50 protein-coding genes (1 of these 50 running past the window's edge) are annotated in these 57519 nt (G+C 72.6%); 27 read left to right on the plus strand and 23 right to left on the minus strand.

Annotation, left to right across the window (positions count from 1 at the left end):
- Nucleotides 1-1649: the 5' portion of a penicillin-binding transpeptidase domain-containing protein gene (locus tag AB0J74_RS21750; protein WP_363450584.1), read on the minus strand. 280 nt of this gene lie to the left of the window's left edge; only the first 1649 of its 1929 coding nucleotides appear in the window; its start codon is at nt 1647-1649; its stop codon lies beyond the left edge, outside the window.
- Between the two features lie 173 nt (nt 1650-1822).
- Between AB0J74_RS21750 and AB0J74_RS21755 the strand changes: the two genes are divergently transcribed.
- The 4 genes from AB0J74_RS21755 to AB0J74_RS21770 all read left to right on the plus strand — a co-directional run bounded on the left by AB0J74_RS21755 (nt 1823) and on the right by AB0J74_RS21770 (nt 10190).
- Entirely contained in the window at nt 1823-6757 is a 4935-nt protein-coding gene (locus tag AB0J74_RS21755; protein WP_363450586.1) for an NAD-glutamate dehydrogenase, read from the plus strand.
- An 87-nt stretch (nt 6758-6844) separates the two neighbouring features.
- On the plus strand, nt 6845-7318 hold the full coding sequence (locus AB0J74_RS21760; protein WP_363450588.1) for a DUF4396 domain-containing protein: 474 nt from the start codon (nt 6845-6847) through the stop codon (nt 7316-7318).
- Nucleotides 7319-7362: 44 nt separating this feature from the next.
- Nucleotides 7363-9504: a heavy metal translocating P-type ATPase gene (locus tag AB0J74_RS21765; RefSeq protein ID WP_363450590.1), complete on the plus strand. Its 2142-nt coding sequence runs from the start codon at nt 7363-7365 to the stop codon at nt 9502-9504.
- Nucleotides 9505-9518: 14 nt separating this feature from the next.
- Nucleotides 9519-10190: a GNAT family N-acetyltransferase gene (locus AB0J74_RS21770; RefSeq protein WP_363450592.1), complete on the plus strand. Its 672-nt coding sequence runs from the start codon at nt 9519-9521 to the stop codon at nt 10188-10190.
- 297 nt (nt 10191-10487) lie between these two features.
- Here the strand turns inward: AB0J74_RS21770 and AB0J74_RS21775 are convergent, their stop codons facing one another.
- Nucleotides 10488-11663, minus strand: a complete 1176-nt coding sequence (locus AB0J74_RS21775) for an ROK family transcriptional regulator (RefSeq protein WP_363450594.1) — start codon at nt 11661-11663, stop codon at nt 10488-10490.
- 133 nt (nt 11664-11796) lie between these two features.
- Between AB0J74_RS21775 and AB0J74_RS21780 the strand changes: the two genes are divergently transcribed.
- A complete protein-coding gene (locus AB0J74_RS21780) occupies nt 11797-13245 on the plus strand; it encodes a glycoside hydrolase family 3 N-terminal domain-containing protein (RefSeq protein WP_363450596.1) in 1449 nt (482 codons plus the stop codon).
- Between the two features lie 90 nt (nt 13246-13335).
- Nucleotides 13336-14214, plus strand: coding sequence for a TetR family transcriptional regulator (locus AB0J74_RS21785; protein ID WP_363450598.1), 879 nt, complete (start codon nt 13336-13338; stop codon nt 14212-14214).
- A 6-nt stretch (nt 14215-14220) separates the two neighbouring features.
- On the opposite strand, the gene AB0J74_RS21790 is transcribed toward AB0J74_RS21785, so the two are convergent.
- The 5 genes from AB0J74_RS21790 to AB0J74_RS21810 form a co-directional block, all read right to left on the minus strand.
- A complete protein-coding gene (locus AB0J74_RS21790) occupies nt 14221-15063 on the minus strand; it encodes a hypothetical protein (protein ID WP_363450600.1) in 843 nt (280 codons plus the stop codon).
- Between the two features lie 23 nt (nt 15064-15086).
- On the minus strand, nt 15087-16412 hold the full coding sequence (locus tag AB0J74_RS21795; protein WP_363450602.1) for a serine hydrolase domain-containing protein: 1326 nt from the start codon (nt 16410-16412) through the stop codon (nt 15087-15089).
- 53 nt (nt 16413-16465) lie between these two features.
- Nucleotides 16466-17404 (minus strand): FAD:protein FMN transferase, encoded by a 939-nt coding sequence (locus AB0J74_RS21800; RefSeq protein WP_363450604.1) that lies wholly within the window; start codon nt 17402-17404, stop codon nt 16466-16468.
- A 253-nt stretch (nt 17405-17657) separates the two neighbouring features.
- Complete coding sequence (locus tag AB0J74_RS21805) at nt 17658-18446, minus strand: ABC transporter ATP-binding protein (RefSeq protein WP_363450697.1); 789 nt, start codon at nt 18444-18446, stop codon at nt 17658-17660.
- A gap of 81 nt (nt 18447-18527) precedes the next feature.
- Nucleotides 18528-19499 (minus strand): LLM class flavin-dependent oxidoreductase, encoded by a 972-nt coding sequence (locus AB0J74_RS21810; RefSeq protein ID WP_363450606.1) that lies wholly within the window; start codon nt 19497-19499, stop codon nt 18528-18530.
- A gap of 39 nt (nt 19500-19538) precedes the next feature.
- Between AB0J74_RS21810 and AB0J74_RS21815 the strand changes: the two genes are divergently transcribed.
- Nucleotides 19539-20435, plus strand: a complete 897-nt coding sequence (locus AB0J74_RS21815) for a ribokinase (protein WP_363450608.1) — start codon at nt 19539-19541, stop codon at nt 20433-20435.
- Here AB0J74_RS21815 and AB0J74_RS21820 read toward each other — a convergent pair.
- From AB0J74_RS21820 to AB0J74_RS21835, 4 genes are all read right to left on the minus strand, one after another.
- The gene (locus tag AB0J74_RS21820; RefSeq protein ID WP_363450610.1) at nt 20420-21100 is read right to left on the minus strand and encodes a hypothetical protein; all 681 of its coding nucleotides are present in this window, start codon (nt 21098-21100) and stop codon (nt 20420-20422) included. The two genes, AB0J74_RS21815 and AB0J74_RS21820, sit on opposite strands and share 16 nt — an antisense overlap.
- A 37-nt stretch (nt 21101-21137) precedes the next feature.
- A complete protein-coding gene (locus AB0J74_RS21825; RefSeq protein WP_363450612.1) occupies nt 21138-22760 on the minus strand; it encodes an acetolactate synthase in 1623 nt (540 codons plus the stop codon).
- Nucleotides 22761-22827: 67 nt separating this feature from the next.
- Nucleotides 22828-24714, minus strand: a complete 1887-nt coding sequence (locus AB0J74_RS21830; RefSeq protein ID WP_363450614.1) for an Hsp70 family protein — start codon at nt 24712-24714, stop codon at nt 22828-22830.
- A 54-nt stretch (nt 24715-24768) separates the two neighbouring features.
- A complete protein-coding gene (locus tag AB0J74_RS21835; protein ID WP_363450616.1) occupies nt 24769-25542 on the minus strand; it encodes an enoyl-CoA hydratase-related protein in 774 nt (257 codons plus the stop codon).
- Nucleotides 25543-25633: 91 nt separating this feature from the next.
- Between AB0J74_RS21835 and AB0J74_RS21840 the strand changes: the two genes are divergently transcribed.
- Nucleotides 25634-26095 carry a DUF6232 family protein gene (locus AB0J74_RS21840; protein ID WP_363450618.1) on the plus strand — a complete coding sequence of 154 codons (462 nt, stop codon included), beginning with the start codon at nt 25634-25636 and terminating at the stop codon, nt 26093-26095.
- A 22-nt stretch (nt 26096-26117) separates the two neighbouring features.
- Nucleotides 26118-26597, plus strand: a complete 480-nt coding sequence (locus AB0J74_RS21845) for a DUF6232 family protein (RefSeq protein ID WP_363450620.1) — start codon at nt 26118-26120, stop codon at nt 26595-26597.
- On the opposite strand, the gene AB0J74_RS21850 is transcribed toward AB0J74_RS21845, so the two are convergent.
- From AB0J74_RS21850 to AB0J74_RS21865, 4 genes are all read right to left on the minus strand, one after another.
- Nucleotides 26594-29833 carry a BTAD domain-containing putative transcriptional regulator gene (locus AB0J74_RS21850; RefSeq protein ID WP_363450623.1) on the minus strand — a complete coding sequence of 1080 codons (3240 nt, stop codon included), beginning with the start codon at nt 29831-29833 and terminating at the stop codon, nt 26594-26596. The genes AB0J74_RS21845 and AB0J74_RS21850 overlap by 4 nt on opposite strands.
- A gap of 201 nt (nt 29834-30034) precedes the next feature.
- Entirely contained in the window at nt 30035-30427 is a 393-nt protein-coding gene (locus tag AB0J74_RS21855; protein WP_363450626.1) for a PLD nuclease N-terminal domain-containing protein, read from the minus strand.
- A 61-nt stretch (nt 30428-30488) separates the two neighbouring features.
- Nucleotides 30489-30830 (minus strand): DUF202 domain-containing protein, encoded by a 342-nt coding sequence (locus AB0J74_RS21860; RefSeq protein WP_363450628.1) that lies wholly within the window; start codon nt 30828-30830, stop codon nt 30489-30491.
- The gene (locus AB0J74_RS21865) at nt 30823-31194 is read right to left on the minus strand and encodes a DUF202 domain-containing protein (RefSeq protein ID WP_363450630.1); all 372 of its coding nucleotides are present in this window, start codon (nt 31192-31194) and stop codon (nt 30823-30825) included. The genes AB0J74_RS21860 and AB0J74_RS21865 overlap by 8 nt, the downstream gene beginning before the upstream one ends.
- A 39-nt stretch (nt 31195-31233) precedes the next feature.
- On the opposite strand from AB0J74_RS21865, the gene AB0J74_RS21870 reads away from it, so the two are divergent.
- The 6 genes from AB0J74_RS21870 (at nt 31234) to mnmA (ending at nt 36703) form a co-directional block, all read left to right on the plus strand.
- Nucleotides 31234-32031 (plus strand): GNAT family N-acetyltransferase, encoded by a 798-nt coding sequence (locus AB0J74_RS21870; RefSeq protein WP_363450632.1) that lies wholly within the window; start codon nt 31234-31236, stop codon nt 32029-32031.
- The gene (locus AB0J74_RS21875; RefSeq protein ID WP_363450699.1) at nt 32031-32429 is read left to right on the plus strand and encodes a hypothetical protein; all 399 of its coding nucleotides are present in this window, start codon (nt 32031-32033) and stop codon (nt 32427-32429) included. The genes AB0J74_RS21870 and AB0J74_RS21875 overlap by 1 nt, the downstream gene beginning before the upstream one ends.
- A gap of 175 nt (nt 32430-32604) precedes the next feature.
- On the plus strand, nt 32605-33381 hold the full coding sequence (locus AB0J74_RS21880; protein WP_363450634.1) for an electron transfer flavoprotein subunit beta/FixA family protein: 777 nt from the start codon (nt 32605-32607) through the stop codon (nt 33379-33381).
- 12 nt (nt 33382-33393) lie between these two features.
- Complete coding sequence (locus AB0J74_RS21885; RefSeq protein ID WP_363450636.1) at nt 33394-34353, plus strand: electron transfer flavoprotein subunit alpha/FixB family protein; 960 nt, start codon at nt 33394-33396, stop codon at nt 34351-34353.
- 78 nt (nt 34354-34431) lie between these two features.
- Nucleotides 34432-35598 carry a cysteine desulfurase family protein gene (locus AB0J74_RS21890; protein WP_363450638.1) on the plus strand — a complete coding sequence of 389 codons (1167 nt, stop codon included), beginning with the start codon at nt 34432-34434 and terminating at the stop codon, nt 35596-35598.
- Nucleotides 35599-35632: 34 nt separating this feature from the next.
- The gene (gene mnmA, locus AB0J74_RS21895) at nt 35633-36703 is read left to right on the plus strand and encodes a tRNA 2-thiouridine(34) synthase MnmA (protein ID WP_363450640.1); all 1071 of its coding nucleotides are present in this window, start codon (nt 35633-35635) and stop codon (nt 36701-36703) included.
- Here mnmA and AB0J74_RS21900 read toward each other — a convergent pair.
- Complete coding sequence (locus AB0J74_RS21900; protein WP_363450642.1) at nt 36700-38067, minus strand: ferredoxin reductase family protein; 1368 nt, start codon at nt 38065-38067, stop codon at nt 36700-36702. The two genes, mnmA and AB0J74_RS21900, sit on opposite strands and share 4 nt — an antisense overlap.
- 115 nt (nt 38068-38182) lie before the next feature.
- Here AB0J74_RS21900 and AB0J74_RS21905 point away from each other — a divergent pair, with 115 nt between their 5' ends.
- The 3 genes from AB0J74_RS21905 to AB0J74_RS21915 all read left to right on the plus strand — a co-directional run bounded on the left by AB0J74_RS21905 (nt 38183) and on the right by AB0J74_RS21915 (nt 40445).
- The gene (locus AB0J74_RS21905) at nt 38183-38893 is read left to right on the plus strand and encodes an FkbM family methyltransferase (protein ID WP_363450644.1); all 711 of its coding nucleotides are present in this window, start codon (nt 38183-38185) and stop codon (nt 38891-38893) included.
- Between the two features lie 103 nt (nt 38894-38996).
- Nucleotides 38997-39815, plus strand: coding sequence for a hypothetical protein (locus AB0J74_RS21910; RefSeq protein ID WP_363450701.1), 819 nt, complete (start codon nt 38997-38999; stop codon nt 39813-39815).
- A 219-nt stretch (nt 39816-40034) separates the two neighbouring features.
- A complete protein-coding gene (locus AB0J74_RS21915) occupies nt 40035-40445 on the plus strand; it encodes a hypothetical protein (protein ID WP_363450646.1) in 411 nt (136 codons plus the stop codon).
- A gap of 46 nt (nt 40446-40491) precedes the next feature.
- Here the strand turns inward: AB0J74_RS21915 and AB0J74_RS21920 are convergent, their stop codons facing one another.
- The 5 genes from AB0J74_RS21920 to AB0J74_RS21940 all read right to left on the minus strand — a co-directional run bounded on the left by AB0J74_RS21920 (nt 40492) and on the right by AB0J74_RS21940 (nt 47023).
- Entirely contained in the window at nt 40492-42561 is a 2070-nt protein-coding gene (locus tag AB0J74_RS21920) for an EAL domain-containing protein (protein WP_363450648.1), read from the minus strand.
- Between the two features lie 163 nt (nt 42562-42724).
- The gene (gene ligA, locus AB0J74_RS21925; protein WP_363450650.1) at nt 42725-44851 is read right to left on the minus strand and encodes an NAD-dependent DNA ligase LigA; all 2127 of its coding nucleotides are present in this window, start codon (nt 44849-44851) and stop codon (nt 42725-42727) included.
- 62 nt (nt 44852-44913) lie between these two features.
- Complete coding sequence (locus tag AB0J74_RS21930) at nt 44914-45267, minus strand: VOC family protein (protein ID WP_363450703.1); 354 nt, start codon at nt 45265-45267, stop codon at nt 44914-44916.
- A 30-nt stretch (nt 45268-45297) separates the two neighbouring features.
- Nucleotides 45298-46239, minus strand: coding sequence for a methionine synthase (locus tag AB0J74_RS21935; protein WP_363450705.1), 942 nt, complete (start codon nt 46237-46239; stop codon nt 45298-45300).
- Nucleotides 46240-46288: 49 nt separating this feature from the next.
- Nucleotides 46289-47023, minus strand: a complete 735-nt coding sequence (locus AB0J74_RS21940) for a CDP-alcohol phosphatidyltransferase family protein (protein ID WP_363450652.1) — start codon at nt 47021-47023, stop codon at nt 46289-46291.
- Between the two features lie 81 nt (nt 47024-47104).
- Between AB0J74_RS21940 and AB0J74_RS21945 the strand changes: the two genes are divergently transcribed.
- The 8 genes from AB0J74_RS21945 to AB0J74_RS21980 are packed head-to-tail and all read left to right on the plus strand — an operon-like array spanning nt 47105 to nt 54161.
- Nucleotides 47105-48082, plus strand: coding sequence for a dehydrogenase (locus AB0J74_RS21945; protein WP_363450654.1), 978 nt, complete (start codon nt 47105-47107; stop codon nt 48080-48082).
- A gap of 8 nt (nt 48083-48090) precedes the next feature.
- Nucleotides 48091-48489: a 6-carboxytetrahydropterin synthase gene (locus tag AB0J74_RS21950; RefSeq protein ID WP_363450656.1), complete on the plus strand. Its 399-nt coding sequence runs from the start codon at nt 48091-48093 to the stop codon at nt 48487-48489.
- Nucleotides 48486-49493: a glycosyltransferase family 4 protein gene (locus AB0J74_RS21955; RefSeq protein ID WP_363450658.1), complete on the plus strand. Its 1008-nt coding sequence runs from the start codon at nt 48486-48488 to the stop codon at nt 49491-49493. Before AB0J74_RS21950 ends, AB0J74_RS21955 begins: the two co-directional genes overlap by 4 nt.
- The gene (locus tag AB0J74_RS21960) at nt 49490-50296 is read left to right on the plus strand and encodes a class I SAM-dependent methyltransferase (protein WP_363450660.1); all 807 of its coding nucleotides are present in this window, start codon (nt 49490-49492) and stop codon (nt 50294-50296) included. The genes AB0J74_RS21955 and AB0J74_RS21960 overlap by 4 nt, the downstream gene beginning before the upstream one ends.
- Nucleotides 50293-51237, plus strand: coding sequence for a lysylphosphatidylglycerol synthase transmembrane domain-containing protein (locus AB0J74_RS21965; RefSeq protein ID WP_363450662.1), 945 nt, complete (start codon nt 50293-50295; stop codon nt 51235-51237). The genes AB0J74_RS21960 and AB0J74_RS21965 overlap by 4 nt, the downstream gene beginning before the upstream one ends.
- Entirely contained in the window at nt 51230-51922 is a 693-nt protein-coding gene (locus AB0J74_RS21970; RefSeq protein ID WP_363450664.1) for a dihydrofolate reductase family protein, read from the plus strand. Before AB0J74_RS21965 ends, AB0J74_RS21970 begins: the two co-directional genes overlap by 8 nt.
- 8 nt (nt 51923-51930) lie before the next feature.
- Entirely contained in the window at nt 51931-52566 is a 636-nt protein-coding gene (gene ribA, locus AB0J74_RS21975) for a GTP cyclohydrolase II (RefSeq protein WP_363450706.1), read from the plus strand.
- Nucleotides 52563-54161: a sulfatase gene (locus tag AB0J74_RS21980; protein ID WP_363450666.1), complete on the plus strand. Its 1599-nt coding sequence runs from the start codon at nt 52563-52565 to the stop codon at nt 54159-54161. The genes ribA and AB0J74_RS21980 overlap by 4 nt, the downstream gene beginning before the upstream one ends.
- Here AB0J74_RS21980 and AB0J74_RS21985 read toward each other — a convergent pair.
- The gene (locus AB0J74_RS21985) at nt 54099-54818 is read right to left on the minus strand and encodes a TetR/AcrR family transcriptional regulator (RefSeq protein WP_363450668.1); all 720 of its coding nucleotides are present in this window, start codon (nt 54816-54818) and stop codon (nt 54099-54101) included. The two genes, AB0J74_RS21980 and AB0J74_RS21985, sit on opposite strands and share 63 nt — an antisense overlap.
- A 61-nt stretch (nt 54819-54879) precedes the next feature.
- On the opposite strand from AB0J74_RS21985, the gene AB0J74_RS21990 reads away from it, so the two are divergent.
- The gene (locus AB0J74_RS21990) at nt 54880-55728 is read left to right on the plus strand and encodes an alpha/beta fold hydrolase (RefSeq protein ID WP_363450670.1); all 849 of its coding nucleotides are present in this window, start codon (nt 54880-54882) and stop codon (nt 55726-55728) included.
- A gap of 814 nt (nt 55729-56542) precedes the next feature.
- On the opposite strand, the gene AB0J74_RS21995 is transcribed toward AB0J74_RS21990, so the two are convergent.
- Nucleotides 56543-57439: a MarR family winged helix-turn-helix transcriptional regulator gene (locus AB0J74_RS21995; protein ID WP_363450672.1), complete on the minus strand. Its 897-nt coding sequence runs from the start codon at nt 57437-57439 to the stop codon at nt 56543-56545.
- Nucleotides 57440-57519: the final 80 nt, after the last annotated feature.

The following is a 57519-nucleotide window of genomic DNA, read 5'->3' on the forward strand; positions in this document are numbered from 1 at the left end:
TTGGCCGGGCGGTCGGCGATCACCGAGGGCGGCACGACCGAACCCTTCGCGACCGCCGCCGTCGCCGACGCCATCGCCAACGGGGAGACCAGCGTGGTCCCCTGGCCGAAGGCGGCGGCGGCGCGTTCCGCGTCGGAGCCGCCGGTCGAGACCTTGCCGCTGAACGCGTCGACCCCCATGTCCCAGGTCCCCTCGAGACCCAACGAGCGCCCTGCCTCGGCCAGGCCGTCGGCGCCCAGTTCGGGAGCGAGCGACGCGAACGCCGTGTTGCACGACTTCGCGAAGTCGACCTGGAACGGCACCTTGCCGAGCGCGAAGCTCTCCGAGTTCTTGAACGACCGGCCGTCGACGGTGAACGTCTTCGGGCAGTCGACGGGAGTCGACGGGGTGACCTTGCCGGCGTCGAGCAGGCCGAGCGCGCTGACCACCTTGAACGTCGAGCCCGGCGGCACCTGCGCGGTGAAGGCCAGGTTCTCGCCCGTCCCGCCGTCGGGGCCGTTGGCCGCCGCCAGCACCGCGCCGTCGCTGACCCGGACCGCGACCAGGGCCGAGCGCTGCTTGACCCCGGCCAACGCCGTGTCGGCGGCGTTCTGGGTGCGGACGTCAAGGGTCGTCTTCACCGGCGCACCGGGCTTGGGCTGGGCCCGGAACAACTCCTCGCCGTCGTTGACCTCGCCGTCCGGCGCCTTCTGGGAGATCACGACGGCCACGCCGGGCGTACCCCGCAACTGCTGGTCGAATGCCTGTTGAATGCCGCCGTGGCCGACCAGGTCGCCCTCCGCGACCAGGTCGGGGTTCTTGTCGATGTCTTCCTTGAGCGCCGGGTCGGCCGAGCCGAGCAGCGCGCGGGCGAAAGCCCGGGTCGGCGCCAGGTCGCGCTTCTCCTCCCGGAACCGGGTGCCCTCCAGCGGCTGGATCTTGGACCTGATCTGCTGGTAGGCGTCGGCCCGCAACGTCACCACCTCGAGGAACTGCTCCGGGTGCTCGGCCGACTTGATCTTCTGAGGCAGGTCTTTGAGGTCGATCGGCGGCAGCGCCGGTCGCACGGACTTGAACGCGGCGTCCAACGCCGCGGTGATGCCGGCCGGGTCGTCGACGCCCGCCGGCTCGACGCCGACCACGACCACGTCGCGCGGCTCGACGATCGGCTTGCCTGCGCCGTCCAGGACGCCGGCCCGGGCCGGCCGCTGGCGGCGCAGCGCGAGCTGGTCGCCGCTCTTCAGCTTCGCGTTGACCAGTGCCGGCTCCCAGATCACGGACCAGACGTCGTCTTTGCCCTGTACGAGCCGGACTGTCGACGGATAGGCCCAGTGCGTACCGCCGGGCAGGGTCCAGTCGATATTGATCTTCGCGGTGGCGCTCTTCTCGACCTCTTCCACAGACCCGTCGCGGTGCACCGCGGGCGGCGACAGCTCGCCGGAGAGCTCCTTGAGAGCGGTCGCCACGTCGGTGGCGGCGACCTTCGCGCCGGTGCCCTCGACGAAGGGGATCGACGCCAGATCGCCGCGCTGCCAACCGGTCAGGAACGCGTCGACGGCCTCGTCGGGGCCGGTGTCGCCGGAGCAACCGGCGAGTCCGGCGGCGAGGAGCGCGAGGCCCACCAGCGCCGCGGCGGGACGTTTTTTCATCATCGGGTACGACCGACGCATGCCAACAGATCCTTCCCCCGGGAACACCAGGGACCCTAGTACGCGGTGCAAAGAGGGTAAGAGCATCCGTACTCAGGGAACACCTGATCCGGCGCTGGACCTCGTCCGCCGCCGCCGTACGCTGAAACTTGATTTGGCCCACAGCGTGGTGGGTTTCGAGGGGAGTGGCACCGATGGACCGGCGTCAGGCGCGCACGTTGCAGGATGCTTCGGAGGAATACGACACGGCGTTGGACACGGACGCTCCGTTCGTATCCGTCGGGGCCGGCTCCGCGACCGGCGACGACAGCGACGACAGCGAGATCGACGAACCGGTACCCAATGCCGAGCGGCTGGCCGCCGAAGCGGTCGCCCTCGCCGGCCCCGGCAGCCCCGAAGCCGCCCTGGTCGCCCGCTTCTGGCGGTTCGCGCCCGACGAGGAGCTGATCGGCTACACCGCGCGGGAGATGGTCGACGCCGCGCTGAGCCACCGCGAGCTGGCCGAGCAGCGGATGCCGGGCCAGCTCAAGCTGCGGATAACCGAGCCGGTAGCCGACCTGCCACACACCGTGATCGAGATCGCCACCGACGACATGCCGTTCCTGGTGGGCTCGGTCACCGCCCTGCTGATCGGCCGGCACCTCGACATCCACCTGCTGGTCCACCCGCTGGTCGTGGTCCGCCGCGAGCCGATGGGCAAGCTGGTCGAGGTGGCCGCCGAGGTCGAGCCCGACGACGCCATCGCCGGCGACATCGTGGAGAGCTGGATGCGCGTCGAGATCGACGCGATCCGCGACGCGACCGAGCGCGAGCAGCTCGAGCGCGAGCTGGTGCGGGTGCTCACCGACGTACGCGAAGCCGTCGAAGACTGGCCCCGGATGCGCCAGCAGGCCCTGGCCATCGCCGACGAGCTGGAGGCGACCCGGGGCACCGACGCCCGCCCGCCGGTGCCGGAGAAAGACATCACCGACTCGGTCGAGCTGCTCCGCTGGCTGGCCCACGAGCACTTCACCTTCCTCGGCTACCGCGAATACAAGCTGGTCCGGGGCGAGAGCGGCGAGCAGCTGCTGGCCGCCCAGATGGGCACCGGGCTGGGCATCCTGCGCCAGGACCAGACCGCACCGCTGGCGCTGACCGCGCTGCCGCCCGAGGCGCGGGCCAAGGTGCTGGAGAAGCGGCTGCTGATCATCACCAAGGCCAACTCGCGGGCCACGGTGCAGCGCAGTGCCTACCTCGACTACATCGGCTTCAAGATCTTCGATGACAACGGCGAGGTGATCGGCGAGCGGCGCTTTCTCGGCCTGTTCTCCAGCGCCGCCTACCGCACCAGCGTGCGCAACCTGCCGGTGGTCCGCCGCAAGGTCTCCGAGGTGTTCGACCGTTCCGGGCTCTCGCCCCGCAGCCACTCCGGCAAGGACCTGTTGCAGATCCTCGAGACGTACCCCCGCGACGAGCTCTTCCAGATCAAGACCGACGACCTCTACCGCGCGGTGATCGGCGTGCTGCGGATGGCCGGCCGCCGGCAGCTGCGCGTCTTCGTCCGTCGCGACGGCTACGGCCGGTTCATCTCGTGCCTGATCTACCTGCCCCGCGACCGGTTCACCACGCACAACCGGCTGCGGATGCAGGGGATCCTGCTGCGCCGGTTCAACGGGGTCGGGCTCGACTACACGACCCGGGTCACCGAGTCGTTGCTGGCCCGGGTGCACGTCGTGGTGCGCACCGACCCGACCAACCCGCCCGGCGAGGTCGACGTCGACGCGCTGGCCGAGGAGTTGGCCGAGGCGACCCGGCTCTGGGACGACGACTTCTCGTTGATGCTCACCCGCAAGCTCGGCGACGAGCAGGGCAAACTCCTCTTCACGCGGTACGCGGACGCGTTCCCCGACGGCTACAAGGAGGAGAACAACCCGTACGAGGCGTTCAAGGACCTGGCCAAGCTGGAGTTGCTCGAAGAGCCCGGCCAGCTCGAGATGCACCTGTTCCGGAAGAACCGCGACGACGACAACGTGCGGTTCAAGGTCTTCCGCTACGGCGAGCCGATGGTGCTCTCGGCCGTGCTGCCGGTGCTGCACTCGCTCGGCGTGCGGGTCGCCGACGAGCGCCCCTACGAGGTCGAGCGCGCCGACGGCACCGTCTACCTCTACGACTTCGGCCTGGAACTGCCGGCCGGGCAGGGGCTGCCGACCGCCGTACGCCCGCATGTCGAAAATGCCTTCGCCGCGGCCTGGCGTCGTGAGGCCGAGGTCGACGGCTTCAACCAACTCGTGCTTTTGGCCGGCCTGACCTGGCGGCAGGCGGTGATCCTGCGGGCCTACGCCAAATATCTGCGGCAGGCCGGCACGGTCTTCTCGCAGGACTACATGGAGTCGACGTTCGTCGCCTACCCGGAGATCGCGGCCCGGCTGGTCGAGCTCTTCGAGGTGCGCTTCTCGCCGCGGCTGGCCCTGGCCGACGACGAGCGCGACGAGCGCGCGGGGCAACTGGTCGACGAGATCGGCAAGCGCCTCGACGACGTCACCAGCCTCGACCAGGACCGGATCCTGCGCTCCTACCTGACGCTGATCCAGGCCACCTTGCGGACCAGCTTCTTCCAGCGCGGCAGCGACGGCCGGCCGAAGTCCTATGTGGCCTTCAAGCTCGACCCGCAGGCCGTGCCCGACCTGCCGGCGCCGCGGCCCAAGTTCGAGATCTTCGTCTACTCGCCCCGGTTCGAGGGCGTGCACCTGCGGTTCGGCCCGGTCGCCCGGGGCGGGCTGCGCTGGTCCGACCGCCGTGAAGACTTCCGCACCGAGGTGCTCGGCCTGGTCAAGGCGCAGATGGTGAAGAACGCCGTCATCGTGCCGGTCGGCGCCAAGGGCGGGTTCGTGCTCAAGCAGCTTCCGGGCGACCGCGACGAGGCGGTGGCCTGCTACAAGCTGTTCATCACCGCGCTGCTCGACGTCACCGACAACATCGTGGGCGGCGAGATCAAACACCCGACCGATGTCGTACGCCACGACGGCGACGACCCCTATCTCGTGGTGGCCGCCGACAAGGGCACCGCGACGTTCTCCGACTACGCAAACGCGATATCGGTGGCGCACGGGTTCTGGCTCGGTGACGCGTTCGCGTCCGGCGGGTCGGCGGGCTACGACCACAAGAAGATGGGCATCACCGCGCGCGGTGCCTGGGAGTCGGTCAAGCGGCACTTCCGCGACCTGGGCACCGACATCCAGACCACCGACTTCACCGTCGTCGGTGTCGGTGACATGTCCGGCGACGTGTTCGGCAACGGGATGCTGCTCTCGCCCCACATCCGGCTGCTGGCCGCCTTCGACCACCGGCACATCTTCCTCGACCCCGCCCCCGACGCCTCTTCGTCCTTTGTGGAACGCAAGCGGCTGTTCGACCTGCCGCGCTCGTCCTGGGCCGACTACGACAAGTCGCTGATCTCGGAAGGCGGAGGGGTGTTCGCCCGTACCCTCAAGTCGATCCCGATCTCCGCCCAGGTGCGCGAGGCGTTGGGGCTCGGCGACGAGGTGACGGCGCTGTCCCCGCCCGAGTTGCAGAAGGCGATCCTGCAGGCCCCCGCGGATCTACTGTGGAACGGCGGCATCGGCACCTACATCAAGGCGTCGACCGAGTCGCACGCCGAGGTCGGCGACAAGTCCAACGACGCGATCCGGGTCAACGGCAAGCAGGTCCGGGCGCGGGTGGTGGGCGAGGGCGGCAACCTGGGTCTGACCCAGCTCGGCCGGATCGAGTACGCGCTTCGTGGCGGCAGCGTCTACACCGACTTCATCGACAACTCGGCCGGCGTCGACTGCTCCGACCACGAGGTCAACATCAAGATTCTGCTCGGCGGCGCGGTCGCCGACGGCGAGTTGACCGTGCCCGACCGCGACAAGCTGCTGGCCGAGATGACCGACGAGGTCTCGACGCTGGTGCTGGCCGACAACTACAGCCAGGCCAGAGCGCTGGGCACCGCTCTGGTCCAGGCGGCGTCGTTGCTGCCGGTGCACCGCCGGATGATCATCGAGATGGAGCGGTCCGGCCTGCTCGACCGCGCGCTCGAGGGGTTGCCGACCGACGAGGAGCTGGCCGCCCGCCCGGCCGGCCTGACCGCGCCGGAGTTCGCGGTGCTGCTGGCCTACGTGAAGATCGACCTGGAGAACCAGGTGCTGGCCGACCCGGTGGTCGACGAGGCGTGGACGTTCGACGTGCTGTCGTCCTACTTCCCGACCCCGTTGCGCAAGGCGTACGCCGACCGGATGGCCGGCCATCGCCTGCGCCGCGAGATCGTCACCACGATGCTGGTCAACGAGGTGGTCAACCGGGGCGGCACCTCGTTCGTCTTCCGCACCATGGAGGAGACCGGCGCGTCCGCGGCTGACGTCATCCGGGCCTACGTGGTCACCCGCGAGGTCTATGGCCTGCGCGACCTGTGGGCCGCGGTCGAGGCGCTCGACAACCAGGTCCCGACGGTCGCGCAGACGAAGATCTATCTGGAGTTGCGGCGCCTGCTCGACCGCGCGGTCCGCTGGCTGGTGACCAACCGCCGCTCGCCGCTCGACGTGACCGGCGAGATCGCCCGCTTCGCCGCGGTGGCCGACCTGCTCGGCCAACTCGACACCCGCTTCGTGGGCAGCGAACGCGAGGCGCTGCTGGCGCACATGGAGGAGGTCGAGTCCCGCGGCATGCCGGCCAGCCTGGCCGCCGCCGCGTCCCGGGTGATGTACGGCTTCGGCCTGATCGACGTGGTCGAAACGGCCCGCGTGACGGCCCGCAGCCCCAGCGACGTCGCCCAGATCTACTTCGTGCTCAGCGACCACCTGCGGGTCGACGAGTTGCTCTCGAAGATCTCGCTGCTGCCGCGGGAAGACCGCTGGCAGACGCTGGCCCGGATGGCGCTGCGCTACGACCTCTACGCCGCGCTGGCGGCCCTGACCCAGGGCGTGCTGCAGTCCACTCCGGACGGCGCACCGGTCGAGGAGCGGGTGGCGGCCTGGGAGGCCGCCAACGCCACGGCGGTGGCCCGTTCGAAGCGGGCGATCACCGAGTTCGCCGACTCCAACGCGGACCTCGCCGCTCTGTCGGTCCTGCTGCGCCAGATCCGTCAACTCGTCCGCACCTCCTCCGCCAGCTGACCCTGACCCACCCCGACGCCCGTCGCGCCCTGCGGCGGGCGTCTCTTTTTGCTTGACTTGATACCCCCCGGGGGTATGCTCGACGGCATGGACAATCTGACGCGCCTGGCAGTTTCGGCGACCTTGCACTGCTTGACCGGATGTGCGATCGGCGAGGTGCTGGGGATGGTGATCGGCACCGCATTCGGGCTGTCCAATGCCGTGACGATCGTGTTGGCCATCGTGCTGGCGTTCCTGTTCGGCTACTCGCTGACGATCCGGCCCGTCCTGCGCTCGGGCGTGCCGGTCAAGGCCGCCATCGGGGTCGCGCTCGCCGCCGACACCGTGTCGATCGCCGTGATGGAACTGGTCGACAACGGGATGCTGCTGGTCATCCCCGGTGCGATGGCGGCCGGCCTGGGCGACGGCCTCTTCTGGGTCAGCCTCGCCGCCGCCCTGGTGGTCGCCGCCGTGGTCACCGTGCCGGTCAACCGCTGGATGATCGCCCGCGGGCGGGGGCACGCCGTCGTGCACCACTACCACCACGGGCACGAAGGGCACGAAGCGGGCGGAACCGCATGAACCAGCAGACGATCGGGATACCTCCCGGGGGTAAGGTGAACAGCGTGGAACACCGGATCGAGCTGGCTATCGGCGGGATGACCTGCGCGTCCTGCGCGAGTCGGGTCGAGAAGAAGCTCAACCGGCTCACCGGGGTGACCGCCTCGGTCAACTACGCCACCGAGACCGCGACCGTCCACGCGCCGGCCGGCATCACCGTCGAGCACCTGATCGAGACCGTGCAGAAGACCGGCTACACCGCGGCGCAGGTCGAGAAGGCCGACACCGGGCCGACCCGCGACGAGACCCACGACCTGCGGAACAGGTTGCTGGTCTCGATCCTGCTCGCCGTCCCGGTGATCGTCCTCGCCATGGTCCCGGCCTGGCAGTTCACCTACTGGCAGTGGCTCTCGCTGACGCTGGCCGCGCCCGTCGTGGTCTACGGCGGCGCCGCCTTCCACCGCGCCGCCTGGGTCAACCTGCGGCACGGCGCCGCCACCATGGACACGCTGATCTCCATCGGCACGCTCGCCGCCCTGGGCTGGTCGGTCTGGGCGCTGTTCTTCGGCATGGCCGGCGAGCCCGGCGTCCGGCACGGCTTTTCGCTGACCCTCGAACGCGGCGCCGGCACCGACGCGATCTACCTCGAGGTGGCCGCCGGCGTCACGGTGTTCGTGCTGGCCGGCCGCTATTTCGAGGCCCGGGCCAAACGCCGCGCCGGTGCCGCCCTGGCCGCGCTGGCCGACCTCGGCGCCAAGCAGGTGACCGTGCTCGACGGCGGCCGCGAGGTGGTCCGGCCGATCACCGAGCTGAAACCCCAGGACCGCTTTCTGGTGCGCCCCGGCGAGAAGATCGCCACCGACGGCGTGGTCGAAGAGGGCGTCTCCGCGGTCGACCAGAGCCTGCTCACCGGCGAGTCGGTGCCGGTCGAGGTCGGCCCGGGCGACCCGGTCACCGGCGGCACCGTCAACGCCGACGGCCGGTTGGTGGTCGTCGCGACCAAGGTCGGCGCGCAGACCCAACTCGCACACATCGCCCGCCTGGTCAGTCAGGCGCAGAGCGGCAAGGCCGAGGTGCAGCGGCTGGCCGACCGCATCTCCGGCGTGTTCGTCCCGATCGTCCTGCTGCTCGCGGCCGGCACGTTCGGCTACTGGTGGGGCACCGGCGGCGGGCTGGCGGCCGCGTTCACGGCCGGCATCGCGGTGCTGATCATCGCCTGCCCGTGCGCGCTCGGGCTGGCCACGCCGACGGCGCTGCTCGTCGGCACCGGGCGCGGCGCGCAGCGCGGCATCCTGATCAAGGGTCCCGAGGTCCTCGAGTCGACCCGCACCGTCGACACGATCTTGCTCGACAAGACCGGCACGGTCACCACCGGCAAGCTCGCCGTGGTCGACCGCCGGGTCGACGACGAGGTGCTGCGGCTGGCCGCCGCCGTCGAGGCCGGGTCCGAGCACCCGATAGGGCGGGCCATCGCCGCGGCCGCCGAGCAACCGCTGCCGGCGGTGACCGGGTTCCGCTCGACGCCCGGCCTGGGTGTCAGCGGCATCGTCGAGGGGCACGAGGTGCGGGTCGGCCGCGCCGGGTTCGCCGGCGACGAGCAGGCGCCGAATCCGACGGGGCAGACGGTGGTCACGGTCGCGATCGATCAGCGGGTACGCGGCCACCTGGTGCTCGCCGACGAGATCCGCCCGAGCAGCCCGGCCGCCGTCGCCGCGCTCCGTGGCCTCGGCCTGCGGCCGGTGCTGCTGACCGGCGACAACACGGCGGCCGCGACAGCGGTGGCGCGAGCCGTCGGCATCGACGACGTGGTCGCCGAGGTGCTGCCCGCCGACAAGGTCGACACGGTCAAGCGGCTGCAGGACGAGGGTCGCGTGGTCGCGATGGTCGGCGACGGTGTCAACGACGCGGCCGCGCTGGCCCAGGCCGACCTGGGGCTCGCCATGGGTGCCGGCACCGACGTGGCGATCGAGGCGGCAGACCTGACGCTGGTCCGCGACGACCTGATGGCCGCCGCCGATGCGATCCGCCTCTCCCGGCGTACCCTGCGGGTCATCAAGGGGAATCTGTTCTGGGCCCTGGCCTACAATGTGGGCGCGCTTCCGTTGGCCGCGGCGGGGCTGCTCAATCCGATGATCGCGGGTGCCGCGATGGCACTCTCGTCGGTGTTCGTCGTCTCCAACAGCCTGCGGCTGCGCCGCTTCCACTGATCGCGGAGGTTCCGGTGCTCGACACGCGCCTCTACCACCACCTGGTGACCTGGTTGGGCCAGTGGCCGACCAGTCAGGCGCTGCAGATCGTCGGCTCCGAGAGACGGCTGCGCCCGGCGTGGGACGGCTCGATCCGCCCGGCGATCGGCGTCGGCACGCCCGCCGGGGTGTTGCTCTCGGTGCCGCCGCCGCGGGTGGATGCCGTTCGCGCCATCGCCGACCTGCCGATGCCCGACCTGCTCGACAAGCTGCCGGGCGCGGTCGGCTACGACGGCTGGCGGGCCCTGCACGCGGTCTTCCGCTTTTCCACGGAGCCGGCGCCGCTGCCCGACGCGGGTGAGTGGCTCCCGGTCGCCGACCCGGTCGTGCCGAGCTGGCTGCGCCCGTTCGGCGACGAGGTGCTGATCGCCCGCGACGAAGCCGGCGACTACCTGGCCGGCGTCGGCATCAAGCGACACGACCCCTACGGCAACGAGCTCGCCGTGGGCACCGAGCCGGCCGCCCGCGGTCGCGGCCTGGCCCGCCGGTTGGTCGCGCAGGCGGCCCGCCGGGTCCTCGACGAGGGCGCGGTGCCGACCTACCTGCACGACCCGGCCAACCTGGCGTCGTCGAAGGTCGCCGCGGCGGCCGGCTTCCCCGACCTGGGCTGGTCCGCCTACGGCGTCTTCGGCCCGGAGGGTCCTTAGCATCGCGGGCCGGCCCTGCGGCCTCCGTCTGTCCCGCGGGCATCCGTCGGTCCCGCGAGCGGGTGGCGCCTAGCCGTTTCCCGGTGACCTGGCGCGGCCGGACTGGCACGCGGGCATCCGTCCGTACCGCAGCATTCGTCTGTCTCGCAGGCATCCGTCGGTGCTCGGCATCCGTCGGATGCCGCGGTCGCCTGATGACCGCTGGGTCGCGTTTGTGCCGCACAGACCTCGGTCGAGCCATCCTCAGACCCGGCGGTGAGCGCGGGGCCCGAAGGCGGTCGGCTCGTCCGGCCGGCCTCAGCCGGTGGTTGAGCCGAAGAGGTCGTCGCGGACCGCGTCCAGAGCGGTCAGTAGCGCCCCGCGGAGCACCGGCTCGTCGTCGACCTGGGTGACCGCCACCTTGGGCGACACCAGCGTGATCGCGGCGACCTCGTGTTGCACCCGCTCGGCCAGCGCGTTGCCGCCGGCCTGGCCGACCTCGCCGGCCAGCACCACCAGCGGCGGGTCGAGCACCACGCAGGTGCTGGCCACACCGAGTGCCAGCCGGCGGGCGATCTCGTCGAGCGCCGGGCCGCCCTCGGTGCCGGCCGCGATCGCGGCGCGGATCGCGTCGGCCGCCGTCGCGCCCCGGAAACCGTGCTCGCGGGCCACCGCGCGCAGCGCGGCCGCACCGGCGAGCTGGCCGAACGGTGGCTGGGAGCGGCGCGACTGGTCGCGGTTGACCGGCATCCCGGGCACCGGCAGATAGCCGATCTCGCCCGCGGCGCCGCTGCTGCCGTGGTGCAGCCGGCCGCCGAGCACGATCGCGAGGCCGACGCCGATGCCGGCCCAGACCAACACGAAGTCGTCGACGCCGGCGGCCGCGCCGGTGTGTGCCTCCGCGGAGGCGGCCAGGTTGACGTCGTTCTCGAAGACCACCGGGGTGTCGAGGTCTTCGCGCAGCGCGGCGAGCAGGCCGCGGTGCCAACGCGGCAGGTTGAACGCGAAGGTGATGTCGCCCGAGCCCGGGTCGACCAGGCCCGGCGTGCCCAGCACCACCCGGCGCACGCTGGCCAACTGCGCGTGCGCGGTGCTGGCCGCCTCGACCACCGCGTTGTGCACCACGCCGACCGGGTCGTCGGTGTCCTTGGTGGACATCTCGACCTGGCCGACCACGGCGCCGGTGATGTCGGCGCAGGCGGCGAGCACCCGGTCGGCGGCCACGTCGACGCCGACCACGTAGGCGCTGCCCGGGCGCACGGCGTAGAGCTGTGCGTTCGGGCCGCGGCCGCCGGCCTGCTCGCCCACCCGGGCGACCAGGCCGCGTTCCTCGAGACGCTCGACGAGCTGCGAGGCGGTGACCTTCGAGAGCCCGGTCAGCTCGCCGATCTGGGCCCGGGTCAGCGGGCCGCGGGCGAGCAGCAGCTCCAGCGCGGCGCGGTCGTTGAGCGCGCGCAACAGGCGCGGGGTTCCGGGCTGACGGGTCGACCCCATGCGACATCCTCTAGCAATAAGGAATCTTTACTATTACATTAGTCGCCTTACGAGTAGGCGTAGCGTACTGGGAAGCGAATGGTGCGACGATCACACGACCCGGCAGGAGCGAGTTACAAGAGGGTGAGAACCGATGGCGATTGATCCCGCTCTGCGCCGACTCGCGCTGCGCACGCTGCTCGCGGCATACCCCGGCAGCAGTCCACCGCCCTGGGCGCTCGACCTGGCCGCCGAGGGGCTGGCCGGCTATACGCTCTTCGGCTTCAACATCGACGACGGCCCTCAGGTGGCGGCCAGCACGGCCGCGCTGCGGGCCGCGAACCCGCGGGTCATCGTGGCCATCGACGAGGAGGGTGGCGACGTCACCCGGCTCGCGCACCGCAGCGGCAGCCCCTACCCGGGCAACGCGGCGCTCGGCTCGCTCGACGACGTCGACGTGACCCGGGCGGTCTACCGCGCGATCGGCGGGGAGCTCGCCGCCGCCGGCGTCAACGTCGATCTCGCGCCCACGGTCGACGTCAACACCGCCGACGACAACCCGATCATCGGCACCCGCTCGTTCGGCGCCGACCCGGCGCGGGTCGCCGCACACACCCGGGCCGCCGTCGAGGGCCTCCAGGAGGCCCGGGTGGCCGCCTGCGCCAAACACTTCCCGGGGCACGGCGCCACGATCGCCGACTCCCATCTCGAACTGCCCACTGTGGACGCGCCCATGACCGTGCTCCGCGAGCGCGACCTGCCGCCGTTCGCCGCCGCGGTGGCGGCCGGCGCGCAGGCCGTGATGACCGCGCACATCCGGGTGCCCGAGTTGACCGGCGACCTGCCGGCCACGTTCAGCCGGGCGGCGCTGCACGACCTGCTCCGCGGCGAACTGGGCTTCGCCGGCGCGCTGATCACCGACGCGCTGGAGATGAAGGGCGCGGCAGTGGTCGCCGGCGGCACCGCGCAGGCCGCGCCCTTGGCCCTGGCGGCCGGCGCCGACCTGCTCTGCATCGGCGCCGACGTCGACGCCGACCTGATCGAGGAGACCGCCACCGAGATCGTGGCCGCGATCCAGGGTGGCCGGCTCGACGTCGACCGGGTCGAGGAGGCCGCGGAGCGCACGGCGGCGCTCGCCGCCTGGGTCGCGCGGCCGCAGCCGGTCGAGCCGGCACCGGAGAGCCTGGGTTACGACGCGGCCCGCCGCGCCGTGAAGGTGGAGGGTGACCCGATCGTCGGCGGCGTGCCGTTCGTGATCGAGTTGGCCGCCACGTCGAGCATCGCCGAGGGCCGGGTGCCCTGGGGGCTGGGCGAGCACGTCGACGGCGCCGAGACGATCCGGGCGGTGGCCGCCACGACCGGTGCCGACGAGTTGCTGGCCCGGGCCGGCAACCGGCCGATCGTGGTCGTCGCCCGGCACGCACACCGGCTGGCCAACGCGACCGACCTGATCGAGGCGCTGGCCGCCCGGCACCAGGTCACGGTCGTCGAGATGGGCTGGCCGTCGCGCTGGCGGCCCGCGGGCGTGCGGGCGTTCGTGACCACCTACGGCGCCAGTCGGGCCAACGGGCGGGCGGCGGCCGCGATTCTCGGACTCCGCTGATTGAACATGTTCAAAGTTCGCGTACGATAGGTCTGGCCGGCAAGTTGAACGTGTTCGACATTCCGGTGCGGAGTCGGTACGGTGGCAGCGATGACCGACCGTTCCGTTCCGCCGCCCGCCGATGCCGGCGGTGCCACCGAGCAAACGGGGGTCGGTGGCGCCGCCGGCGCCGAGCCGACGAACGCCAGCGGTGCAGCCGAGCCGATGAACGCCGGCGGTCGAGCCGCGGGCGCCGAGCCGATGAACGCCGGCGGTGGGGCCGCGGGCGCCGAGCCGATGAACGCCGGCGGTGGGGCCGCCGGCGCCGAGCCGGCGACCGCCCGCGGTGAACAGACCCGGCAGCTGATCCTCGACACGGCGCTGCGGCTCTTCCGCGAGCGTGGCTACGCGCAGACGACCATGCGCGCCATCGCGAAGGAGGCCGGCGTCGCGGTCGGCAACGCCTACTACTACTTCGGCTCCAAAGAGCACCTGATCCAGGAGTTCTACGCGGAGACCAGCGTCGAGCACCGCACCCGCGCGACGGCCGTGCTGGCCCGGGAGAGCGGCTTCGCCGAACGGCTCCGCGGTGTGCTGCACGCCGGCATCGACACGATGACGCCGTCGCACGAATTCGCCGCCGCCTTCTTCAAGACCGCGGCCGAGCCGACCTCGCCGCTGAGCCCGTTCTCGCAGGAGTCGTCGCCGACCCGCGAGGCGTCGATCTCGCTGTTCCGCGAGGCGCTGGCCGGCTCGACGGCCAAGGTCGACCCGGAACTCCGCGACGAACTGCCGGAACTGCTCTGGCTCGCGTACATGGGCGTGATCCTCTACTGGGTCTACGACAAGTCGGCCAACCAGGCGAAAACCCGCGCGCTGATCGACGGCGTCGTGCCGTTGATCGACCGCATGGTCGGCCTGTCCCGGCTGCGGGTCCTCCGCCCGGTGACCCGCGACGTGCTCGCGCTGATCCGCACGCTGCGGCACTGACCGGCGTCAGGGGATGGCCAGCAGGGCCACGCCGACGGCGACCGCCACGCTCGCGGCGATCCGGACGCGGCCCATCGGCTCCTTGAAGGCCAGCATGCCGATCACGGCGGCGACCACGACGCTGCTCTCCCGCAGTGCGGCCACCGCGGCCAGGGCGCCCCGGGTCTGTGCCCAGAGAACCAGGCCGTAGGCCAGTGTGGACATGACGGTGACGGCGCTCGCGGCCAGCCAGGCCCGGCCGCCGCCGGTCAGCAGCGGGTTGCCGGTCGTCCGCCGGCGCCCCAGCACGACGGCGAGCGCCGTGGTCGCCGCGCACTCCAGGCAGACCAGCCACAGCGCGTAGCCGCTGGCGCTAGCGCTGGCGCGTACGCCGACGCCGTCGGTCAGGGTGTAGGTGGCGATGGTCAGGCCGGTGAAGACCGCCGCCAGCACCGCCGGCCGGTTGGCCCGCACGCGGCGCCACGGTGTCAGGCCCAGCACTCCGATCGCGGCGGCGATCACCAGCACGCCGACGGCCGGCAGCGGCGCCAGCGGCTCGTTCAACGCGGTCGCCGCGACCACCGCGACGACCACCGGACCAAGACCACGGGCGAGGGGGTACGTCTGGTTGAAGTCGCCCAGCCGGTAGGCGGCCAGCAGGCCGAGGTTGTAGAGGACGTGGATCACGACGGACGCGATCAGCCAGCCCCACGAGCCGGCCGCCGGCAGGTCGACGAACCAGAGCGCGGCACCGCACACCACGACGCCGACCACACTGGAGCGGGCCATCACGGCGATCTGGTCGCCCGAGCCCTTGACGACGGCGTTCCAGCTCGCGTGCAGCACGGCCGCCGCCAGGACCGCGAACACGGCGGCGGACCCGGCCCACGGGCTCATACGACGTTGGCCGCCGCCACCCGCGCCGGGTCGGGGTCGGCCCAGCTCCAGTTGGGGTGTGCCCGGTTGGTCAGCAGCACGAAGACCAGCCCGCGGTCGGGGTTGACGACCAGCGAGGTGCCGGTGAAGCCGGTGTGCCCGAACGAGCGCGGCCCGGCCAGCTTGCCCATGAACCACGGCTGGTCGATCTCCACACCGAGGCCGTGGTCGGCGGTGCGCTGCGGGCGCTCGGCGTCGATCGCCGGCTTGCCCTTGTTGGCGTTGGTCAGCATCCGCCGGACGGTCGCCTCGGACAGGATCCGCTTGCCGCCGTGCGTACCCCCGTTGAGCAGGAGTTCGCCGACGACCGCGAGGTCGGCTGCGGTGCTGAAGACGCCCGCGGAGCCGGCGACGCCGCCCATGATGTTGGCGACGTCGTCGTGCACCGTGCCGCGCAGCAGGCCGCGGTTGGTGCGCGCGTCGGTGGCGACCAGGCGCGCCGCCTGGTCGGCCTTGCTCAGCCAGGTCAGCGGCTTGAAGCCGGTGTCCCGCAGGCCGAGCGGGTCGGCGATGGCGGTCTTCAGCGCCCGGTCGAGCGTCTGGCTCGTGAGCGACTCGACCAGGAACCCGGCGACCATCAGGCCGACGCTGGAGTAGCGGAAGGTCTTGCCCGGCACGGCGCCCTTGACCAGCGGCGTCGCCAGCACGGCCGCGCGCCGGGCGGCGTCCGACGACAGGCCGGTCACCGAGGCGCCGACCGGCAGCCCACTGGTGTGGGTCAGCAGCATCTCGACGGTGACGGCGGTCTTGCCGGTGCCGGTGAAGCCGGGCAGGTATTCGGACACCGGGGCCGCGAGGTCGAGCTTGCCCTTGTCGACCTGTTGCAACGCCAGGATCGTGGTGAACACCTTGGTGATCGACGCCAGGTCGAAGACCGAGTCGTCGCGCATCGCCACCCGCCTGGCCACTGGCAACTCGACCGGCCCGGCCGTGTAGCGCAGCGCGTCGCCCACCGTGGCCCGGGTCTTCACCTTGCCGCCGGCGGTGACCAGGGCGACCGCGCCGGCGAAGGTCGGGTGCTTCGGGTTCTGCGGTGTCGGCTTCAGGAACCGGCTGAGCGTGACGGCCAATCTCGTCGGCGCGTTGGCCGGCGCCGGTCGCGTGGCGTTCGGCTTGACCGTGGCGTGCGGCGTGGCGGTGGGCTTCGTCCCGGCGGCCGGGAGTGGCCCGGCGTCACCGGCGGCCGTCCACTGCGCCCGCGTGGGCTCGGCACAGCCCGCGGCCACCGCGCCCACGGCGGCGGCCAGGCTCGCGGTCAGCACGGAACGGCGGGAAACAGGCACGGCGCAGATCGTCACACGCGACGCCGCGTCCCGCCACCCCGGGTGATTCGATGTCAGGTTTCGGCCGCGGCCGGCCAGGTGCCGAAGACGCGGACGGAGCGCTCGTGGCCGACCAGGCGGGCCGGTGCGGAGAGGGCCTGCAGCCACGACGGCGCGAGTTCCTCGCGGACTAGGCAGGTGTTGGCGACCGTGGTGGCGCGCAGGGCCGAGAACGCGGCCACCGTCGCCGACCGCCAGGCGTGCCGCACGGGCCGGCCGGTCTCCGGGTCGACGATGTGCTGGAGCAACTCCTCGGCGGTGTCCCAGCGCCGGTGGTGGGCGCTTGCCGTGGACACGGCCGCCCCGCCCGGCAGCCCGACGTTGGCGGCCGGGTCGACCGGGCCGTCGCGGACCAGCAGCGGCCAGCCGCCGCGTGGCGACGGGCCGGCCGTGGCCACGTCGCCGCCGATCGACACCAGGGTTCCGACGTCGAGCGTGGCGGCGATCAGCGCGGCGCACCGGTCGACCGCCCGGGCCCGCATGGTCACCGACAGGTCGAGCGTGACGCCCTCCGGGATGGTCAGGTGCTGCCCGTCGAGGCGCACCTGCTCCCAGGTCGGCGGGCGGTAGACCGCCAACTGCCCGACCTGGACGTGCCGGGTGGCGCCGGTCGTCACCAGCGCGCCGAAGTCCGGGTCGTAGCCCAGGCTGGTGAGCATCGCGCCGACCGTCGGGTCGACGTCGCCCTCGGTGTCGCGCGCCGCGGAGAGCGCCACCGCCACCAGTTCGGCCAGCAGCGGGCTGACCTCACTGCCGTCGCCGGCCGAGGCGAGTTCCGAGTCGGAGCGCATCCGGCTCGCGGCCACGTCGATCGCGTCCAACTCGCCGCGGACCAGGTCCTCCGCGCGGGCCAGCATCCCGGCGTCGGTCACCGACACCCGGACCGGCTCGTCCCACAGCGTCCACTGTGCGGTGTCGATGGTGGACGGTGCGGGGCCGGCGACGGTGAGCATCGGCCACTGGGTGAACGCCGGCGGCGGGGCCGGTGGCTCTTCCGGAGGCGCGGCCCCGGGCGGGGGGCCCTGCCCGGAACCGCGCGCGGACCCCGGCGCGGGCACCTGGCGCCGGCCGGAGTTTCCGAAGACACTGGCAACAAGAGCCACAACGAACACGCCTGCGAATACCATCGCTGCCCCCATGCGTGACGGATATCTCAGGCCTAGCGCGCATTCCTGAGCGTTTCCTGAGAGCACCCGTCCAGAGGGCCTACGCAGCGCGGGCGGTGAACCGGCCCTCCGCGCTCTGCACCACGAGCGGCTGGCCGAACGCGGCCGACAGGTGCTCCGCGGTGATCGTCTGCTCCACCGGCCCCTGTGCCACCACCGCACCCTCACGCAGCAGCAGCGCGTGGGTGAAGCCCGGCGGAATCTCCTCGACGTGGTGGGTGACCAGCACCAGCGCCGGCGCCGCCGGGTCGTCGGCCAGCGCGGTCAGCCGCTTGAGCAGGTCTTCGCGGCCGCCCAGGTCGAGCCCGGCGGCGGGCTCGTCCAGCAGCAGCAACTCCGGGTCGGTCATCAGCGCGCGGGCGATCTGCACCCGCTTGCGCTCGCCTTCGGAGAGTGTCCCGTACGTCCGGTCGACCAGCGCCGCGACGCCGAGCTGCCCGATCAGGGTGCGGGCGCGAGCCTCGTCCAGCGGGTCGTACTGCTCGCGCCAGCGGCCGACCACCGACCATGCGGCGGTGACCACGACGTCGAGCACCCGCTCCTCGCCCGGGATCCGCTCGGCCATCTTGGCGGTGGTGATGCCGATCCGGGTGCGCAGCTCCCAGACGTCGGTGCGGCCCAGCTTCTCGCCCAGCACGATCGCGCTGCCGACCGTCGGGTGCAGCTGGCCGGCCGCGATCGACAGCAGGGTGGTCTTGCCGGCGCCGTTGGGGCCGAGGATCACCCAGCGCTCGTCGGGGTAGACCGTCCAGGCGATGTCGCGCAGCAACGGGTTGCGACTGCGGGTGACGCCGATCCCGTCGAAGGAGAGCACCGCGTCGTCGATCATGTTGGTCGGCACGCGGTCATCAAATCACGCAGGCCGGCGCCGGCGGGGTGCGCCCCGCGGCCCGGCGATCCGGCACACACGTCAGCCGCCGAGCAGGGCTTCGGCGGCCAGGGTCAGATGGGCCACCGACAGGTCGGCGTCGCGCGGCGGCACGAAGACCACCGCGTCGGCGCCGGCCGCGGTGAGCCGCATGACGGCCGATCCACACTGCTCGGCGTCGCCGGTCACCGCGTAGCGGTCGACGATCTCGTCGGGCAGTGCGGCGGCGAGCGCGTCGAGGTCGCCCTTCGCGTCCGCGACGAGCTTGGCCAGCGTCTCGGCGTCGACCGGGTCGGACGGCTGCACCGGGGCGCTGAACTGCGCGGCGAGCTCGGTGCGGGCGCTGCGGGCGGCGTCGTCGAAGTCGAGGTGGGCATAGACGGTGACCCGGTGCGGGTCGGTGCGCCCGGCCTCGGCCCGGCCCTCGTCGATCCGCTCGCGGGCCCAGGCGATGTAGGCCGGCGCCGCTCCCTCGGCCAGGATCGTGCCGTCGGCGACCCGGCCGGCCAGGCGCAGCGACTTCTCGTTGCGCACCCCGGCCGAGATCAGCGGCGGCTCGGCCGGCGGGAACGCGAGCCGCACGTCGTCGAGGTCGACGTGCCGGCCGTGCATGGTGACGGTCTCGCCGTGCAGCAGCGCGCGGATCGCGGCGATGCTCTCCTCGAGCACGGCCAGCGGCGACGGGTGGTGTGCGCCGACCTGGCGGACCCACGACGGCACGCCGTGGCCGAAGCCAGGCAGGATCCGGCCGGGAAACAGGCGGCTCAGGTTGGCCAGCTCCATCGCGGCCAGCGCGGGGTTGCGGAAGGCGGCCGGCAGGATGCCGATGCCGATCTTCAGCGTCTCGGTGCTCGCGGCGGCGACCGCGGCTGCGGAGATCGCGCCGGTGAAGAAGCAGTCCTCCACGACCCACAGCTCGTCGTAGCCGAGCCGCTCGGCGAGCTGGGCGTAGGCGGGCAGGTTCTCCGGCGGGCTGTCGCAGCGGAACATGACACCGAGCGGCGGATTGTCCATGAGGAGCAGCCTGCCAGAGAACGCATACACTCGCCGACTATGAACCGGGCCCGGGTGGTCGTCGTCGGCAGCACCAATATGGATCTGGTCGCGAAGGCGCCCGTGCTGCCGAAACCGGGGGAGACCGTGCTCGGCGGGGAGTTCGCCACCATTCCCGGTGGAAAGGGCGCCAACCAGGCGATCGCCGCCAGCCGCGCGGGCGGGCAGACCCGGTTGCTCGGCGCGATCGGGTCCGACGCGTTCGGCGTGACGCTCAAGGCCCGCATCGACGCGGCGGGTGTCGACACCGGTCTGTTGCGGGTGCGCTACGGCGCGTCCGGGGTCGCGCTGATCACCGTCGACGCCGGCGGTGAGAACACGATCGTGGTCGCCCCGGGCGCCAACACCCAGTTCACCGACCTCACGGGTCCGGAGCGCGCGGCCCTGGCCGACGCCGATGTGCTGATCGCGCAGCTCGAGATCCCGGTGGAGACGGTCACCGCGGCCGCGGTCGCGGCGCACGAGGCCGGCACCCGCACGGTGCTCAACGCGGCACCGGCCCGAGCGCTGCCGGTCGACTTGCTGGCGGCTGTCGACCTGCTCGTGGTCAACGAGACCGAGGCGGTCGCGATCAGCGGCGAGCGCCGGCCCGAACCGCTGCTCGAGTCGGTGCCGCGGGTGGTGCTCACCCTCGGCCCGGAAGGCGCCTGGTATGTCGACCGCGACGGCACCTCGGTGCGGGTGCCCGGGGTGAAGGTGGCGACCGTCGACTCGACCGCGGCCGGCGACGCGTTCACCGGCGCGCTCGCCGTGGCCTGGGCCGAAGGCCGGGAGATCGTCGAGGCGGTGGGCTGGGCCTGCGCGGCCGGTGCCGCCTGCGCCCGCACGCTGGGCGCCTCGACCGCGCTGCCGACCCGCGAACAGATCGACGAGCTCTTCGGTCAGTCCAGGTCCTGACCGCGCTTCGTGAGCATCCGCAGCCCCGGGATGCCTTTGACGGCCAGCCGCAGGTCGCGGGTGATGTCGAGCAGTTCGTGGATGTCGGGGCCGACCCGGTCGAGGGTGGCCAGGATCGGCAGGATGTCTTCGTCCATGTGCTTCGTGAACCGGGGCAGCTCGTCGATCAGTCTGATCGCGGCGTCGACCTCTTCGTCGGAGAGTTGCTCGACGAAATGGCGGGCCATCGGCGCGCCGCGGCGCAGCGTCGGCGCGTAGACGCCGATCAGCTCGTCGGCCGTGCCGGCGGTGGCCTCGGCCTTGTCGACCACGCCGTTGGCCTTGAGGGCGACCGTCTCCGCGTCGCCGACCACCGCGCGGGCGCCGGCGACGACCGTGGCAACCAGCTCGACCTGCGCGGTCGCGGCGGCGCTGACCACCCGCGTGCTTTCCAGCACCGCCTCGGCCTCGGTGACGGCCGCGCCGACGCTGTCGATCAGCGCGGCGGCCCGGTCGGTCAGCCCTTCGAGCCGGTCGAGGAACGCCTCGGCCCGGTCGGCGATCCCGCTCACCCGCTTGACCAACGCCTCGATGTCGTCGAGCACGCGCAGGGCACGGGCCGGCACGGCGACGGCGGACCGGGTCAGGCCGATCACGTCGGCCGGCGTCGGGATGGGGAGAGCCATGCCGACCATTGTCCCTGGCCGGTGCGAGCGTCGCTGGTCAGGCCAGGTTGGACGACCGCGGGTAGGCGTCGGCCGGGTCGGTCAGCACGTTGACGAGGTAGGGCACGCCGGCCGCGAACGCCCGGTCGAGCGCCCCGCCGAGGTCGGCCGCCTTGGTCACCGTCTCACCGGCGCCGCCCAGCGCCTTGACGACGTCGTCGTAGCGCAGGCCGGGCTGGAGGTCGGCGGCCACGTCGTAGCCGTACATCGCCTGCATGGGGTGTTTCTCGAGGCCCCAGATGCCGTTGTTGCCGACCACGATGACCACCGGCAACTGCTGGCGGACCAGCGACTCGACATCCATCAGGGAGAAGCCGGCGGCGCCGTCGCCCATCAGCACGCAGATCTGCCGGTCGGGGTAGGTGACGCGGGCGCCCATGGCGTAACCCATGCCGGTGCCGAGACAGCCGTAGGGGCCCGGGTCGAGCCAGGTGCCGGGGAGCGAGGGCTCCAGATAACGGCCGGCGTACGAGACGAAGTCGCCGCCGTCGCCGATGGTCACCGCGTCCGGGGCGAGCACCCGGCGCAACTCGCCGTAGACCCGGGCCGGCTTGATCGGGTCGGTGTCGGCGGCCATCTCCTCCGCGTCGCGGGCCTTGCCGGCGTCTTCGGCCGTGCGCAGGTCGGCGATCCAGCTCTCGTGGTCGGCCCGGACGCCGGTGTGGTCGGCCAGCGCCGACAGGATCAGCCGCAGGTCACCGGCGGGGGAGACGACCGGGTTGACGTGGGTCGCCCGCTGCGTCGGCGCGTCGACGATGTGCACGACCTGGGCCGACCCGAAGTCGCCGAAGCTCAGCCGGAAGTCGAGCGGGGTGCCGACCACCACGATCACGTCGGCACCGCGCAGCGCGGCCCGGCGGGCCTTGGCGAAGGCGAGCGGGTGGGTCGGCGGCAGCGCGCCGCGGCCCATCCCGTTGGCGATCACCGGCACCCGCAGCGTCTCCGCCGCCTCGCGCAGGGCGGCGATCGCGTCACCGGCGTAGACGTCGGAGCCGGCGATGATCACCGGGCGCTCCGCCTCGGCGATCAGCCGGGCGGCCTTCGCGACCTCGTCGGGGTCGGGCTCGATGACCGCGACATCGGGCGCGCCGGGCGCGTCGGCCTCACCGTGGGAGAAGACGATTTCCAGCGGCAGGTCGAGGAAGACCGGGCCGCGGTGCGGGGTCAGCGCCGCGCTCAACGCGGCGCGCACCGCGCCGGGAATCTCGTCGGTGGCGAACACGGTGGAAGCGTGCTTGGTCACCGGGGCGACGAGCGGGACGTGGTCGAGTTCCTGCAGGCTGCCGGCGCCCCAGCGCATCGCCGGCGCCCGGCCGCCGATCACCATCACCGGCGAGGCGTTGAAGTGGGCGCTGGTCAGCCCGGAGATGCCGTTGGTGACGCCCGGCCCGGCGGTGAGCACCGCGAGCCCGGGCCGGCGGCGCAGCTTGGCGACCGCCTCGGCCGCGAACACGGCGGACTGCTCGTGGCGGACGTCGTAGATCGGGAAGCCGGTCTTGTGCGCCGCGTCGTAGAGCGGGAAGACGTGGCCGCCGGAGAGGGTGAACATCTCGTCGACGCCGGCCGCGCGTAGTGCCGCGAGGGCCAGCTCGCCGCCGTGGCCCTCGATCCGCTCGCTCATCAGAACTCCCGTCCTCGGTCCGCTGCGAGCACCTTACCGGTCGGTAGTGAGTAAACGTGAGAACGGCTCACCTAAGCCCGTCGAGCCAGCTCCGGATGCCGTCGACGATGTCGGTGTAGGAGTCACCGGTGGCGTAGTGGAACGCCACGACGGCGGCGACGACGGGCGTCGCGACCAGCAGAACGAGCATGAGCAGAGCGCGCAGGAAGCGGGCGAAGCCGCCACCGCGGCGGCGGGCCGCGGCGGGTCGGGCTGGGCGGTCGCGGTCCCCGTCGTCCCAGACTGGCGGGCGCTCGTCGCGGCGGGCCGGCACCGGGTCGGGGTAGACCTGCGGCTCGTCATAGCCGGACAGCGCGTAGAGGTCGGAGACCAGGGCCGGCTCGGCCAACGTGTCGCGGCCGAAGCGGGACGGGCGGTTGGCCTTCGCCGCCTTCACCGGCACGGCGGCCCGGCCGGGCGGGTAGGCCGCGGGCGGTGGGAGCGGCTCGGTCGGTGACGGACGGTGGCCGTTGCGCGACGGTGCGACGCCGGATCCTCCGTTGGCCGCGCCGGTCGGCGCTCCTGATGGTCCGTTGGTCGGCACCGTCGCCGACCCTGGTGGGCCGGTGACCGGCGCTCCCGATGGTCCGTTGGTCGGCACCGCCGCCCTTGGTGGGCCGCTGGCCGGCGCTCCCGATGGGAAGCTGGTGGGCGTCGCCGGCGGGCCGCTGGGCGCCGCGGCGTTCGCGCCGGGCGACCCCGCGGGCGAGACCGGCGCGATCTTGGTCGGCTGCGGTATCGGGCCGTCGGCCGGCTCGATGATCTTCGGGAACTGGCCGGTCACCGGGACCGCGCCGGCGGCGCTGGCCAGCATCGCGGTCGAGGCCAGCACGCTGCCCTCGGCCACCACGAGTTCGGGCTGTTCGATCACCACCGGGGGCTCGCCCAGCTCCCGGTGCAGCAGGGTGGCCAGCAGCGGGATGCGGCTGGACCCGCCGACCAGGAACACCCCGGCCCGGTTGCCGGCCGGCAGCGCGGCGGCCTCGATCACCGACTTGGTCACCTGCACGGTGCGGGCCAGGATCGGCGTCGCCACCCGCTCCAACTCGGCGCGGGTCAGGTGCGCCTCGACGTCGCACAGCGGGATCACCAGGTCGGCCGACGGGCTGCGGGACAACCGCTCCTTCGCGACGCGTACGTCGTCCCACAGTTGCCGCTTGGCCCGCCGGTCCTCGACCGTCGCCGGTGACCGCAGCCGCGCCCAGGCCTCGGGATGGGCCGGCGCGTAGGTGGCCGCCAGATGCTCGACCAGGGCCGCGTCGACGTCGAGCCCGCCCAGGTCGGCACGGCCGTCGACGGCCAGCACCTCGAAGCCCTCGGCCCGGCGCACCACGACGCTCGCGTCGAACGTGCCGGCGCCGAAGTCGTGCACCACCACGGCCGAGCCGATCGGCACCTCGCGGCCGAGCACCTCGGCGAAATAGGTGGCCGCGGCGACCGGCTCGGCGACCAGCCGGCCGTTGCCCAGCCCGGCCCTGGCAGCGGCGTCGGAGAGCAGCGCCCTGCGGGTCGCACCCCAGGTCGCGGGGCAGGTCAGGGTCAGCGTGGGCGGGGTCTCGGCGGTCACCTCGCCGGTGGTCAGGTCGCCGATCGTGCGGCGCCACTCCTCGGCCAGCCGGGACAGCACCGCGGCGACCAGGTCGACCAGCGGCAGGTCGCGCTCGCCGAGCAGGACGGTGCCGTCGTCGACGTGGCGCTTCGGGTTGGGCTCGAAGCGGGCCGGGTCGAGCCGGGAGCTGTGCACCGCGTCGCGGCCGGCCACCAGCGGCGCGTCGCCCGGCGGCGCGTAGACCGCCGAGGGCAGCAGCGGCGAGCCGTCGACCAGCAGCGGGCGCACCCGGCCGTCGGGCCAGCGCACCACGGCCACCGTGTGCGAGGTCCCGAAATCGACCCCCAGCGCGGCCCCCGGTGACATGCAGCCGAGCCTACCGGTGCCGCGCCCGTCGCCCGGCGATGTCGATCAGGGTGGTCAGCGGCCGGTGAAGTCCGGTTTGCGCTTTTCGACGAAGGCCGCCATGCCCTCGCGCCGGTCGTCGGTCGCGAACAGCGCGGCGAAGAGCTGGCTCTCCCAGGCCAGGGCCGAGGTGAGATCCATCTCCAGGCCGCCGTCGATCGCCACCTTGGCCGCCCGGATGGCCTGGGCCGGCCCGGAGAGGTAGGGCCGGATCAGCTCGACCGCGGCCGGGTAGACCTCGGCGGCCGGCACGACCTGGTCGGCCAGCCCGATCCGCAGCGCCTCGGCGGCGTCGACCATCCGGCCCGACAGGACGATGTCTTTGGCCCGGGCCGGGCCGACCAGCCGGGCCAGCCGCTGGGTGCCGCCGGCGCCCGGGATGATGCCCAGCTTGATCTCGGGCTGGCCGAGCTTGGCGTCGTCGGCGACGACCCGCCAGTCGCAGGCCAGGGCCAGCTCGCAGCCGCCGCCGAGGGCGTAACCAGTGATCGCGGCGACGACCGGCTTGGGGATGCGGGCCACCGCGCCGAGCGCCGCCGACAGGTCGGCCGCCCGGCTCGACATGTCCACGTAGGACATGTTGGCCATCTCCTTGATGTCGGCGCCGGCGGCGAAGACCTTCTCGCCCCCGTACACGATGACGGCGCGGACGCTGTCGTCCGCGGTCGCCTCCGTGGCCGCGGCCCGGATCTCCTCCTGCACCTGGGTGTTGAGCGCGTTCATCGGGGGCCGGTCGAGCCGGATCGTGCCGATGCCGTCGTTCTTCTCCAGCCGGACGAGATCGCCCACGTCACACCTCCATGTGCTTCTGGCGTTCGAGACACATTACGGGGTCCGCGGTTGGGTACCTTTGAGGCACGGCCCTTTCTGGTGGGTAGGGATGATCATTTATTACCACGACCGCGCGGTGCGGGTCACGTCGCAGGCGATCCAGGTCGCCGGGCGCAGCTACCCGCTGACCACGCTGTCGCGGGTCTGGCACCGGCGCGGCGAGCGGTCGTGGGGCACCGTCGCCGGCCGCGGCGCGATCGGGGTCGCCCTGATCGCCCCGCTGGTCGCCGCCGCGATCGGCATCGTGATCGCGTTGCGCCTGCACACCTCGACCAGCACCACGGTGTTGATCGTCGGCGGCTCGGTGCTGGTCGGCCTGGCCGCCGCTCCGCTCGCCGACTTCCTGCTCGGCCGCCTCGACCTGTCCTATTCGAAGGGTGCCCGGCCGCTGGAGATCTGGGCCGAGGTCGGCGGCCGGCCGACCCTGCTGGTGCGCACCGCCGACGCGCTGAAGTTCGGGCAGATCTACCGGGCGCTGCAACGGGCGATCGAGGCCGCGCCGAGGTATTGACGGAGGCGGTTTTGCTGGAGTGGTGACCGTCTACTTCCGCGATCAGAGCGTCCAGGTGACGTCCGATGCGGTGCGGGTCGACGGCACCACCTATCCGGTGGCGGCTTTGCAGATGGTCTGGCACCGCCGTGGCCCCGGCACGACCCGCACGATGTCTCGCCGGTTCGGCCGGGGCGTCCTCATCCTGGTCATCTCGATCCTGCCGCTCGCGGCGATCGTGTGCGCCATCTCTCTCGTCTACTCCGCTACGGACCGGTCGGCCTGGGGGCTGGCGATCGTCGTGCTCGCCGCGGGGTTGGTCGGCGCGCTGGTGCTGGCCCCGTTCGCCGAGATCCCGCTCGGCTGGCTCGACCGCTCCTACGACCGCGGCACCGTGGTCAGCGAACTCTGGGTGCGTTACGCGGGGGAAGACCGGTTGCTCCTGCGTACGACCAACACGCTGCGCTTCGGTCAGATCTACCGTGCCGTGCAGCGTGCCGTCGAACAGCACCACCCCCGTTAGGCGTGCGCCCGGCTCAACCGCGCCTGTGCGGCGGCCGCCAGGGGTGAGGCGAGGTCGGTGTAGAGGTTGCGCGCCTTGATCCACATCTCGGTGCCCGACTCGACGTCGCCCCACTCGACCAGCAGGTCGCCGAGCAGCAGCAGGGCGGCCGCGATGCCCGGCCGGTGGCCCGCCTTCCGGTGGATCGCCAGAGCGCCGCGCACGTGTTGGACGGCGACCGGTGGCACGCCCAGGTCGTGTGCGCAGCTCGCCAGCACCCGCAGCGCCTGCCCTTCGAGGATCCGGAAGCCGGACTGGCGGGCCAGCTCGAGCGCGGTCTCGGCCAGTTCCTGACCGTCGGTCGGGCGGCCCTGCTCGCGGCGCACGTCGGCCAGCGTGGCCAGCGCGCCGATCTCGGTGTGCGGGTAGGCGGCCCGGCGCGCCAGCCGGATCGCCTCGTCGAGCGCGTCGGCGGCCAGGTCGAGGTCGTCGTGGCCGTGGTAGGCCACCCCGAGCGCCTTGTGCGCGTCGGCCAGCAGCCGGGACCGCTCGGTCTCGACGCCGATCTCGACCGCCCGCCGGGCCGTGCGGATCGCTTCCTCGCCCTCGCCGCAGGCGGCCTGCACCTGGGCGATCGCGCACAGGACGTCGCCCTCGGTTCGCCGGTTGCCGTTGCGGGTGGCCATCCGCAACGCCCGGGTGAGCGCGCGCCGCGCCTGCTTGTAGCGGCCCTGCTCGGAGCGGATCAGGCCGAGGCCGAGGAACGCGATCGCCGACGACTGGGGCCAGCCCGCGGCCCGGTGCAGCCCCAGCGCGCGATGCAGCACCTGGGCCGACTCGTCGAGCCGGCCCAACGCCCAGTAGAGGCCGGAGAGGTTGCCCAGCACCGTCGCCTCGGCGGTGCGGTTCTCGTTGCGCTGCGCGACCTCGATGCTGCCCTGGAACAGCTCGATCGCATCCAGCAGCCGGCCGTTGCGCCAGTAGAGCAGCGCCAGGTTGCCCATCACGCCGCCCTCGCCGGTCTGCCAGCCGCTGGACCGGGCCAGCTCGAGCGCGCGGCGGTAGTGCGGCTCGGCGGCCGGCAGGTCGGAGCGCTGTGCGTGCAGGTCGCCCAGGCTGATCTCGGCGGACGCGGTGCCCATCGGGTCGTCGTCGGCGGTCGCCGCGGCCAGCGCCGCTTCGGCGATCGCCCGCCACTCGGTCGGGCTGCCGGTCGACCAGAGCAGCGGGCGCAGCGCGTCGGCCAGCCGCACGGCCACCGGGCGCGGGCCGTGTTGCGCCGCGACCGCCACCGTCGGGACCAGGTTGGGCAGCTCGGCGGTGATCCAGTCGACCGCGTCGGCGGCGCTGGGGAACGCGGTGGGCGGCGTCGCCCGCGCGGTCGCCGGGAGCCGGGAGAACTCCGGGTAGACCAGCCTGCTGGCCGCGTCGACGTGGTCGAGGTACCAGCCGAAGAGCCGGGCGCGCGCGGCGTCGTGGTCGGGCTCGTCGGCCGCCAGCCGGCCGCGGGCGTATTCGGCGACCAGGTCGTGCAGGCCGTAGCGGCCGGTGCCGCGCTCGGTGACCAGGCTGGCGGCGACCAGCGGGTCGAGCGCCGGGCCGACGTCGGGGGTGTCGGCCAGAGCGGCCGCCAGCTCGGCACCGAACTCGGCGCCGGGCACCAGGGCGAGCAACCGGAACAGCCGCCGGGCGGGCTCGGCGAGGGCCGCGTAGCTCAGGTCGAACGCGGCCGAGACGGTGGCCGCGGCGTCGTGCTCGATGCCGAGGCCGGCCAACCGGTCGCCGGCGCGCAGCCGCTGGTTGTAGGTCGCGATCGGCGCCCGCTTGCCGGTGTCGACCTGTGCGGCGGCGATCCGCAGCGCGAGCGGGAGGTGCCCGGCGAGCGCGGCGAGGTCGGCCGCGGCAGCGGGCTCGCGGGCCACCACGTCGGCGCCGAGCAGGCGGCCGAGCAGCGCGCTGGAGGTGGCCGGGGGCAGCACGTCGAGGGGCAGCGCGACCGCGCCGTCGACCGCGACCAGGCCGGCGAGACGGTTGCGGCTGGTCACCAGCGTCACGCTGCCGTCGCCGGCCGGCAGCAGCGGCCGCACCTGGTCGGCGTGCTCGGCGTTGTCGAGCAGCACCAGCAGTCGCTTGTCGGCGGTGACGGTGCGGTAGACCTGCACCGCCTCGTCGAGGTCGGCCGGCGTGCTGGCCGCCGGCACGCCGAACGCGGCCAGGAACCGGCCGATGACCTCGACCGGGCGCAGCGACCGGGCCTGGGCCCAGCCGCGCAGGTCGATCGCGAGCTGGCCGTCGGGGAACCGGCGGCGGACGCGGTGTCCCCACTGGACGGCCAGGGTGGTCTTGCCGACCCCGGCCATGCCGGAGACGACCACCGCGACCGGTGCGCCTCCCTCGTCGCCGACCAGCGTGTCGAGCCGGCGCAGGGCCTGGTCGCGGCCGAGGAAGGTGCGCGCCGGCGCTGGGAGCTGGGCCGGCGCGGTGCGCTCGTGGGCCGCGGCGCGGAGGATCCGCCGGTGCAACTCGCGCAGGTTGTCGCCGGGGTCGACGCCCAGCTCGTCGGCGAGCAGCCGGCGGGTCCGCTCGTAGGCGGCCAGCGCCTCGCCGCGCCGGTCGGCCCGGGCCAGCGCGGTCATCAGCTGGCCCTGGAGCCGCTCGCGCAGCGGGTGTTGCTCGGCGACGGTGCGCACCTCGGCGACGATCTCGCGGTGCAGCCCGAGCTCGATCTCCAGCTCGAAACAGTCTTCATAGGCCGCCAGCCGCAGCTCGTGCAGCCGGGCCGCCTCGGCGCGGACCCGGTCGCCGTAGTCGTCGCCCTCGTAGGCCGCAGTGCCACGCCACAAGCCGAGCGCCTTGCGCAGCACCTTGCGGGCGTCTTCGCCCGCCGAGTCGAGGTGCAGCCGCCGGGCCTGCGCCAGTAGCGTCTGGAACGCGTCCGCGTCGAGCCGGCCGGGCGGCACGACGAGCTGGTAGCCGGCCGGTTCGCGGTGCAGGGCCTCGTCACCGAGCGCCTTGCGGAGGTGGTGGACGAGCACCCGGATCGCACCGCGCCGGGTCTCCTCGGCGGCACCCTTCTCCCACAACGCCTCGGCCAGCGCGGCGACCGACACGGTGCGGTTGGCGTCGACGAGTAGGTTGGCGAGCACCACGCGAACCTGGCGGGCGGCCAGCACGACCACCTCTGGATCGGCACGCTGCGTGTGCGCATCAGGCTCTGCCCGCAGCACGCGCAGCGGGCCCAGCACTTCGAACCGCATGGGCATCTCCCAGTTGTTACCATGGCAAAGACGGCTACTCACGTTAGCGCACGCGCGCTACCTCTTGCCGGTTCAGCCAACGCAGAACCAACGCCGGCCCTGCACAGTGGGCACTGGCCGCACCGCCCTGGGCGCAACCGGCCGCCGAGGGGGGTGACGCGGCCAACGGGGGGCCGCGTCTTCCCTCTGCCCGCCGCCGGGTCAGCCGCGCGGCGGGTCTTCTTTTTCCCGCCGCAAGTTTTCCTCGCGCCTGCGTAGGTCGGCTTCCCACCGCTCGAACATCTCGCGGTCGCCGGTGGGCGCATTGATGGAGCGCAGGAACTCGGGATCGTCGTCGGGCGCCTTCTGGCGCGGCCGCTCGGACTCGGGGAAGCCGTTGCCGGCCCGCCACTGGCCCGCCGGCCGGTGCCCGTCGTGGCGACCCGCGACGAACCACGCGATGCCGCCGACCAGGGGGAAGAACAGGATGATGAGCACCCACGCGACCCGCGGCAGGGCGCGGATCTCGCCCTCGTCGGCCGAGAGACAACTGATCAGCGCCGCGACCGCCAGCACGAGCTGGGCCACGAAGAGAAGACCGTAGAGGCGCACCATGCGGACATGATGGACCGTCGGCACCCACCGTGGCGACCCCGTACCGTTGCCAAAACGGTTGTCAAAGCGTGAAGACCATCAACAAGCCGAGAATCGCATAGCCGGGTACGAGCAGAGCGGCCGTCACCAGCACCCGCGGCGTCACCGGCGACACCGGCCGCGACCTGCCGGTGAGCTGGCGGATGCGGCGCAGTGTCCACAGCCCGCCCAGCGCCCAACCGGCGATGGCGACCACGGCGAACACCGCACCCGGCGCACCGTGCCGGACCCCGAAGCGGGCGGCGAGCACGGCGGTCACGGACAGGGTCAGCACCGTGCGGCTCCACGCCAGCCGGGTGCGGATCCACGCCACCCCGGTGTCGCGGATCCGGAAGTCGGCCGACTCCGGGGCACCCTCAGGCACGGGCGGCCTGCACCAGCACGGCGGCCACCAGCAACAGCGCGCCGATCGCGACCAGGATGGACAGGAAGGCCGGGAACCGGGAGGGCGGCAGGTCGCGCTTCTGCCGCATCGCCCGCTCCGTCCGGGCCCAGTGGTCGACGGCGCGCAGCGCCACGAAGCCGCCCAGCACCAGCAGCGCCACCGCGATCACCTCGCGCAGGTGTGCGACGCCGAGCACCGGCAGGAACTGGGCGGCGGCCAGTCCACCAGCCACCAGCGCGAGGGCGGTGCGGATCCAGGCCAGGAACGTGCGCTCGTTGGCCAGCGAGAACCGGTAGTCCGGCGTCTCGCCCACGTCCTGGGGGTCGAACCACCGCTTGATCACGTTTCGATTATCTGTCGACGGGTGCCATAACCTGTACCAGTGACGGATCTCGACGCCGCGACGCTGCGCGCCGCCTATGACGCCCAGTTGCGCACCGTCGACCCCGACGTGCCCGGCGTGACGTTCGAGGTGGACGGTCCGGTGCACCGCGGCTACGGCTCGCCCGGCGGCGGGTTCGTGGTCTACCGCGACCTCGGCGGCCTGGCCGGCGCCGACCTCGACGCGCTGATCGCGCGGCAGCGCGACTTCTTCGCGGCCCGCGGTGAAGCGGTCGAGTGGAAGCTGCACGCCCACGACGAGCCGGCCGACCTGGGCACCCGCCTCGAGGCGCACGGGTTCGTGCCGCAGGAGCGGGAGACCGTCGTGATCGGCGCGATCGCGCCGCTGGCGGCCGCCCTGCCGGTGCCGCCGCCCGGCGTCCGGTTGCGCGAGGTGAGCGAGCGCGCCGACCTCGACCGGATCGCCCGGCTGGAGGCCGCGGTCTGGGGCGACGACCGCGGCTGGATCGCCGACATGCTGGCCGACGAGATCGCCGGGCATCCCGCCGCGATCACCGTCGTCGTGGCCGAAGACGAGCAGACCAACGAGATGGTCAGCGCCGGCTGGATCCGGTTCGTGCCGGGCACCGCGTTCGCGACGCTCTGGGGTGGCAGCACGCTGGCCGCCTACCGGGGCCGCGGCATCTACCGGGCGCTGGTCGCACACCGGGCGCGGCTGGCCGACGCCAACGGCTACACGCTGCTCCAGGTCGACGCGTCCGACGACAGCCGGCCGATCCTGGAGCGGCTGGGTTTTGTGGCGGTCACCACCACGACCCCCTACGTCTACCATCCGTGATCGTGACTGAGCTGACCGATCACGAGCGGGCGACGCTGAAACGCGCCGCCTTCGGCGTGGTCTATCTCGTTTCCAGTGCCGATCCGGGTTTTCTGTCGATGGTGCGCGAGAGCGTGGCCGCCTCCGGCGCTTTCACCGGCGCCCGGGGCCTGGCCCGCGACGTGCTGACCAGCGGCGCGCTGCCCAGGCTGCCGCGCAAGGACCCGGGCCGGGTGGAGGCCGAGGTGCTGCCAGCGTTGACCGAGTCGCTGGCGATCCTGCGCGCGAAGGCGCCCGACGAGGTCGACAACTACCGCGACGCGGTGCTCTCGGCGGCGCAGCGGGCGGCCGAAGCGGCCCGCGGCATCAACCCCTCGGAAGCCGCGGTCCTGGCCAAGGTGCGTGCCGCGCTCGCCTGACGGCCGTGAGCCGTGTCACGCTGATGCCCTGCGAAGCGTAAGCTACTGGCGGGTAAGTTAGCTCTCGGTGGCAGGTGGGCAACTCCACACCCCCCTGCGATTGACCGGGCATTCCGGCGCCCGGCAGGCTGCGGCCTAGCGTGCGTTAACCAACCAGGAGGGTCGTCGAAACGCGATGAACATCGTCGTCCTCGTCAAGCAGGTGCCTGACTCCGGCTCGGAGCGCAACCTGGCTGGCGACAACACGGTCGACCGCAGGTCGGCCAACAACGTCATCAACGAGATGGACGAGTACGCCATCGAGGAGGCGTTGCGGATCCAGGAGGCGCACGGCGGCGAGGTGACGGTCCTGTCGATGGGTCCGGAGCGGGCCGCGGAGTCGATCCGCAAGGCGCTGTCGATGGGCCCCGACAAGGCGGTCCACGTGATCGACGACGCGCTGCACGGTTCCTGCGCGGTGGCCACCTCGAAGGTGCTGGCCGCGGCGCTCGGCACGCTCAACCCCGACCTGATCATCGCGGGCGCGGAATCGACCGACGGCCGGGTGCAGGTGCTCCCGCACATGATCGCCGAGCGGCTCGGCGTCGCGGCGCTGACCGGCGCCCGGAAGCTGACCGTCGACGGCGGCACGCTGACCATCGAACGGCAGACCGAGGAGGGGTACGAGATCGTCACGGCGTCGACCCCCGCGGTGGTGTCGGTGTGGGACACGATCAACGACCCGCGCTACCCCTCGTTCAAGGGGATCATGGCGGCCAAGAAGAAGCCGGTGCAGACCCTGGCCCTGGCCGACCTGGGTGTCGACGCCGGCGAGGTGGGCTTCGCGGGTGCGACCTCCGAGGTCGTCGAGCACGCGAAGCGCCCGGCCCGCTCCGGCGGCCAGAAGGTCACCGACGACGGCGCCGGCGGCACCGCGCTCGTCGAGTTCCTGTCGTCCGAGAAGTTCGTCTGAGGAGGCGCAGTCATGGCTGAGGTACTGGTCCTGGTCGAGGCCACCCGCGAACACGCCGTCAAGAAGGTCACCCTGGAACTGCTGACGCTGGCCCGTACGCTGGGCTCGCCGTCGGCCGTCGTGTTCGGCGCCACCGGCGCCGCCGCGGCGATGGCCGACAAGCTCGGCGAATACGGCGCGGAGAAGATCTACGCCGGTGAGGGCGACGACATCGACGGGCACCTGGTCGCGCCGAAGGCCACCACGCTGGCCGAGCTGGTCAAGCGGGTGCAGCCGGCGGCGGTGCTGCTGCCGTCGACCCAGGAAGGCAAGGAGATCGCCGGCCGGCTTGCCGTCAAGCTCGACAACGGCCTGCTCACCGACGCGGTCGAGCTGACCGCCGAGGGCGTCGCCACCCAGCCCGCGTTCGCCGGTCAGGTCATCGTCAAGTCCCGGGTCACCCGGGGCATCCCGCTGGCCACGATCCGGCCGAACTCGTTGACCCCGATCCCGGCGGCGGCGACGCCGCAGGTCGAGGCGCTCGAGGTCACTGTCGGCGACGCCGACAAGCTGGCCAGGGTGGTCGACCGGGTGGTCGAGCAGAAGGGCTCCCGGCCCGAGCTGACCGAGGCGTCCGTGGTCGTCTCCGGTGGTCGCGGTGTCGGCAGCGGCGACAACTTCAAGCTCGTCGAGGAGCTCGCCGACCTGCTCGGCGGTGCCGTCGGCGCGTCCCGGGCCGCGGTCGACTCCGGCTTCTACCCGCACCAGTTCCAGGTCGGTCAGACCGGCAAGACCGTCTCGCCGCAGCTCTACGTCGCGCTGGGCATCTCCGGCGCGATCCAGCACCGGGCGGGCATGCAGACCTCGAAGACCATCGTGGCGGTCAACAAGGACCCCGAGGCACCGATCTTCGAGCTGGCCGACTTCGGCGTCGTCGGCGACCTCTTCAAGGTGGTTCCGCAGGCCGCCGAGGAGATCCGCAAGCGCAAGTAGCAGTCCCACCGCCCGGCCACGCCAACGTGGCCGGGCGGTGCGGGTGGTAAGGACCGCGCGGGGCTACGCTGAACCGTGATGGCATACCTGGACCACGCCGCCACGACGCCGATGCTCGACGAGGCCATCGAGGCCTACGCCGCCACGGCTCGGGAGGTCGGTAACCCCTCGTCATTGCACGCCGCCGGGCGCTGCGCCCGCCGGCATGTCGAAGAGTCGCGGGAACGGATCGCGGCCGCACTCGGCGCCCGCCCGTCCGAGGTGATCTTCACGGGCGGTGGCACCGAAGCCGACAACCTGGCCGTCAAGGGCATCTTCTGGGCACGCCGGGCCGAGCGCCCCGGCCGGATCCGGGTGATCGCCAGCTCGGTCGAACACCACGCTGTGCTCGACTCCGTCGAGTGGCTGGTCCGCCACGAGGGCGCGGCCGCCACCTGGCTGCCGGTCGACGACGCGGGCCGGCTCGACCCGGCCGCGCTGGCCGAGGCCCTCGACGACGATGTCGCCCTGGTCACCGCGATGTGGGCCAACAACGAGGTGGGCACGCTCCAGCCGATCGCGGAGCTGGCGGCGCTCGCGGCCGGCCGGCGGGTGCCGTTCCACACCGACGCCGTGCAGGCCGTCGGCCAGGTGCCGGTCGACTTCGCCGCCAGCGGCGCGGCCGCCCTCACCGTGACCGGCCACAAGCTCGGCGGCCCGGTCGGCGTCGGCGCGCTGCTGCTCGGCCGCGACGTCGCCTGCACGCCACTGCTGCACGGCGGCGGCCAGGAGCGCGACGTCCGGTCCGGCACCCTCGACGCGCCCGGCATCGTCGCGTTCGCGGTCGCGGTCGAACACGCCGCCAAGACCCAGCGGGAGTACGCCGCCCGCGTCGCCGCCCTCCGCGACGAACTCGCCGCCGGTGTCCGCCGGGTGGTGCCGGACGTGATCTACAACGGCGACCCGGTCGACCGGCTGCCGAGCAACGCGCACTTCTCCTTCCCCGGCTGCGAGGGCGACGCGCTGCTGCTCCTCCTCGACGCGCAGGGCGTCGCCTGTTCGACCGGTTCGGCCTGCTCGGCCGGGGTGGCCCAGCCGTCACACGTGCTGATCGCGATGGGGGCCGACGACGACCGGGCCCGGTCGTCGCTGCGCTTCACGCTCGGCCACACCTCGACCCGGGCCGACGTCGACGCGCTGATCGCCGCGCTGCCGGCGACCGTCGAGCGAGCCCGCCGGGCCGGGATGATCAAGTCCTCGCGCTGAAACTCGGCCCGGGACACCGCGTACCCTTGCTGCCGTGAGGGTTTTAGCAGCCATGTCCGGCGGGGTCGACTCCGCCGTCGCGGCCGCGCGCGCCGCGGCGGCCGGGCATGACGTCACCGGCGTGCACCTGGCTCTGTCGCGCAATCCGCAGACCTACCGCTCCGGCGCGCGCGGCTGCTGCACGCTCGAAGACTCCCGCGACGCCCGGCGCGCGGCCGACGTGATCGGCATCCCGTTCTACGTGTGGGACATGGCCGACCGGTTCCACGAAGACGTCGTCGACGACTTCGTCGCCGAGTACGCCGCCGGCCGCACCCCCAACCCGTGCCTGCGTTGCAACGAGAAGATCAAGTTCGCGGCGGTGCTCGACCGGGCGATCGCACTCGGCTTCGACGCCGTCGTCACCGGCCACCACGCCCGCCTCGGCGCCGACGGCCTGCTGCGGCGCAGCGTCGACCTGGCCAAGGACCAGTCCTACGTGCTGGCCGTGCTCAACCGCGAGCAGCTCGACCGGTCGATGTTCCCCCTCGGCGACACGACCAAGGCCCAGGTGCGCGAGGAGGCCGCCGCCCGGGGCCTGTCCGTCGCGGCCAAGCCCGACTCGCACGACATCTGCTTCATCGCCGACGGCGACACCCGCGGCTTCCTGGCCGACCGGCTGGGCGAGGAGCCGGGCGACATCGTCGACGCGCTGACCGGCGCGGTGGTCGGCTCGCACGCCGGCGCCTACGCCTACACGGTTGGCCAGCGGCGCGGCCTCAACATCGGCGTCCCGGCACCCGACGGCCGGCCCCGCTACGTCCTGTCGATCACGCCCGTGACCAACACGGTGACGGTCGGCCCGGCCGAGGCGCTCGAGGTGTCGACGGTGACCGGCGAGCGTCCGGTGTGGACCGGTGGCGCCCGTCCCGACGGCCCGGTCGAGTGCGAGGTGCAGCTGCGCGCCCACGGCACGCCGGTGCCGGCCGTGGTCAACCTGGCCGACGGGTCGCTCACGGCCGAGCTGCGCACGCCGGCCCGGGGGATCGCGCCGGGCCAGGCGGTCGTCGCCTACCGCCCCGACCCGGCCGGCGACATCGTGCTCGGCTCCGCGACGATTCGTTAGTCGCCCGCCAGGGCGAAGCGCTCGGCGTGCACCTGGCGCTTGGGCACGCCGGCATCGCGCAGCGACCGGAGCACGGCCGAGGTCATCGCGGGCGGGCCGCAGACGTACACGTCGCGCTCCCTGATGTCGGGGACCAGTGACATCAGGTTCTCCGGCGCGAACGGCATGTTGGGCGGGTCACCGGCGCCGGTGCGGCCGGTGAGCAGGTGCAGCGTCACGCCGCGGGTGTGCACGTAGTGCTCGAGCTCGCCGAGCAGCACCGCCTCGGCCGGGCCGGGCACCCGGTAGAGCACCGTGACCGGGCCGTCGAGCTCGCCGAGCAGCGAGCGGATCGGGGTGATGCCGACCCCGCCCGCGATCAGCAGCGTCGCGTCACGGGTGCGGTGCAGCGTGGTGAACGCGCCGTAGGGCCCCTCGACGAAGACCCGCGCGCCGACCGGGAGGTGCCGCAGCCCCGCGCTGGTCCTACCGACGGCCCGCGCGGTCAGCCGCAGCGACTGGCCGTCGGGCGTCGACGAGATCGAGAACGGGTTGGCCTGCCACCACCGCCCCGGGGTGAGGAAGCGCCAGATGAAGAACTGGCCGGCGCGGGCCCGCAGCCCGGCCAGGTCGTCCCCGGTCACGTAGACCGAGGTCACGGTCTCGGACTCGGGCACGACGGCGGCGACCCGCAGCTTGTGCCGGGCGTTGCGGAGCAGCGGCGTGACCACCCGGCCGTGCAGCAGGGCCACGATGGTCAGACCCCAGAGCGCCCACCAGTAGGCCGTGGTCAGCGTGTTCGCCCGGAACGTGGTGCCCTCGTAGAGCTGGTGCAGGATCGCCAGCGTGACGGCGGCGTAGAGCAGCAGGTGGATCGTGTGCCAGGCCTCGTAGGAGAGGCGGCGGCGGGCGAACCGCACCGACAGCGCCACGACGACCACGATCAGCGAGACGGCCAGCATGCCCAGCAGGGTCGGGAAGACGCCGAGGAACGTGTCGATCTGGGCGAGCACGGAGATGTCGCTGAGTCGGGCGTACCCCGTCAGGATGAAGCTCGCGTGCAGCACGACCGCCCAGAACAGGGTGAACCCGGTCCACCGGTGCCAGGCGGTCAGCTTGTCGGCGCCGATCCAGGTGTCGAGCCAGGGCAGCCGGGCCACGAGCAGCAGTTGCAGCATCATCAGCAGCGCGGCGTGCAGTGCGATGAACTTGGCGATGCCGATCAGGTCGTTCTTGGCGGGGTCGCCGGTGAAGAACAGGATCTCGACGATCACCACGTTGAAGGCCAGGGCGCCCCACACCGCGTAGCGGGCCGCGCGGGCCTGGTTGGGCGTGGCACGGCCCGCGCGGGCCGTCGGCGACGCCGTCGCGTCGGCAGCGGTCATCAGCTGGCCTCCTCGTTCGGAAATGGGGCTCCTCGATCTGACTACGGAACTGCCGGGAGACTAGTTCAGCTAAGGTCGCAGGATGCTCACCCGCGCGTGGGGAATCGTCCGATCGTTGGTCATCTATCATGGCCAGCCCGGTCGGCACCGCCGGCTCGTCCGCTTCTACGGCCAGTTCCTCGGTCCTGATGATGTCGCCTTCGACATCGGGGCGCATGTCGGCAGCCGGGTGCGGGCGTGGCGGGCGCTCGGCGCCCGGGTCGTCGCCGTCGAGCCCCAGCCCGACTGCCTGCGCGTGCTGCGCCTGTTCTTCGGGCGGGACCCCAAGGTGACCATCCTGCCGGTGGCGATCGGCGCGAAGCGCGGCACCGCCCAACTCGCGCTGTCGACCGCGACGCCAACCGTCTCCACGCTCTCGACCGAGTGGATCGACACGGTCTCCGCCGACCGCAGCTTCGCCAAGGTCCGCTGGGACCGCCGCGTGGAGGTGCCCGTCTCCACCCTCGACGACCTGGTCGAAGAGCACGGCGAGCCGGCGTTCTGCAAGATCGACGTGGAGGGCTTCGAGGCCGAGGTGCTGGCCGGCCTGTCCCGGCCGGTGCGGGCGCTGAGCTTCGAATACCTGCCGATGGCGCACGACGCCGGGTTGGCGGTGCTCGGTCAGGTCGAGTCGCTGGGCGACTACGAATACAACTACTCGCCGGTCGAGACCATGCGCTGGGCCCGCACCGCCTGGATGAGCGCGGCCGAGCTGGTCAGCCTGTTCGCGGAGATCCGCCCGACGGGCCGCTCCGGCGACGTGTACGCCCGCCTCCGGGCGTCGTGATCTGTCCGCCGGCGCGCCCGGCGGGCAGGTACGGTCAAGTCCGTCTCGCGACGAGGTTCGACAGACCGGTACGTTGACCGGTATGGATTCGCTGCCGCGCACCATGTGGAGCCTCTTCGAGCCGATCCACGCGGTCACCTATTTCACACCGCAGGCCCGCGAGGCGTTCGAGGCGGCCAACCTGCGCGGCTTCTGGCGCGGCTACTTCGCCGGCCGGGCGGCGCCGCTGGGTGCCATCGGCCCGGCCCCGGTGACCGCGCTCTTCTTCGGCTTCGCGCCGAGCATGGTCACCCGGGCTCTACCCGACGTGTGGTCCAGGGCCACGCCGGCCGAGTCGCTGGCCGCCCGGTTGGCCGGCGCCCGCGCGTCGCTGGGCCCGTTGCTCCGGGTCGCCGGTCCGGTCGACGAAGCGGCCGAGCTGCTCCGCGCGGCCGCGTCGGCGGTGCCGACGGTGGGCCGCGCGCTCGCAGCGGCCAACGCGGCGCTGCCCTGGCCCGACGACGCGCTGGGAACCCTCTGGCACGCGGCAACGATCCTGCGCGAACACCGCGGCGACGGCCACGTCGCCGCACTGCTGGTGTCGGGTCTGGACGGCGCCGAAACGGGCGTCTGGCGCGCGGCGATCGACCAGCGCCGCAGCTACCTGCAGCCGGCCCGCGGCTGGACCGACGAGCAGTGGGCGGCCGCGGCGGGGCGCTTGCGGGAGCGTGGCTGGCTCGACGAGACCGGCACCGCGACCAAGGCGGCCCGCGACGCGCACGACGAGATCGAAGACACCACCGACCGGCTGTCCGCCGCGCCATGGGACCACCTGGGAGAGGAGCGCACGGCCCGCCTGCGCGAGGTCCTTTACCCACTGGCCCGCGCGGCCCGCGCCGCCCTGCCGGACGAGACCCCGATCGGCCTGCCCGTCCTGCGCTGACCCTGCCCGGCCGCCGGCGTTCGAGCGGCCTGCGCCGGCCCGCGCATGTGAGGCGCCAGACAGCCGCGGCGGGCAAGAAAACGCCTGGTCGTGGAGGTTTTCCAGATCGGGCACCGCGGATGGTCGCGGAACCCGACGAGCCGTCCCGGGTACTCCCGCCTCGACCCGCCTCAATGCACTGCGGCGCCACGGTGGCGTGGCGCCAAGGAGGGGTCAATCATGAAACTCACGCCGCGCTTCGCCTTGGATCTGTTCTACCTGGTCGGTGGCGTCTTCCTGTTGGTGGCCGCGATGACCTACACGTCGGGGACGGCGGGTTGGCTCGCCTTCGGTGTGGCCGCCGGGCTGACGGGCGTCGCGGGCTTCAGCGCGATCCGCACGACCCAGCCGGGGGTCAAGGTCGGCCACGGGCTGGTCGCCCTCGCGAGCGTCTGGACGCTGGTCGCCGCCCTGACCTTCACGGGCGCCACCCAGACCTGGCTGGTCTTCGCCAACGCGGCCCTGCTGGGCCTGCTGGCGATCGCCGACCTGGTCGGCCACGAGGTGACCACCGAGCGGGTGGTACACGAGCTGGTGGTCAACAGCGCACCCCGGGACCAGCAGGCGACCAAGCCGTTGGCGGCCGCCTGACCGAGCAGCGCGAACGGTGGCGGGCCCGAGGGCCCGCCACCGCCGTCTACGACGACGGGTTGATGGGCCGGTAGCGGCCGAGCCACTCGGCCAACTCGTCGGCCGGCATGGGGCGGGCGTAGAACCAGCCCTGGGCCACGTGGCAGCCGACCGCGCGCAGGAGGCGCCAGGTGCGCTCGTCTTCGACGCCCTCCGCGACGACCCGCAGGCCCAGCGCGCCGGCCAGGTCGATGACCGTGCGGACGATGGCGTGGTCGTCGGCGTCGGTCGCCATGCCCAGCACGAACGAGCGGTCGACCTTGACCTCGGTCAGCGGGAGGCGGCGCAGGTGCTGCATCGACGAGTAGCCGGTGCCGAAGTCGTCGAGCGCGATGGCCACGCCCAGCTTGGCCAGCTCGGAGATGGTGGCCAGCACCCGCCGCGGGTCGGCCATCAGCGCGCCCTCGGTGATTTCCAGTTGCAGCTGGTCGGGCGAGACCCCGAAGCGGGCCAGGCGTTCCTTGATCTGGTCGACGATCTCCAGGGTGTGCAGGTCGCGGATGCTGACGTTGACCGCCGCCCGCAGTTGGACGCCCGCGGCCTGCCACTTGGCCAACTGCTCGACCACGTCGTCGACCACCCGGCGGGTGAGCAGGCGCATCACGGCGCTCTGCTCGGCCACCTTGATCAGTTCTTCCGGGTCGACCATGCCGCGCTTGGGGTGCCGCCAGCGGAGCAGGGCCTCGACACCGACCACCGCGCCGGTCTGGATTTCGATCTGGGGCTGGTAGTACATGGTGATCTCGCCGGCCGCCGGTGCCGCCACGTCGGGGTCAAGGGCGCGACGGAGGTCGCCGAGCAGGCTCAACCGCTCCGGCGTGTTGTGGTCGGATTCCGGCGCGTAGACGACCACCGTGTCACGGCGGTGCTTCGCGTCGTACATGGCCACGTCGGCGTGCCGCATCAACGTCGCGAAGTCGTCGCCGTGCTCGGGGAACAGGGCGATGCCGATCGAACCGGCCACGTCGAGCGGGAGGCCGTCGAGCGCGACCGGTTCGGCCAGCGCCGCCACGATCTGGTCGGCCAACGCCCGGGCGCCGGCCGCGTCGGTCAGCCGCGGTGTGATGATCGCGAACTCGTCGCCGCCCAGCCGGGCGACCACGTCGGCCGGCCCCACCGCTTGGACCAGCCGCTCGCTGACCTCGATCAGCAACTGGTCGCCGACCGCGTGGCCCAGGGCGTCGTTGACGTGCTTGAACCGGTCGAGGTCGAGCAGCAGCAGCGCGAAATGCCGGTCCGGTGCGCCGGCCGCGGCCCGCGCCGCGTGCAGCGCCGCCTGTTCGTGCACCTCGGCCAGCAGGGCCTTGCGGTTGGCCAGCCCGGTCAACGGGTCGAGGCGGGCGAGATGCTCCTGCTCGGACGACAGCCGCGACATCCGGTAGACCGCGAACAGCGGCACCAGCATCAGCGGGATCAGCGCGACGCTCTCGGCGGCCGGACCGCCGACCAGGAGGGGCGCCAGCAGCAGCAGGGCACCGATGGAGACCGACTCGAAGGCCAGGCCGTGGCGGAAGGTGGTCCACCAGTCGCCGCCGGAGTGCAGGCGGACGGCGATCGTGACGGTGCCGTATTTGACGACGAACCAGGCCGCCGCGGCGGCCGTGGCCGCGACCACGTCGATCCAGGATGGACCGAAGCCGGAGGCGAACGCGTCTTCGCCGAAACCGCGCAGCACCGCTTCGGCCGCACCCAGAGCCAGCGCGTATTGCGCGACGTTGAACACCGCCCGCCACGCGGCGTGACGCAGCTGGATCGACGAGGAGACGACGGCGGCCGCCTGCACCAGGATCGCGGGGCCAAGACCCCAGGCGAGCAGGATCGCGAACGTGAAGCAGATCGACGGGAAGACCGCGGAACTCTGCCGGCGGCCGGGCGGCGCGAACGGCCGGTAGTCACAAAGGACGGCCAGCGCCGCCATCACCCAGAATGCGGCGGGCAGCGCGGGAAGCCGTTCCGGAAGGTCGCTGATCGGGGCAGCACAGACAAGAACGGCCACCGTGATGACCGTTCCTACGAACGTGTAGAACGACGCCGCCCGTTCGGCGGGAACGGTGTTACGCCGCACGGCAGCGTCCATCCCACCTCCCCGCTCGCCCCACTACGCCCCCCAGCGCCCGGCCTGACCGTCCACTAAAGATCCCACCCTATGGGCGCCGTTTGCCAACCGAGCGAAACGGACAGAGTCGTGATTAAGTTGGTATACACGGCAAGCGGGCAACTATGGGCCAATAGCCGTCGGCTCAGGCCTCGTCACTCAGCGCACTCGCGCGGGCCGCGTCGGGCCCGTCGGCGAGAAGAATCCGCAGGCCAGCCTCGTCGATGACGGGCACCTTGAGGGACACGGCCTTGTCGTGCTTGGAGCCGGGATTGTCGCCTACGACGACAAAGTCGGTCTTCTTGGATACTGAACCGGTTACTTTGCCGCCGCGGCTGGTGATCGCCTCGGTGGCCTGGTCGCGGGAGAACTCGCTGAGCGTGCCGGTCACCACGACCGTGATGCCTTCGAGCGGCCGCGGGCCGTCGTCGCCGCGTTCGTCGGCCATCCGCACACCGGCAGCGCGCCATTTGCGCACCACCTCGCGGTGCCAGTCGACCGCGAACCATTCCTTGAGGCTGACCGCGATCGTCGGGCCCACCCCGTCGACACCGGACAGTTCCTCGACCGGTGCCTCGTCGATCCGCTCGATCGAGCCGAAGTGGCGGGCCAGCGCCTGCGCCGCGGTCGGGCCGACGTGGCGGATGGAGAGCGCGACCAGCACCCGCCACAGCGGACGCTGCTTGACCTCGTCGAGGTTGTCGAGGAGCCGGACCGCGTTGCTGCCGAGGGTGCCGTCCTTGTTGACGAAGAAGGGGCAGTCGCGCAGCGCCAGCGCGTCGATGTCGAACAGGTCGCCCTCGTCGGTGATCACGCCGCACTCGAGCAGCGCGCTCGCGGCCTTGTAGCCGAGCACCTCGATGTCGAACGCGCCCCGCCCGGCGAGGTGGAACACCCGCTCGCGGAGTTGGGCCGGGCACGACCGGGCGTTGGGACAGCGGATGTCGACGTCGCCCTCCTTGGCCGGCGCCAGCGTGGTGCCGCAGGCCGGGCACTCGGTCGGCATCACGAAGGGCCGGGCGTCGTCGGGCCGCAGCCCGATCACCGGCCCGAGCACCTCGGGAATCACGTCGCCGGCCTTGCGCAGCACGATGGTGTCGCCGATGAGCACGCCCTTGCGCTCGACCTCACGGGCGTTGTGGAGGGTGGCCAGCGCGACCGTCGAGCCCGCCACCTTGACCGGCTCGAGGACCGCGAACGGGGTCACCCGCCCCGTGCGGCCGACGTTGACCTGGATGTCGAGCAGCTTGGTGTTGACCTCCTGCGGCGGGTATTTGAACGCGATCGCCCAGCGCGGCGCCTTGCTGGTGGAGCCCAGCCGCCCCTGCAGCGCGATCTCGTCGACCTTGACCACCACACCGTCGATCTCGTGCTCGACGTCGTGCCGGTGCTCGCCGTAGTAGGCGATGTAGTCGTCGACGCCGGCCAGATCGTCGACCACCTTCCAGCGGTCGCTGGTCGGCAGCCCCCACTCGCGCAGCGACTCGTAGGCCTGTGACTGCGACGCCGGCGTGAAGCCCTTGCGGGCGCCGATGCCGTGCACCACCATCCGCAGCGGCCGGGACGCGGTGATCCGCGGGTCTTTCTGGCGCAGGCTGCCCGCGGCCGCGTTGCGCGGGTTGGCGAACGGCGCCTTGCCGTCTTCGACCAGGCCGGCGTTGAGATCGGCGAACGCGGAGACCGGGAAGTAGACCTCGCCGCGCACCTCGAGCAACTCGGGCACGTTCTTGCCGGTCAGGCGCTCCGGGATGCCCCGGATCGTGCGCACGTTGCCGGTGACGTCTTCGCCGGTGCGCCCGTCGCCGCGGGTCGCGCCGCGGACCAGCCGGCCCTTCTCGTAGGTCAGGTTGATCGCCAGGCCGTCGACCTTGAGCTCGCACAGGAAGCGCACCGGGCCGCCGGCGTCGCGGACGGCGCGCTCGGCCCAACCGGCCAGCGCCTCGGTGCTGAACACGTTGTCGAGGCTGAGCAGCCGCTCGAGGTGCTCGACCGGGCGGAACTCGGTGGTGAAGCCGCCCACCCGCTGGGTCGGCGACTCGGGCGTGCGCAGCGCCGGATACTCGTCTTCGAGCGCGATCAACTCGCGCATCAGCCGGTCGAACTCGTCGTCGGACACGGTCGGCGAGTCGAGCACGTAGTAGCGGTAGGTGTGCCCGTCGATCTCCTCGGCCAGGGCCGCATGCCGCGCGCGGGCCTCGGCCGGCGGCTCGGCGCCGGCGGCCGCCTCCTGCGCGGCGGTCACCCGCTGGTCAGGAATTTCTTCCGAGGACACCGAAAACCTCCGGACGACTAGACCCCATCATCAGCAACCTAGCCCGCCCGTACGACAAAGTCTCAGACCTCGAACACCAGACAGAAGGGATGCCCCGCGGGATCCTCGAAAACCCGGAAATCCGCCCCGCCGCCCGGCAACCGCTTCGCGCCCAGCGCGACCGCGGCCGCCTCGGCCTTGTCGGGGTCGTCGACCATCACGTCGAGGTGCATCTGCTGGGGGCGCTCCGGGTCGGGCCAGTGCGGCTGGTGCAGGCCGGGCGCCACCTGGAACGCGATCCGCACGCGGTCATCGGAGATCACCACCCAGCCCTCCCGCTTGTGCACCACGGGCATACCCAGCAACTCGCTGTAAAACCCGGCCAGAGCGGGCGGATCCGGACAGTCGATCACGAGGTTGTAGAGGCGGCCGATCATGCCGGCCATTGTTCCCCACCACGCTGGAGGCTATTCCTCGACCAGCCGCCGACCGGCGTCACGGCAGGCCGCCAGCACGTCCTTCGCGTAGCTGAGTGAGGCGCCGGCCAGCCCGCAGGTCGGCGTGACCACGACCTGGCGCCGGAGCAGGTCGGCGCCGAAACCGAGCTGGTTCCAGACCCCGCGTATCCGATCGACGAGGTCCTTGTGACCCGGCGCGCGCGCACCGCTGGTCGCGGCCACGCCGGCCAGCAGCCCGACACCGGCGTCGATGGCTTCGCCCAGCGGGTCGAGCGCGGTGACCAACGAAAGATCAAGAGAAAGGGCCGAGGCGCCGGCCGAAACCAACAGCGAGATGGGTACGTCGGCCGCACAGCAATGGAACGTCACCGGCGCACCGACCCCGCTGACCAGGCCACGCAGCGCGTCCGCGGCCGTGTTGGCATCCACCGGCCGGTAGGCGCTGAACCCGCTCTCGGTCGGCACCCGCCCGGCCAGCACCGTCGGCAGGGCCGGCTCGTCGACCTGGAGCAGCACGGTCGCGCCGGGCAGCCGGCGGCGCACGTCCTCGACGTACCCCCGCAGCCCTTCGGTCAGCGACGTGGTGAGATCGCGGACCGCGCCCTCGTCGCGGAGCAGGCGGCCCCCGACCGGCAGGTCGACGCCGGCCGCCATCGTGTAGGGGCCGGCCGCCTGCACCTTGACCACGCCGGTGTAGCCGTCGCCCTGCTCGGTCAGCTGGTCGAGGTCGCGTTCCAGCAGGTCGTGCGCGCGGCGCAGGTCGCGCCCGGGTCGCGCCGCGACCCGCCAGGCGCCGACGTAGAGCTCGACCGGCAGGTCGACCAGGAACGCCGAGGTGCGGCCGATGATGTCGGCGCCGGGGCCACGGTCGGGCAACTCGGCCAGGTGCGGCAGGTCAGGCAGCTCCCCGAAGACCACGCGTTGCGCCTCGGCGATGTCGTCGCCGGGCATCGAGCCGACACCCGTCGCGCTGCCTTCGGGCCAGGGCCATTGCTGCTGCTCATTCACGAGGGAGGAGCCTACCGATCACCCGGGTGCGGGTGACCGGGTGACCGTCGCGCCACAGCCAGAGAACGTCGCGACCGAACGATTCGAGCAGCAGCGCGAACGCGACCAGCAGGAGCACCAGGGTGGCCTGGAACGGCAGGATGCCCGCGGTCGCGGTGACCAGGGCGACGCCCTGCGTCGCGGCGACCACCTTGCGCCAGTAGCGGGGCGGCAGCGTGCCGCGCATCCAGCGGGTCGACCAGATGCCGAGTAGGAACGCGTAGCGCATCGCGCCGATCGCCAGCACCCACCAGCCGGCCGTGTGTGCCACGTAGGCGCTGAGCAGCAGGACCAGGAACGAGTCGGCCTCCATGTCGAACCGCGCCCCGAACGCCGAGGTGGTGCCGGTGCGCCGGGCGACCTGCCCGTCGACGCCGTCGAGCAGCAGCGCGACGACCACCAGGCCGACCACCATCGCGACCGGCGGCGTGCGCTGGATGCCGTCGACGACGAGGGCGGCGACGGCACCGATCAGGGTCGTCCGGGCGGCCGTCACCCAGTCGGCGGGGCCGTACGTGCTGAGTCCGGATGACGACAGTCCGTGTTCGAGAAGGATCATCGTGATGATCGCGAACGCGGCGCCGGCGACCCAGCCAAGTGGGCCGAGACCGACCGCCGCAGCCACCGCCGCAAGCACAGTGAACTGGGCAAACATGCCGACCAGCGGGCCGGACCGAACCATGCGCATCGTTCCTCCGTGTCATTAAGCGGCACACGGGGGTACGGGAGATGGGATCGTTCGGTTCATGAAGATGACGGAGAGCCACGGATGAGCCCCACCGAACGCGCGTTCTGGGTGGTCGCACCCGGCGCCGGCGAGGTCCGCCCGGCAACCGTCCCGGAGCCCGGTCCCGACGAGGTGAGGGTGCGCACGATCCGGACCGGCGTGAGCCGTGGCACCGAGACGCTGGTGTTCCGCGGCGCGGTGCCGCAGAGCCAGCACACGGCCATGCGGGCGCCGTTCCAGGAGGGCGATTTCCCGGGTCCGGTCAAGTACGGCTACCTCAACGTCGGCGTCGTCGAGCGGGGGCCGGACGAGTTGCGCGGGCGCACCGTCTTCTGCCTCTATCCCCATCAGACGGGGTACGTCGTGCCGGCCACCGCCGTGGTGGTGGTGCCCGACGACGTGCCGCCGTCGCGCGCGGTGCTGGCCGGCACGGTGGAGACCGCCGTCAACGCCCTCTGGGATGCCCCGCCGCTGGTCGGCGACCGCGTCACCGTGGTCGGCGGCGGGATGGTCGGCTGCGGCGTGGCCCGGTTGCTGTGCCGCTTCCCGGGCGTCGCGGTCGAACTCGTCGACGTCGATCCGGCCCGGGCCGCGACGGCCGCCGCGCTCGGCGTCGAGTTCGCCCACCCGCACGACGCCGCGACCGGCCGTGACCTGGTCTTCCACGCCAGCGCCACCGAGGCCGGGCTGCGCCGGTCGCTCGAGTTGCTCCGGCCGGAGGGCACGGTCGTCGAAATGAGCTGGTACGGCGACCGCGAGGTGAGCGTGCCGCTCGGCGCCGGGTTCCACTCCGGACGGCTGGCCATCCGGGCCAGCCAGGTGGGCATGGTCGCGCCGGCCCGCCGGTCGACCCGCTCCTACGCCGACCGCCTCGGCCTCGCCCTCGAGTTGCTCCGCGACCCGGCGTTTGACGCGCTGGTCAGCGGGCAGCACCCGTTCGAGCGTTTACCCGAGGTGCTGCCGGCCCTCGCCTCTGGCAACCTGGCTGGGTTGTGCCACGTCATCACCTACGGAGAGTAGAGAAACACATGTTCAGCGTTACGGTGCGCGATCACATGATGATCGCCCACAGCTTCCGCGGCGAGGTCTTCGGCCCGGCGCAGCAGCTGCACGGAGCGACTTTCCTGGTCGACGCCACGTTCCGCCGCGCCGAGCTCGACGCCGACGGCATCGTGGTCGACATCGCGCGCGCGTCCGACGAGCTCAAGGCCATCGTGGGGCAGTTCAACCTGCACAACCTCGACGACGAGCCGACGCTCAAGGGTGTCAACACGACGACCGAGGTGCTCGCGAAGGTGATCGCCGACCGGCTGGCCGAGCGGGCGAGCGCCGGCGAACTCGGCGAGGGCGGCCGTGAGCTGGCCGGCATCACCGTGACCCTGCACGAGTCGCACATCGCGTGGGCGAGCTACGAGCGATCGTTGTGAACCTTTCGCCGCCGGGCGGCGTACACGTCATCGTGCCTGACGACATCGACGACCCGACCGCGCCGAGCGGCGGCAACGCCTACGACCGGCGGGTCTTCGACGGTCTGGCGGCGCTCGGCTGGACGGTCCGGGAACACCCGGTCCCGGTCGGGACGCCCCTGGGTCCGGTGCTCGACACGCTGCCCGACGGCGCGCTCGTCGTGGTCGACGGCCTGCTGGCCACCTCCGTCCCGGTCGACCGGGTCGGTCGCCTGCGGCTCGTCGTGCTGGTCCACATGATCTTCGGCGAGCCGGGCGAGCGGGAGGTGCTGGCGGCCGCCGACGCGGTGCTGACCACCAGCGAATGGAGCCGGCGGCACGTGTTCGAGCGCTACGGGCTGCCGGCGTTCGTGGCCGCGCCCGGCGTCGAGCCGCGGCCGGTGGCCGCGCACGGCGACACCGGCTCCCGGTTGCTCTGCGTCGCCGCCGTGCTGCCGCACAAGGGGCACGACGTGCTGGCCGAGGCGCTGGCGATGTTGCCGGACGCCGGTTGGAGCTGTTTGTGCGTCGGCTCGTTGGAACGGGCCCCGGAGTTCGCCGCCGCGGTGCGCGGGCGCGCGCCGGCCGGGATGCGCTTCGCCGGCCCGCGCACCGGAGCCGACCTCGACGCCGCATACGCGGACGCCGACCTGCTCGTGCTGCCGTCCCGGGCCGACTCCTACGGGATGGTCGTGACCGAGGCGCTGGCCCGCGGCATCCCCGTGCTGACCACGACCGCGCAGGGTCTGCCCGACACGCTGGGCCGGGCGCCGGACGGCAGCCGCCCGGGGATGCTGGTGCCGCCCGGCGACCCGGCCGCGCTCGCCGCCGCGCTGCGGCGCTGGCTCACCGAACCTTCCGCCCGCGATGCGCTGCGCGCGTCGGCCCGGCTGCGTCGCACGACGCTGGCGGGCTGGCCGGTGACGGCGAAGCTGGCGTCCGATGTCCTGTCCACGGTCGCGATGCGGGAGAGCACGAGCAGATGACGAGCGCCCTGATGCCCACCGTCAGCCCCGAGTGGCTGCGCCTGCGCGAACCCGCCGACGCCGCGGCGCGCGCCGCGGACCTGGTCGACGACCTGCGGTCGCGGCTCGGCGACGCGCCCCGGCTGGTGGTACACGACCTGGGGTGCGGCACCGGCTCGGCCGTCCGCTGGCTGGCGCCCCGGCTGGCGGCCGCGCAGCACTGGATCATGTGGGACCGCGACCCGGACCTGCTCGCGGCCGCGCTGGCCGGCAAGCCGGACGGGATCACCGTGACCACCCGGCAGCGCGACATCGGCACGCTGACCGCTGCCGACCTGTCCGGTGCCGGGCTGGTCACCGCGTCGGCGCTGATCGACATCCTGACCGTCGAGGAGGTCGACGCGATCGCGGCCGCGTGCGCCGGTGCCGGCGTACCCGCGCTGATCATGCTCTCGGTCGTCGGCCGGGTGGAACTCACGCCCGCGGACCCGTTCGACGCCGAGGTGGCCGCCGCGTTCAACGCGCACCAGCGGCGCGCGGTCGGCGGGCGCCGGTTGCTCGGCCCCGACGCGGTCGCGGCGCTGGCCGACGCGTTCGGCCGGCACGGGGTGGCGACCACGCTGCGGCCCAGCCCGTGGCGGCTGGCCGCCGACGATCGGGCGCTGCTCGACGTCTGGTTCCGCGAGTGGCTGGCGGCCGCGGTCGAGCAGGTCCCGGCGCTGGCCACCCCGGCCGGCGGGTACGCCCGGCGGCGCACCGCGGAGATCGCCGAAGGCCGGCTCACCGCTAGCGTCGACCACGTCGACCTGTTGGCCCTGCCGTGACCAAGGCGCAGATCTGGGGCTGGGTCCGGCTGGCCGGCGGCGCCGCGCTGCTCGGCGTGCTGGTCTGGCGGCTGGGCAGCGGCCCCTTCCTCGACGGCATCCGCGGCGTCGACGCGACCGCGCTCGGCACCGCCTTCGGGCTCGGCGTGGTGACCACGGTCGCCTGCGCCTACCGGTGGGCGCTGGTGGCCCGGGCGCTCGGCGTGACGTTGCCGCTGCGCGAGGCCGTCGGTGCCTACTACCGTGCCCAGTTCCTCAACACCACGCTGCCCGGCGGGGTGGTCGGCGACGTGCATCGGGCCGTCCGGCACGGCAAGGACATCGGCGACGTCGCCCTCGGCGTACGCGCGGTCGTGGTCGAACGGATGGCCGGATTCGTGGTTACGATCGCGCTTTCCGTGGTAACCCTCGCCGTGTTCCCGTCACCGGTGCGCCGGCACATGCCGCTGGCCGTCGCCGCGCTAGCCGTCGTGGCCCTGGTCGCCTACCTGGCCAAGGGCCGGTTGCGGCTGCGCACCGGGCTCGCCTCGCCCGGCACCGGGATCGGCGTGGTGATCACGACGGCCGTGGTGCTCGGTGGCCACCTGGTCACCTTCCTGGTCGCCGCCCGCACTGCCGGGGCGACCGCCCCGCTGCGCCTGCTGGCCCCGCTGACCCTGCTCGCGCTGCTGGCCATGGCCCTGCCCTGCAACATCGCCGGCTGGGGCCCCCGGGAGGGCGTGGCCGCCTGGGCGTTCGGCGCGGCCGGCCTGACCTCCGCGCAGGGGGTGTCCACGGCGGTCGTGTTCGGCGTGTTGGCCCTGGTGGCGAGCCTGCCGGGGGCCGTGGTGCTGGTGCTGCGTTGGGCGGACGCCAGGCGCGCCGCCGAGAAACCGGTAATGCTGGAGCATGACCTACGGGAGTCCGGCGTCCGACGGCAACCGGAGTACAGCCATGGCTGAGCGACCCTACGTCCTGCTGAGCTGCGCGATGTCGATCGACGGTTATGTCAACGACTGCCTCGACGAGCGCCTGCTCCTGTCCAACGAGGCCGACTTCCTGCGGGTCGACGAGGTCCGGGCCGGCTGCGACGCGATCCTGGTCGGCGCCGAGACGGTCCGCCGCGACAACCCCCGCCTGGTGGTCAAGTCGCCTGAGCACCGGGACGCCCGGGTGGCCCGCGGCGAGCACCCCTCGCCGCGCAAGGTGACGGTGACCGAAGGAGCCGGCCTCGACGCGGACGCGGCGTTCTTCCAGGCCGGCGACGCGGAGAAGCTGGTCTACTGCGCGAGCTCCACTGTGGAACAGGCCACGGCGCGGCTGGGTGCCCACGCCACCGTCGTCGACGGGGGGCAACCGGTCAACCTGCGCCGGGTCACCGAAGACCTCTACGCTCGCGGAGTCGGCCGGCTGATGGTCGAGGGGGGCAGCACCATCCACACCCAGTTCCTGACCGAGGAACTCGCCGACGAGTTGCACCTCGTGGTGGCGCCGTTCTTCGTCGGCGACTCCAAGGCACCCCGCTTCGTCGGCGACGGTGACTTCCCCTGGAGCCAGGAGCGCCGGGCAACGCTGGCCGAGGTCCGCCAGGTCGGCGACGTGGTGCTGTTGCGCTACGGGCTCTCGTCCCGGTTCGGCACCGTCTGATGAGGAGATTGATGGACGACGCGACGATACGCACGCAGGTATCGGTCCCCCTTCGGTTCCCTGACGGCTACAGCACCACGGCGGAGGTGTTCTCGTTCACCGGGCTGGCCGACGAGCGCGAGCACCTCGCGCTCGGGCTCGGCGACTGGCGCGGCACCCTGGCCCGCGACGAGGCGCCGCTGGTGCGGCCGCACAGCGAGTGCCTGACCGGTGACGTGTTCGGCAGCGAGCGCTGCGACTGCGGCCCCCAGTTGCGCGAGGCGGTCGAGCGGATCACCAACGCCGGCGGCCTGCTGCTCTACCTCCGGCAGGAGGGGCGGGGCATCGGGCTGTACGCCAAGCTCGACGCGTACGCGTTGCAGGACACGGGGATGGACACGTACGAGGCGAACCTCGCGCTCGGGCACGCGGAGGACGAGCGCGACTACACCGTCGCCGCGCAGATGCTCGGGGCCCTCGGTGTGGGGCGGATCGCCCTGCTGACCAACAACCCCGACAAGGAAGAGCAGCTCACGTCGCTCGGCGTGACGGTGACGAAGCGGGTGCCGACCCGGCTGCACCTGTCCGCGGCCAACGCCGGTTATCTGGCCGCGAAGGCCCGGCACGCCCGGCGGACCATCGAACCCGACTGGCTCGCGTCGTGAAAAGCCGCATCGTCACCGGGCTGGCCGCCTTCTTCGTGCTGGTCCTGCTGCTTCTCCCCGACGACTACGCGTCGCTGACGCCGTGGAGCATCGTGGTGATCCCGCTGGAGGCCCTGATCGGGGTGGCCATCGTGGTGCTGCTGCCGGCCCGGGCCCGCACGGTGGTCGGCATCGTCGCCGGCGTGCTGCTCGGCGTGGTCAGTATCCTCAAGGTGCTCGACCTCGGTTTCGGCGTCACGCTCTCCCGGCAGTTCGACCCGCTCTCCGACTGGTCGCTGTTCCGCGCCGCGGAGGAGTGGGTCTCCGAGTCGTTCGGCAAGCCCGGCGCGATCGGCGCCGTGATCGGTGCCGTCCTGGTCGCCGTGGCCATCCCGGTGCTGGCGACGCTGTCGATCCTGCGACTCTCGCGCGTGGTGGCCGTGCGCAAGGCCCTCGCGCTGCGGGTGGTCGCGGTGCTCGGCGTCGTCTGGGTCGCGCTGGCGGTGCTGGGCGTGCACGTGGCGCCCGGGGTGCCGGTGGCGGGCCGCAACACCGCGTCGGCCGCCTACGGGCATGCCGCCCAGCTTCGCGAGGACATCAACGACCAGGCCGCGTACGCCCGCGAAGAGGCCACCGACGCCTACCGGGACGTGCCCGCCTCGCAGTTGTTGCAGGGGTTGCGGGGCAAGGACGTCATCTTCGCGTTCGTGGAAAGCTATGGGCGCGACGCGGTCAACTATCCGCAGACCGCCTCGCTGCTCTCGGCCCGATCGCAGTCGCTCTCCGCGGCCGGCTTCCAGACCCGCAGCGGCTGGCTCACGTCGTCGACCATCGGCGGCGGGAGCTGGCTCGCCCACTCGACGTTCCAATCCGGACTGTGGATCAACAGCCAGCGGCGGTACGGGAAGTTCACCGAAGGGTCGCGCTACACGCTCACGACGGCGTTCGACAAGGCCGGCTGGCGCACGGTCGCGGTGATGCCGGCCAATCGGCGCGACTGGCCCGAGGGCAAGGTCTACGGCTTCGACAAGGAGTACGACGACCGCACGCTCGGCTACAAGGGCCAGGGCTACGCCTTCTCGTCGATTCCCGACCAGTTCACGATGCAGTCGTTCCAGCGGTCGGAGCTCGCCCGGCCGCTGCCCGGCCGCCAGCCGGTGATGGCCGAGATCGACCTGCTGTCCAGCCACGCGCCGTGGGACCCGGTGCCGCCGATGATGGACTGGGACGCACTGGGCGACGGCTCCACGTATCCCGGCAACGAGGGTCGGGGCGGCAATCCCGACGAGATCAACAACGAAGACGTGAGCAAGGTCCAGGACAACTACCGCCGGACGGTCGAGTATTCGGTCGACAGCCTCGTGTCCTATATGGAGAAATACGGCACCGAGAACACGGTCATGGTGATGCTCGGCGACCACCAGCCGTCGCCCGTCATCACCGGCGCCAACCCCAACCGCGACGTGCCGATCACGGTGATCGCCAAGGATCCGACGGTGATCCCGAAGATCGACAGCTGGGGCTGGGCGCCGGGCCTGGCGCCGGCGGCCAACTCACCGGTCTGGCGGATGGACAGCTTCCGCGACAAGTTTCTCGCCGCTTTCGCCAAACCCTGACCGGCCGGGGCGCTCGAGCAGGCCGGTCAGCACGGAACGCAGGGCGCGCTCGAAGAGGTCGCCCGCGGGCGGTGGGCCGGGCCTGGCCAGTGCCGCGGTCAGGTGCGGATAGGTCGCCGGGTCGAGGCCGGTGAACGGGGTCGCGCTCGCGGCGGCGGCGTCGCGGTCCCGACTGAAAAGAATGACCGTGCCGGTGACGACCGCGATCGCTTCGAACTTGGCCGTGGTCGGCGCCCCGGTCGGCGCGAGGGTGCCCAGGCAATGGTCGAACCAGGACAGCGTCGCCGGGCCGACCGACGACGGCCGCTGAGCGACGTCGCTCAGCCAGCGGTGGCGGCGGTGCAGGTCGAGCTGCCTTAGGGCCAGCCGCAGCATCTGGTCGAGCCAGTCACCTTCCGGCTCGGGGTAGGGCTTCAGCTCGCCCACGGCGTGGTCCGTCATGAGGTCGAGCAGGTCGTCGCGGGACGACAGGTAGCGGTAGAGCGAGCCGCCCGTCGTGCCCAGCGCGGTGGCCACCGCACGCATCGAGACCGCCGGCAGACCCTGGGCGTCGGCCAGGGCGATCGCGGCTCGCACGATCTCGTCGCGGCTGTGTCCGGGGGTCGGTCCGCGGCTGCCGCGTGCGGGCCGGGTCCAGATGGGTTGCGCATCGGTCACCCGACAACTGTAAACTGCGAACAGCGTTTGCAGTTAACGATCTCGATTCGGGGGAGGGGCCATGGAGCGGATCACAGCGCGCCACGGCGCGACCATCGTGCTGCACAGCAGCGGAGCCGGGCCGGGCGTCGTCGTGGTGCACGGCGGCGGCGTCGACATCACGACCTACCGCCGGCTGGCGGCGGCGCTGGCCGACCGGTTCACGGTGCATCTCTACAACCGGCGCGGCCGGGCGGACGCACCACCGCGGACGCTGCCCTACACCTTCGACGAAGACATCGACGACCTCGCCGCGGTGCTCGACCACACCGGCGCCGGCAACGTCATCGGCCACAGCTCGGGCGGCTTCATCGCGCTGACCGCCGCCCTGCGGCTGCCGATCGCGCGGCTGGCCCTCTACGACGCGGCCATCTCGATCGACGGCAGCTTCCCGGCGGCCTGGCTCCCCGCGGCCCGGGCCGCGGCCGACGCGGGCCAGATCGCCCGGGCGATGGCGCTGACGGCCGGCGGCATCAACACGCACCAGGCCACCTCGAGGTGGCCGCTACCCGTGCAGACCGCCATCTGCCTGCTCTTCCTGCGCACCCCGATCGGCCGGATGATGGGCGACCTGCTGCCGATGACCCTCGACGAGTCGGCGCTGATCGCCGCGGCCGATGGCCCGGCTGACCGCTGGGCCGGTGTCACCGCGGAGGTCCTGCTGGCCTGCGGCGCCACGGGCCCGCGCTATTACGCGCCCGCCAACGAGGCGCTGGCCCGAGCCATCCCGCGGGCCCGCACGCTGCTGATCCCCAACAGCGGCCACGATGCCGTCAACCGCGCCCATCCCCGCATGGTCGACCCGTTGGCTGCTTTCTTCGGCGCCGAAATGCCCGAACCGCAAACCAATCCCGACGCGCTGAAAGCCTGACCCCACCCGAGGGCGCCACGCCACCCCCGAACCACGAGCAGCCCGCCGCTGGCACGGCGGCCCGACTCCATGTCCTGACGACGCCGGCGGCAGGCGGCGCCAGGACCGGCCGCCGGGCAGGTTTGTCGCCGGCGGCGGCCCGACTCCGTGTCGTGGTGGCGCTGGCGGGAGGCGGCGCCAGGACCGGCCGCCGTGCCGGTTTGTCGTGGGCTCCGCGAGCCGTACATGTTTTCGCGCGTAACCACATGCGAAAACATGTGCGGCGCCGGCGGCGGGCGCGACTCCGTGTCATGGCGGCGACGGCGGGAGGTGGCGCCCGGGCAGACCCTCGGGCCGCTCTGTCGCCGGGCGCCCGGGGTCTGGTCCGTGTCGGCTCGGCGCCGGCGGGAGGTGGTGTCAGGACTGGTCGCCAAGCCGGTTTGTCGCCGGGCGCCGGCGGTCTGGTCCGTGTAGCCGGGGGTGGTCGGACTGGCCGCCAAGCCGGTTTGTCGCCGCGCGGCGGCGGTCTGGTCCGTGTAGCCGCGGGCGGCCGGGGGGACTGGCCGCCGGGCCGGTTTGTCGCCCGGTGGTGGCGGTGCGGTCCGTGTCGTGGCGGCGCTGGCGGCCGGGGGGTGGTCGGACCGGCCGTCGGGCCGGTTTGTCGCCGGGCGGAGGCGGACTGCTCCGTATGGTGGCGGCGATGGCGGGTTGTGGTCGGATAGGCCGTCGGGCCGGTTCGTTGCCGCCGCGCGGTGGCCTGGCTCCCGACGCGGCGACGCCGGCGCCGGGAGCCGAACCTTCCGCCATCGGTGCCGCGCGGTGGCCTACCCGGGAGTCAGCCAGCGACGGCGCGGTGGGCGCGGTCGGTCAGCGTTGCCAGCACGCGGTGTGCGGTCGCCAGGTCGTCGGCGTCGAGGCCCGCATAGAGGGTCTGTGTCGTCTGCCGGACCGTGTCGTTGAGCGACTCGAACAGTCGCAACCCCTGCGGGGTAAGGGCAACCGGACCGTCGGCCGCCACGAGTCCCTTTTGGACAACACCGGCACAGAGCTGCGCGGCACCCGCCCCGTCCAGGCCGAGTTGCGGCTGTGTGGCGAGATAGGCCGCCAGGTCGTCGAGCGACGCCCATGGCCCGCGGACGGTGATCACCCGGAACGTCACGTATTCGTTGCCCGACACGTCGGAGGCGGCCAGCACGTTGGATAGCAGGGCGCTCAACGCGCCCTGGGCCTCGCCGATGTCCTGGCCGGTCAAGGTAGGAGTCGCGGTCATGGCTGTGCTCCCTTCGGATGCGCCCGGCACGCCGCCGAGCAAGGCTCTGAGACTGCTGATCAGCGCCCGGTTGCGCGGGCCCGACGGCCCGCCGATCGGGGCGGTCAGCTCGCGTTGCAGGGCGTGGACCACGCCGACGGCCGCTTCCGTCACCTCGACGCCCTTGGGTGTCAGGGACAGTTGCCGGGCCCGCGAATCGGCCGGGTCGGGCACCCGCGTCACCAGGCCCGCGTCGACGAGCCCGCGGATCAGCTTCGAGACGTAGATCTGCTCCAGGCCCGCGAAGTCGGCCAACTCCCGCTGCGATGGGCTGCGGCCCTGCCGGGTCAGGCCGTAGAGCGACCCGATCAAGCTGTATTGCGCGTGGGTCAGGCCGAGCGGCGCCACCGCGCGGTCGACCGCCGCCCGCCAGCGCAAGGTCACCTGCCACAGCAGCCGCCCGGTCGCGGTGTCGTCGTCCACGAGATTTACTCTACAAGTAGATAGTAGCTATGGAAAGTATCAATCGCGGACCTGGCAGCGAAGCGAAGCGAGCGGTCCCC

Origin of the sequence: Asanoa sp. NPDC049573, assembly GCF_040676615.1 — a bacterium.
In the GTDB taxonomy this organism is placed as follows: domain Bacteria; phylum Actinomycetota; class Actinomycetes; order Mycobacteriales; family Micromonosporaceae; genus Asanoa.

Bases quoted from the DNA above. Each gene is read 5' to 3' on its own strand.
- AB0J74_RS21850 (WP_363450623.1), bottom strand. From the start codon at position 29,833: ATGCGGTTCGAAGTGCTGGGCCCGCTGCGCGTGCTGCGGGCAGAGCCT.
- AB0J74_RS21950 (WP_363450656.1), top strand. From the start codon at position 48,091: ATGTTCAGCGTTACGGTGCGCGATCACATGATGATCGCCCACAGCTTC.
- AB0J74_RS21885 (WP_363450636.1), top strand. From the start codon at position 33,394: ATGGCTGAGGTACTGGTCCTGGTCGAGGCCACCCGCGAACACGCCGTC.
- AB0J74_RS21970 (WP_363450664.1), top strand. From the start codon at position 51,230: ATGGCTGAGCGACCCTACGTCCTGCTGAGCTGCGCGATGTCGATCGAC.
- AB0J74_RS21810 (WP_363450606.1), bottom strand. From the start codon at position 19,499: ATGGACAATCCGCCGCTCGGTGTCATGTTCCGCTGCGACAGCCCGCCG.
- AB0J74_RS21760 (WP_363450588.1), top strand. From the start codon at position 6,845: ATGGACAATCTGACGCGCCTGGCAGTTTCGGCGACCTTGCACTGCTTG.
- AB0J74_RS21935 (WP_363450705.1), bottom strand. From the start codon at position 46,239: ATGCCCGGCGACGACATCGCCGAGGCGCAACGCGTGGTCTTCGGGGAG.
- AB0J74_RS21855 (WP_363450626.1), bottom strand. From the start codon at position 30,427: ATGGTGCGCCTCTACGGTCTTCTCTTCGTGGCCCAGCTCGTGCTGGCG.
- AB0J74_RS21910 (WP_363450701.1), top strand. From the start codon at position 38,997: ATGTGGAGCCTCTTCGAGCCGATCCACGCGGTCACCTATTTCACACCG.
- AB0J74_RS21890 (WP_363450638.1), top strand. From the start codon at position 34,432: ATGGCATACCTGGACCACGCCGCCACGACGCCGATGCTCGACGAGGCC.
- AB0J74_RS21920 (WP_363450648.1), bottom strand. From the start codon at position 42,561: ATGGACGCTGCCGTGCGGCGTAACACCGTTCCCGCCGAACGGGCGGCG.
- AB0J74_RS21815 (WP_363450608.1), top strand. From the start codon at position 19,539: ATGAACCGGGCCCGGGTGGTCGTCGTCGGCAGCACCAATATGGATCTG.
- AB0J74_RS21945 (WP_363450654.1), top strand. From the start codon at position 47,105: ATGAGCCCCACCGAACGCGCGTTCTGGGTGGTCGCACCCGGCGCCGGC.
- AB0J74_RS21915 (WP_363450646.1), top strand. From the start codon at position 40,035: ATGAAACTCACGCCGCGCTTCGCCTTGGATCTGTTCTACCTGGTCGGT.
- AB0J74_RS21805 (WP_363450697.1), bottom strand. From the start codon at position 18,446: ATGATCGACGACGCGGTGCTCTCCTTCGACGGGATCGGCGTCACCCGC.
- AB0J74_RS21830 (WP_363450614.1), bottom strand. From the start codon at position 24,714: ATGTCACCGGGGGCCGCGCTGGGGGTCGATTTCGGGACCTCGCACACG.
- AB0J74_RS21960 (WP_363450660.1), top strand. From the start codon at position 49,490: ATGACGAGCGCCCTGATGCCCACCGTCAGCCCCGAGTGGCTGCGCCTG.
- AB0J74_RS21825 (WP_363450612.1), bottom strand. From the start codon at position 22,760: ATGAGCGAGCGGATCGAGGGCCACGGCGGCGAGCTGGCCCTCGCGGCA.
- AB0J74_RS21840 (WP_363450618.1), top strand. From the start codon at position 25,634: ATGATCATTTATTACCACGACCGCGCGGTGCGGGTCACGTCGCAGGCG.
- AB0J74_RS21780 (WP_363450596.1), top strand. From the start codon at position 11,797: ATGGCGATTGATCCCGCTCTGCGCCGACTCGCGCTGCGCACGCTGCTC.
- AB0J74_RS21755 (WP_363450586.1), top strand. From the start codon at position 1,823: ATGGACCGGCGTCAGGCGCGCACGTTGCAGGATGCTTCGGAGGAATAC.
- AB0J74_RS21930 (WP_363450703.1), bottom strand. From the start codon at position 45,267: ATGATCGGCCGCCTCTACAACCTCGTGATCGACTGTCCGGATCCGCCC.
- AB0J74_RS21880 (WP_363450634.1), top strand. From the start codon at position 32,605: ATGAACATCGTCGTCCTCGTCAAGCAGGTGCCTGACTCCGGCTCGGAG.
- AB0J74_RS21940 (WP_363450652.1), bottom strand. From the start codon at position 47,023: ATGCGCATGGTTCGGTCCGGCCCGCTGGTCGGCATGTTTGCCCAGTTC.
- AB0J74_RS21990 (WP_363450670.1), top strand. From the start codon at position 54,880: ATGGAGCGGATCACAGCGCGCCACGGCGCGACCATCGTGCTGCACAGC.
- AB0J74_RS21785 (WP_363450598.1), top strand. From the start codon at position 13,336: ATGACCGACCGTTCCGTTCCGCCGCCCGCCGATGCCGGCGGTGCCACC.
- AB0J74_RS21800 (WP_363450604.1), bottom strand. From the start codon at position 17,404: ATGCTCACCGTCGCCGGCCCCGCACCGTCCACCATCGACACCGCACAG.
- AB0J74_RS21900 (WP_363450642.1), bottom strand. From the start codon at position 38,067: ATGACCGCTGCCGACGCGACGGCGTCGCCGACGGCCCGCGCGGGCCGT.
- AB0J74_RS21775 (WP_363450594.1), bottom strand. From the start codon at position 11,663: ATGGGGTCGACCCGTCAGCCCGGAACCCCGCGCCTGTTGCGCGCGCTC.
- AB0J74_RS21820 (WP_363450610.1), bottom strand. From the start codon at position 21,100: ATGGCTCTCCCCATCCCGACGCCGGCCGACGTGATCGGCCTGACCCGG.